Origin of the sequence: Aureimonas frigidaquae (assembly GCF_001463905.1) — a bacterium.
Taxonomy (GTDB): domain Bacteria; phylum Pseudomonadota; class Alphaproteobacteria; order Rhizobiales; family Rhizobiaceae; genus Aureimonas; species Aureimonas frigidaquae.
Genome location: NZ_BBWR01000012.1, coordinates 111,131 through 168,182, shown reverse-complemented (window position 1 = coordinate 168,182; position 57,052 = coordinate 111,131). Strand labels below are relative to the sequence as shown.

General features: G+C 67.5%; 51 protein-coding genes (2 of these 51 cut by a window edge). 30 read left to right on the top strand and 21 right to left on the bottom strand.

The genetic code is table 11. The features are described 5' to 3' along the window. From AUL30_RS13315 to AUL30_RS13275, 9 genes are all read left to right on the top strand, one after another. Positions 1-62, top strand: the final stretch of a protein-coding gene (locus tag AUL30_RS13315) for a tripartite tricarboxylate transporter TctB family protein (protein WP_062228382.1). Its footprint begins 481 nt before the window's first position; 62 of the gene's 543 nt are visible here — the last part of the coding sequence; its start codon lies off the left edge, out of view; its stop codon occupies positions 60-62. A gap of 13 nt (positions 63-75) precedes the next feature. Continuing rightward, on the top strand, positions 76-1,590 hold the full coding sequence (locus AUL30_RS13310) for a tripartite tricarboxylate transporter permease (RefSeq protein WP_062228381.1): 1,515 nt from the start codon (positions 76-78) through the stop codon (positions 1,588-1,590). 245 nt (positions 1,591-1,835) lie between these two features. After that, the gene (locus tag AUL30_RS13305; protein ID WP_062228380.1) at positions 1,836-4,070 is read left to right on the top strand and encodes a TonB-dependent receptor; all 2,235 of its coding nucleotides are present in this window, start codon (positions 1,836-1,838) and stop codon (positions 4,068-4,070) included. 110 nt (positions 4,071-4,180) lie between these two features. Then, positions 4,181-4,792: a hypothetical protein gene (locus tag AUL30_RS13300; RefSeq protein ID WP_062228379.1), complete on the top strand. Its 612-nt coding sequence runs from the start codon at positions 4,181-4,183 to the stop codon at positions 4,790-4,792. A gap of 87 nt (positions 4,793-4,879) precedes the next feature. Beyond that, positions 4,880-5,626 carry a molybdate ABC transporter substrate-binding protein gene (modA, locus tag AUL30_RS13295; protein WP_083507925.1) on the top strand — a complete coding sequence of 249 codons (747 nt, stop codon included), beginning with the start codon at positions 4,880-4,882 and terminating at the stop codon, positions 5,624-5,626. Positions 5,627-5,653: 27 nt separating this feature from the next. After that, positions 5,654-6,331, top strand: a complete 678-nt coding sequence (gene modB, locus AUL30_RS13290) for a molybdate ABC transporter permease subunit (RefSeq protein WP_062228377.1) — start codon at positions 5,654-5,656, stop codon at positions 6,329-6,331. Then, on the top strand, positions 6,328-7,413 hold the full coding sequence (gene modC / locus AUL30_RS13285) for a molybdenum ABC transporter ATP-binding protein (RefSeq protein WP_062228376.1): 1,086 nt from the start codon (positions 6,328-6,330) through the stop codon (positions 7,411-7,413). The genes modB and modC overlap by 4 nt, the downstream gene beginning before the upstream one ends. Positions 7,414-7,472: 59 nt before the next feature. Further along, entirely contained in the window at positions 7,473-7,820 is a 348-nt protein-coding gene (locus AUL30_RS13280) for a winged helix-turn-helix domain-containing protein (protein WP_062228375.1), read from the top strand. Positions 7,821-7,909: 89 nt separating this feature from the next. Continuing rightward, positions 7,910-8,548 carry a LysE family translocator gene (locus AUL30_RS13275; RefSeq protein WP_062228374.1) on the top strand — a complete coding sequence of 213 codons (639 nt, stop codon included), beginning with the start codon at positions 7,910-7,912 and terminating at the stop codon, positions 8,546-8,548. Between the two features lie 527 nt (positions 8,549-9,075). Here the strand turns inward: AUL30_RS13275 and AUL30_RS13265 are convergent. Continuing rightward, the gene (locus AUL30_RS13265) at positions 9,076-10,665 is read right to left on the bottom strand and encodes an ABC-F family ATP-binding cassette domain-containing protein (RefSeq protein ID WP_062228372.1); all 1,590 of its coding nucleotides are present in this window, start codon (positions 10,663-10,665) and stop codon (positions 9,076-9,078) included. A gap of 236 nt (positions 10,666-10,901) precedes the next feature. Further along, positions 10,902-11,867, bottom strand: coding sequence for a dihydrodipicolinate synthase family protein (locus AUL30_RS13260; protein ID WP_062228530.1), 966 nt, complete (start codon positions 11,865-11,867; stop codon positions 10,902-10,904). A 169-nt stretch (positions 11,868-12,036) separates the two neighbouring features. Between AUL30_RS13260 and AUL30_RS13255 the strand changes: the two genes are divergently transcribed. From AUL30_RS13255 to AUL30_RS13245, 3 genes are read left to right on the top strand one after another with little or no spacing between them, the layout of a single operon-like run. Next, positions 12,037-12,921 carry an AraC family transcriptional regulator gene (locus tag AUL30_RS13255; RefSeq protein WP_062228371.1) on the top strand — a complete coding sequence of 295 codons (885 nt, stop codon included), beginning with the start codon at positions 12,037-12,039 and terminating at the stop codon, positions 12,919-12,921. 37 nt (positions 12,922-12,958) lie between these two features. After that, positions 12,959-13,690: an AzlC family ABC transporter permease gene (locus tag AUL30_RS13250; protein WP_062228370.1), complete on the top strand. Its 732-nt coding sequence runs from the start codon at positions 12,959-12,961 to the stop codon at positions 13,688-13,690. Next, the gene (locus AUL30_RS13245; protein WP_062228369.1) at positions 13,690-13,983 is read left to right on the top strand and encodes an AzlD domain-containing protein; all 294 of its coding nucleotides are present in this window, start codon (positions 13,690-13,692) and stop codon (positions 13,981-13,983) included. The genes AUL30_RS13250 and AUL30_RS13245 overlap by 1 nt, the downstream gene beginning before the upstream one ends. Positions 13,984-14,002: 19 nt before the next feature. Here the strand turns inward: AUL30_RS13245 and AUL30_RS13240 are convergent, their stop codons facing one another. Together AUL30_RS13240 and AUL30_RS13235 are read right to left on the bottom strand one after the other, a co-directional pair. Next, on the bottom strand, positions 14,003-14,707 hold the full coding sequence (locus tag AUL30_RS13240; RefSeq protein WP_062228368.1) for a L,D-transpeptidase: 705 nt from the start codon (positions 14,705-14,707) through the stop codon (positions 14,003-14,005). A gap of 49 nt (positions 14,708-14,756) precedes the next feature. Next, positions 14,757-15,134: a hypothetical protein gene (locus AUL30_RS13235; protein ID WP_062228367.1), complete on the bottom strand. Its 378-nt coding sequence runs from the start codon at positions 15,132-15,134 to the stop codon at positions 14,757-14,759. A gap of 123 nt (positions 15,135-15,257) precedes the next feature. Between AUL30_RS13235 and ku (AUL30_RS13230) the strand changes: the two genes are divergently transcribed. Continuing rightward, the gene (gene ku, locus AUL30_RS13230; protein WP_062228366.1) at positions 15,258-16,070 is read left to right on the top strand and encodes a non-homologous end joining protein Ku; all 813 of its coding nucleotides are present in this window, start codon (positions 15,258-15,260) and stop codon (positions 16,068-16,070) included. A gap of 3 nt (positions 16,071-16,073) precedes the next feature. On the opposite strand, the gene ku (AUL30_RS13225) is transcribed toward ku (AUL30_RS13230), so the two are convergent. Next, on the bottom strand, positions 16,074-16,928 hold the full coding sequence (gene ku, locus AUL30_RS13225; protein ID WP_062228365.1) for a non-homologous end joining protein Ku: 855 nt from the start codon (positions 16,926-16,928) through the stop codon (positions 16,074-16,076). A gap of 161 nt (positions 16,929-17,089) precedes the next feature. On the opposite strand from ku (AUL30_RS13225), the gene AUL30_RS13220 reads away from it, so the two are divergent. After that, a complete protein-coding gene (locus AUL30_RS13220) occupies positions 17,090-17,920 on the top strand; it encodes an aldo/keto reductase (RefSeq protein ID WP_062228364.1) in 831 nt (276 codons plus the stop codon). Here AUL30_RS13220 and AUL30_RS13215 read toward each other — a convergent pair. From AUL30_RS13215 to AUL30_RS13190, 6 genes are all read right to left on the bottom strand, one after another. Beyond that, complete coding sequence (locus tag AUL30_RS13215) at positions 17,917-19,008, bottom strand: DUF1513 domain-containing protein (RefSeq protein WP_192843068.1); 1,092 nt, start codon at positions 19,006-19,008, stop codon at positions 17,917-17,919. The genes AUL30_RS13220 and AUL30_RS13215 overlap by 4 nt on opposite strands. A gap of 5 nt (positions 19,009-19,013) precedes the next feature. Beyond that, positions 19,014-20,123 (bottom strand): imelysin family protein, encoded by a 1,110-nt coding sequence (locus AUL30_RS13210; protein WP_062228362.1) that lies wholly within the window; start codon positions 20,121-20,123, stop codon positions 19,014-19,016. After that, positions 20,123-21,622, bottom strand: a complete 1,500-nt coding sequence (locus tag AUL30_RS13205; protein WP_244490840.1) for a di-heme oxidoreductase family protein — start codon at positions 21,620-21,622, stop codon at positions 20,123-20,125. The genes AUL30_RS13210 and AUL30_RS13205 overlap by 1 nt, the downstream gene beginning before the upstream one ends. 72 nt (positions 21,623-21,694) lie before the next feature. After that, on the bottom strand, positions 21,695-22,972 hold the full coding sequence (locus tag AUL30_RS13200; RefSeq protein ID WP_062228360.1) for an imelysin family protein: 1,278 nt from the start codon (positions 22,970-22,972) through the stop codon (positions 21,695-21,697). A 114-nt stretch (positions 22,973-23,086) separates the two neighbouring features. Next, positions 23,087-23,782 (bottom strand): fumarylacetoacetate hydrolase family protein, encoded by a 696-nt coding sequence (locus AUL30_RS13195; RefSeq protein WP_062228359.1) that lies wholly within the window; start codon positions 23,780-23,782, stop codon positions 23,087-23,089. 30 nt (positions 23,783-23,812) lie between these two features. Further along, entirely contained in the window at positions 23,813-25,474 is a 1,662-nt protein-coding gene (locus AUL30_RS13190; protein ID WP_062228358.1) for an alpha/beta hydrolase, read from the bottom strand. A gap of 147 nt (positions 25,475-25,621) precedes the next feature. On the opposite strand from AUL30_RS13190, the gene AUL30_RS13185 reads away from it, so the two are divergent. Together AUL30_RS13185 and AUL30_RS13180 are read left to right on the top strand one after the other, a co-directional pair. Beyond that, positions 25,622-27,154, top strand: a complete 1,533-nt coding sequence (locus AUL30_RS13185) for an acyl-CoA carboxylase subunit beta (protein WP_062228357.1) — start codon at positions 25,622-25,624, stop codon at positions 27,152-27,154. 21 nt (positions 27,155-27,175) lie between these two features. Next, a complete protein-coding gene (locus tag AUL30_RS13180; RefSeq protein ID WP_062228356.1) occupies positions 27,176-28,381 on the top strand; it encodes an FAD-dependent oxidoreductase in 1,206 nt (401 codons plus the stop codon). Positions 28,382-28,391: 10 nt separating this feature from the next. On the opposite strand, the gene AUL30_RS13175 is transcribed toward AUL30_RS13180, so the two are convergent. After that, positions 28,392-29,321, bottom strand: a complete 930-nt coding sequence (locus AUL30_RS13175; RefSeq protein WP_062228355.1) for a ring-cleaving dioxygenase — start codon at positions 29,319-29,321, stop codon at positions 28,392-28,394. A 134-nt stretch (positions 29,322-29,455) separates the two neighbouring features. Here AUL30_RS13175 and AUL30_RS13170 point away from each other — a divergent pair, with 134 nt between their 5' ends. The 3 genes from AUL30_RS13170 to AUL30_RS13160 all read left to right on the top strand — a co-directional run bounded on the left by AUL30_RS13170 (position 29,456) and on the right by AUL30_RS13160 (position 36,494). After that, positions 29,456-32,110, top strand: a complete 2,655-nt coding sequence (locus tag AUL30_RS13170) for a bifunctional acetate--CoA ligase family protein/GNAT family N-acetyltransferase (RefSeq protein ID WP_062228354.1) — start codon at positions 29,456-29,458, stop codon at positions 32,108-32,110. 121 nt (positions 32,111-32,231) lie between these two features. Further along, a complete protein-coding gene (locus AUL30_RS13165) occupies positions 32,232-33,350 on the top strand; it encodes an efflux RND transporter periplasmic adaptor subunit (RefSeq protein WP_062228353.1) in 1,119 nt (372 codons plus the stop codon). A 6-nt stretch (positions 33,351-33,356) separates the two neighbouring features. Further along, positions 33,357-36,494, top strand: coding sequence for an efflux RND transporter permease subunit (locus AUL30_RS13160; protein ID WP_062228352.1), 3,138 nt, complete (start codon positions 33,357-33,359; stop codon positions 36,492-36,494). Here AUL30_RS13160 and ada read toward each other — a convergent pair. Next, complete coding sequence (gene ada, locus AUL30_RS13155) at positions 36,403-37,545, bottom strand: bifunctional DNA-binding transcriptional regulator/O6-methylguanine-DNA methyltransferase Ada (protein WP_083507923.1); 1,143 nt, start codon at positions 37,543-37,545, stop codon at positions 36,403-36,405. The two genes, AUL30_RS13160 and ada, sit on opposite strands and share 92 nt — an antisense overlap. A 295-nt stretch (positions 37,546-37,840) precedes the next feature. Next, positions 37,841-38,488, bottom strand: coding sequence for a TetR/AcrR family transcriptional regulator (locus tag AUL30_RS13150; protein ID WP_244490822.1), 648 nt, complete (start codon positions 38,486-38,488; stop codon positions 37,841-37,843). Positions 38,489-38,597: 109 nt separating this feature from the next. Between AUL30_RS13150 and AUL30_RS13145 the strand changes: the two genes are divergently transcribed. After that, entirely contained in the window at positions 38,598-41,021 is a 2,424-nt protein-coding gene (locus AUL30_RS13145; protein ID WP_062228351.1) for a phosphoketolase family protein, read from the top strand. Between the two features lie 21 nt (positions 41,022-41,042). Here the strand turns inward: AUL30_RS13145 and AUL30_RS13140 are convergent, their stop codons facing one another. The 7 genes from AUL30_RS13140 to AUL30_RS13110 all read right to left on the bottom strand — a co-directional run bounded on the left by AUL30_RS13140 (position 41,043) and on the right by AUL30_RS13110 (position 46,450). Then, on the bottom strand, positions 41,043-41,357 hold the full coding sequence (locus AUL30_RS13140; RefSeq protein ID WP_062228350.1) for a hypothetical protein: 315 nt from the start codon (positions 41,355-41,357) through the stop codon (positions 41,043-41,045). Further along, the gene (locus AUL30_RS13135) at positions 41,354-42,295 is read right to left on the bottom strand and encodes a 2-hydroxyacid dehydrogenase (RefSeq protein ID WP_244490839.1); all 942 of its coding nucleotides are present in this window, start codon (positions 42,293-42,295) and stop codon (positions 41,354-41,356) included. The genes AUL30_RS13140 and AUL30_RS13135 overlap by 4 nt, the downstream gene beginning before the upstream one ends. A gap of 40 nt (positions 42,296-42,335) precedes the next feature. After that, on the bottom strand, positions 42,336-43,097 hold the full coding sequence (locus AUL30_RS13130; protein ID WP_062228348.1) for an amino acid ABC transporter ATP-binding protein: 762 nt from the start codon (positions 43,095-43,097) through the stop codon (positions 42,336-42,338). Positions 43,098-43,126: 29 nt separating this feature from the next. Beyond that, on the bottom strand, positions 43,127-43,930 hold the full coding sequence (locus AUL30_RS13125; protein WP_062228347.1) for a transporter substrate-binding domain-containing protein: 804 nt from the start codon (positions 43,928-43,930) through the stop codon (positions 43,127-43,129). Positions 43,931-43,956: 26 nt separating this feature from the next. After that, complete coding sequence (locus AUL30_RS13120; RefSeq protein ID WP_062228346.1) at positions 43,957-44,613, bottom strand: amino acid ABC transporter permease; 657 nt, start codon at positions 44,611-44,613, stop codon at positions 43,957-43,959. 13 nt (positions 44,614-44,626) lie between these two features. Continuing rightward, entirely contained in the window at positions 44,627-45,295 is a 669-nt protein-coding gene (locus AUL30_RS13115; protein ID WP_062228345.1) for an amino acid ABC transporter permease, read from the bottom strand. 123 nt (positions 45,296-45,418) lie between these two features. Next, positions 45,419-46,450, bottom strand: coding sequence for a LacI family DNA-binding transcriptional regulator (locus AUL30_RS13110; RefSeq protein ID WP_062228344.1), 1,032 nt, complete (start codon positions 46,448-46,450; stop codon positions 45,419-45,421). 260 nt (positions 46,451-46,710) lie between these two features. Between AUL30_RS13110 and AUL30_RS13105 the strand changes: the two genes are divergently transcribed. From AUL30_RS13105 to gndA, 10 genes are all read left to right on the top strand, one after another. Then, complete coding sequence (locus AUL30_RS13105; RefSeq protein WP_244490821.1) at positions 46,711-47,679, top strand: cytochrome c oxidase subunit II; 969 nt, start codon at positions 46,711-46,713, stop codon at positions 47,677-47,679. Next, entirely contained in the window at positions 47,676-50,231 is a 2,556-nt protein-coding gene (gene ctaD, locus AUL30_RS13100) for a cytochrome c oxidase subunit I (RefSeq protein ID WP_062228342.1), read from the top strand. Before AUL30_RS13105 ends, ctaD begins: the two co-directional genes overlap by 4 nt. Further along, complete coding sequence (locus tag AUL30_RS13095; protein WP_062228341.1) at positions 50,231-50,605, top strand: hypothetical protein; 375 nt, start codon at positions 50,231-50,233, stop codon at positions 50,603-50,605. Before ctaD ends, AUL30_RS13095 begins: the two co-directional genes overlap by 1 nt. Then, the gene (locus AUL30_RS13090; protein WP_062228340.1) at positions 50,602-51,849 is read left to right on the top strand and encodes a c-type cytochrome; all 1,248 of its coding nucleotides are present in this window, start codon (positions 50,602-50,604) and stop codon (positions 51,847-51,849) included. The genes AUL30_RS13095 and AUL30_RS13090 overlap by 4 nt, the downstream gene beginning before the upstream one ends. Positions 51,850-52,049: 200 nt before the next feature. After that, entirely contained in the window at positions 52,050-53,162 is a 1,113-nt protein-coding gene (locus AUL30_RS13085) for an S-(hydroxymethyl)glutathione dehydrogenase/class III alcohol dehydrogenase (protein WP_062228339.1), read from the top strand. 120 nt (positions 53,163-53,282) lie between these two features. Beyond that, positions 53,283-54,119, top strand: a complete 837-nt coding sequence (gene fghA, locus AUL30_RS13080) for an S-formylglutathione hydrolase (RefSeq protein WP_062228338.1) — start codon at positions 53,283-53,285, stop codon at positions 54,117-54,119. 97 nt (positions 54,120-54,216) lie between these two features. After that, positions 54,217-54,825, top strand: coding sequence for a LemA family protein (locus tag AUL30_RS13075; protein ID WP_062228337.1), 609 nt, complete (start codon positions 54,217-54,219; stop codon positions 54,823-54,825). Beyond that, entirely contained in the window at positions 54,825-55,676 is an 852-nt protein-coding gene (locus AUL30_RS13070; protein WP_062228336.1) for a TPM domain-containing protein, read from the top strand. Before AUL30_RS13075 ends, AUL30_RS13070 begins: the two co-directional genes overlap by 1 nt. A gap of 9 nt (positions 55,677-55,685) precedes the next feature. Further along, positions 55,686-56,321 (top strand): TPM domain-containing protein, encoded by a 636-nt coding sequence (locus AUL30_RS13065; RefSeq protein WP_062228335.1) that lies wholly within the window; start codon positions 55,686-55,688, stop codon positions 56,319-56,321. Between the two features lie 69 nt (positions 56,322-56,390). After that, positions 56,391-57,052 carry the start of an NADP-dependent phosphogluconate dehydrogenase gene (gene gndA, locus AUL30_RS13060; RefSeq protein WP_062228334.1) on the top strand. The gene runs 766 nt beyond the window's last position, so only the first 662 of its 1,428 coding nucleotides appear in the window; the start codon lies at positions 56,391-56,393; its stop codon lies beyond the right edge, outside the window.

Below are 57,052 nucleotides of genomic sequence, written 5' to 3'. Positions count from 1 at the left end.
AATGGTGGTTCCAGGTTCCGCTTGCCAAGGGCGTGATCATGCCCGCCATCGGCATTTACTGAGGGGAGACGCGCTATGGCCGATTTCGCCAATCTGATGCACGGCTTCTCCGTTGCATTTTCCTTCTACCATGTCTGGCTGATCGTCTTCGGCGTTCTCCTGGGCATCCTGGTCGGCGTCCTGCCGGGGCTCGGCGCGCCGAACGGCGTGACCCTGCTCCTGCCGCTGACCTTCACCATGGATCCGGTCTCGGCGATCATCCTGCTCTCCTCCATGTATTGGGGCGCGCTCTTCGGCGGATCGACCACATCCATCCTGTTCAACATTCCGGGCGAGCCGTCATCGGTGGCGACCACCTTCGACGGCTACCCCATGGCCAAGAACGGGCGCGCTACCGAGGCGCTGGCGACAGCCTTCTTCTCGGCGGGCCTCGGCGCGCTGACGGGCGTGCTCGTCATCACGCTGCTGGCCGGCTGGATTGCGGATTTCGCGCTGCGCTTCTCATCGCCCGAATTCTTCGCCATCTACCTTCTGGCCTTCTGTTCCTTCATCGGGCTGGGCGGCGGCGATCCCATGAAGGCGGCGGTGTCGCTGCTGGCGGGCCTTGCCTTCGCGACAGTGGGCATGGACACGGTGTCCGGCGAATTGCGGCTGACCTTCGGCTTCACCGACCTTCTGCGCGGCATTTCCTTCTTGGTGGCGGTGATCGGCCTGTTCGGCATCGGCGAACTGCTCCTGACCGTGCAGGAGGAAATGAAGTTCAAGGGCGTCTCATCGAAGATCGAGATCCGGGAAATCTTCAAGGCGCTGGCGCGCCTGCCGCACTACTGGGTCACCTTCCTGCGGTCCGCTGCGGTCGGTGTCTGGATGGGCATCACCCCGGGCGGCCCGACGGCTGCGTCCTTCATGAGCTATGGGCTCGGCCGGCGTTTCGGCAAATACGGCAAGAATTTCGGCAAGGGCGAGCCCGAGGGCGTCATCGCGCCCGAGACGGCCGATCACTCGGCCGGCACCTCCGCGCTCCTGCCCATGCTGGCGCTCGGCGTGCCCGGATCGGCCACGGCGGCCGTCATGATGGGTGGCCTGATGATCTGGGGTCTGCAGCCCGGGCCGCTCCTCTTCGTGGAGCAGCCGGATTTCGTCTGGGGCCTGATCGCCTCCATGTACATGTCCAACATTATCGCCGTTATCCTGGTGCTGGCCACGGTCCCGCTCTTCGCGTCGATCCTGCGCATCCCCTTCGGGATCATCGGGCCCATCATCATCGTGGTCTGCCTGATCGGCGCCTATACGGTGGCCAATGCCGAGTTCGACGTGCTTATGGCCGTGGCCTTCGGCATCGTCGGCTACATCTTCAAGCGCCTCGACTATCCAATTGCGCCGCTGGTCCTGGCCATGGTGCTGGGGGACAAGGCCGAGGACGCCTTCCGGCAGTCCATGCTCTACTCGGGTGGTTCGCTCTCCATCTTCTGGTCCAACCCGCTGGTCGGCACCATCATGGGCATTGCGATCCTGCTCCTGCTCTGGCCGATCCTGTCCAAGGCAATCGCCCTCCTGTTCCGCCGCAAGGCGGCAGGCACGGCCCGCTGACACGGGCATCCCGTCAACCAATGGCCGAGATGGCCCCGCCCGGCGTAGCCCGCCTGGCGGGGCCTTTCCTTTGCTGGCCCGACGGCAACGCCATTCCAGACTGTTGCACAATTGCAAATATGACAAAGTTTATCCACATTTAGAACAGTTCGTGTTTGTCTCCGGATCGCGTCCCCGCGTAAGCCCGGGATCAATTGTGGCGCTCCCGTGGCAGGAGCGTCGTCCTGATCCGGAGACCGACCCAGATGCCCTCGCGCAAGTCCGCCTCGATATCCCTTCTCGTTCTTAGCGCTTCCCTGGCCACCCTCGCGTCGGCCAGCGCCCAGGTGGCGCAGAACGCGCCGGCCGGTGGGAATGGGACAGGCGGGACGGTCGTCCTGGACACCGTCGTCGTGGAGGGTGCGGGCACAGGCACCGGCACCCCCGCGACGGGGACGATCGGGCAGCCGCCTGCGCCCTTTGCCGGCGGGCAGGTCGCCACGGGTGCGCAGCTCGGCATGCTGGGCAACCGCTCCGTCCTGACAACACCGTTCAGCGTCACCAGCTATACGGACAAGCTGATCCGGGACCAGCAGGCGCGGTCCGTATCGGACGTCGTTCTGAATGATCCGTCGGTGCGCAACGATGCTCCGGCCTTCAGCGAACGGGACGCCTTCTTCATCCGCGGCTTTTCGGTCACCAACCTCGACACGGCCTATGACGGGCTCTTCTACATCGCCAATCCCCGTCGCAGCTTCCTGGAGGGCGTCGAGCGCGTCGAGATCCTGAAAGGGCCGACGGCGCTTCTGAATGGCGGCGTCGGCCGTGTAGGCGGCACGATCAACCTCATCCCCAAGCGCGCCGCGGACGAACCGCTGAACCGCGTCACCACGACCTATATCGGCGATTCGCAGCTCTGGCCGCATCTCGACTTCGGCCGACGTTACGGCCCGACCGGTGAGTGGGGCGTGCGCATCAACGGATCCTATCGCGCCGGCGATACGACGCTCGACGGCAATTCGGTGGAGGTGGGCGTCGGCGCCGTCGGGCTCGACTATCGCGGCGAGCGCTTCCGCGCCTCGCTCGACCTGAACCTGTCGAAGCAAAAGATCGACGCGCCGACATCGCTCTTCAATTCGGCCGCGCCGGGGATCGAGATCCCGAAGGCGCCGAGCGGGCGGACCAACACGTCCAATCCCTTCGAATATATCGATTCCAGCTACGGCATGGCGGCCGCGCGCGTCGAATACGATCTTCTGGACACAACGACCCTTTACGCGGCCGGCGGCATCAGCCGCTACCGCGAGGATTTCCTGACCTCGTCCTATCGCATCACCGATGTGGAGGGTGACGCCACGGCGACGCTGGCGATTCAGCCGCAGCAGATCGACGGCAAGACCGGAGAGATCGGGCTGCGCTCGCAGTTCGACACCGGGGCGGTCGGCCACCAGTTGAACGTCTCGCTCAGCCGCGCCCTGAACGAGAATCATCGCGGCGGCTTCCCGCGCATCACACTGCCGAGCTATGCCACCAACATCTATGATCCGACCTATCTGCCGTCGAGCCGCGTGAATACGAGCGGCTTCCCGCGCGCAAGCGGCCGCCCCCTCTTCGCCGATCTTCTGCTGACGAGCTTAGCCGTCGCGGACACGCTGTCCTTTGCGCAGGACCGCTTTCTCGTGACCCTGGGCGGCCGGTACCAGGATATCCGCTCGCGTGGCTTCTCGACCGTCCCCGGCCCGACGCTGGGCGACCAGACCTATCTCTACGAGGATTCGCGCTTCAGCCCAGCCATCGCCGCAACGGCGCGCATCACCGACCAGCTTTCCGTCTACGGCAATTATGTCGAGGCGCTGACGGAAGGGCCGATCGCCCCCGCCACGGTGGCCAATGCGAACGAGATCTTCGCGCCCATCGTGAGCGAGCAGAAGGAGGTCGGCATCAAGTATGATTTCGGGCTCCTGGCGGTCACCGGCGCCCTGTTCGAGATCCGCCAGCCGAGCGCCTACACCGATCCGACGACCAACATCTTTTCCGTCAGCGGGCTGCAGGTCAATCGCGGCCTGGAACTCTCCGTCTTCGGCGAGGTGGCGGACGGGTTCCGCCTTCTGGGCGGTGTCAGCTTCATCGAAGCCGAGCTCGCCCGCACGCTGGGCGGCCGCTTCGACGGCAATGCCGTGCCGGGCGTGCCGAAGACGACCGTGAACCTCTACGCGGAGTACGACATGCCGTGGCTCCTGTCCGGGCTGACGCTGACGGGACGGGCACTCTACACGGGCAGCACCTTCTACGATCAGGCCAACACCCAGAAGGTGCCGGACTGGACCCGCTTCGACCTTGGCCTGCGCTATGCCTTCGACGGTCCCAACGATACGCCAGTGGAGCTGAAGGCGAGCGTCGAGAACCTGTTCGACGAAAACTACTGGGCCTCCTCGGCCCGCGGCTTCCTGGCCGCCGGCTCGGGCCGCACCTTCCTGGTATCGGCCTCCTTCGAGTTCTGACGGGTCCGATCACGGGCGGGTCACGTCTGCTGGCGTGCCCCGCCATGGCCATGCTTTCACGATCGAAGGCGGCAACGCCTTGTCGCGACCGTCGAAAGGATGCGCCCCGAATGACCCTCTACCGGATCTGCGCGCTGGCCTGTGCCATCTGCCTTGCCATGCCAATTGCCGCGCAAGGAGCCGAGCCCGCGCCCGGCCGACCGCTGGACCAGGCCGTATTCGGCTTTGGCGGCCTCATGGTGGATGACGACATGGGCACGTCGGCGCTCCTCTTTACGCCCGATTACGAGGACAACGTCATCTTCGGCATCGGCTACCAGCGCTTCCTGGAGCGTGTGCTGCCGGCATGGACGCTCGGTTTGGAAGCCGGCCTTGCGGGCCGCTTCGGCCAGCGCCCGACGGTCGAGGCCTGGGGCGGATACGTGCTGCGCCATGACAGTTTTAAAATCACGCGAGGATTGTCGGTCACGCCCGCCATGACGGTGGGGCTTTCGGCCGTCAGCCACACGATCGGACGCGAGGCCGAGCAGCAGCGGCTGGATGGGGGAGACGCGACGGTGCTCTTCTATCTGGGGCCGGAATTGAACCTGTCCGATCCGCGCTCCGACAGCGGCCACGAGGTCTTCTGGCGGCTGCATCACCGCTCCGGCGCCGGGGGAACGCTGGGCGGTATGCGCGGCGCCGGCAACGCCAATGTCTTCGGACTGCGCCGCCACTTCTGACAGGCCCAGGCCGGATTTCCCCTTGCTGAACGGGCATGGCAGGCTTAGACATTCGATATATCCAGACGGCTATATCGAGGTTCTTCCTTGCGCGCGATCATCCTGTCCCTCTGCCTGTGTTCCGCCGTCGCGCCGCAGATCGCACGGGCTGGAACAGTCAGCGTCGCGGTGGCGTCCAACTTCACCGAGGCGGCCAACGAACTGTCCGCCGCCTTTTCGGCGGCCACGGGCGATCGGGCGGTCCTGTCCTTCGGGGCCACCGGCCAGTTCTATGCGCAGATCACACAAGGCGCTCCGTTCGAGGTCTTCCTGGCGGCCGATGACGAACGGCCACAACGCGCGGTCGCCGAAGGCTTCGGAGTCGAAGGCAGTGTCTTCACCTTTGCGGTGGGGCAACTCGTTCTATACTCGGCCAGCCCGGGTGTCGTGACCGGGCCACAGACGCTGACGGCAGGGGATTTCGAGCGGATCGCCATCGCCAACCCGCAAACTGCGCCCTATGGCGCCGCGGCCGTGGAGGTGATGCAGGGCCTCGGGGTCCTCGATGCGCTGGAGGGCAAGATCGTCCAGGGGCAGAATATCGGCCAGGCGTTCCAGTTCGTGGCCACGGGCAATGCCCGGCTCGGCTTCGTCGCGCTCGGCCAGGTCGCGCTTCTGGATGGTGGCTCGCGGTGGATCGTGCCGCAGGAGCTCTACACACCGATCCGCCAGGACGCCGTCCTGTTGACGAAAGGGCGCGACAACCCGGCGGCGGCCGCCTTCCTGGTCTTCCTGAAAGGGGATGCGGCGCAGCGTATCATCGCCCGGCACGGCTACGGGCTCGATGAACGCTAGGACTGCGCCGTGGTCGAGGGTGGAGCGATGAGCGCAGATCTGTGGCCCCCCATCCGGCTGACCCTGCAACTGGCGGCGCTGTCGACGCTCCTCCTTCTCGTCCTCGGCACACCCGTGGCCTGGTGGCTTGCCAACACCCGGTCACGGCTGAAGGAGGTGGTCGCCAGCCTGGTCGCCCTGCCGCTCGTGCTGCCGCCCACGGTTCTCGGCTTCTATCTCTTGATCGCGCTGGGGCCGGACGGGCTCGGCGGGTGGCTGGGCGGACCCTTCGGCCTGTCGACCTTCGCCTTCACCTTCGAGGGGCTCGTCTTCGGCTCGGTCGTCTACTCCATGCCCTTCGTCGTCCAGCCCATCCGCAACGCCTTCGAGGCCATCGGGCGGCGGCCGCTGGACGTGGCCGCCACGCTCGGCGCCGGGCCGCTCGACCGGTTCGCGACCGTCGCCGTGCCGCTGGCCATGCCCGGCTTCCTGACGGCCGCGGTGCTCGGCTTTGCCCATACGGTCGGCGAGTTCGGCGTCGTCCTGATGATCGGCGGCAATATACCGGGCGAAACGAAGGTCTTGTCCGTCGCCATCTACGATTTCGTCGAAACATTGCGCTGGCGCGAGGCCCATATCCTGTCGGCCGGCATGATCGTCTTCGCCTTCCTCGTCATCCTGGCCGTTTCGCTGCTCGCGCGGCGTGCGGCGGTGCGCCTGCCATGACGGGCGGGGAGATCGCCGTTCGCCTGACCGGCCGGCTTGGGCCGCGCTTTGTGCTGGATGTCGATTTTCGTGCGCCGATGCGCGGCATCACCGCGCTGTTCGGCCCGTCCGGCTGCGGCAAGACATCCATCCTGCGCGCCGTGGCGGGGCTGCACGTCTTTTCGGGCAGCGTGCGCGTGGGCGAGGATGTCTGGCAGGACGGGCGCACCTTCCGGCCGGTCCATCGGCGTCCGATCGGCTACGTCTTCCAGGAGGCGAGCCTCTTTGCGCATTTGAACGTGTTTCGCAACCTCACCTATGGCTTGCGCCGCGCCCCGAAGGACCGATCGGTGATCGGTCTTGGCGAGGTGGTCGATCTGTTAAGGCTCGGCCCCCTGATCGAGCGCATGCCCACGCACCTGTCCGGCGGGGAGCGCCAGCGCGTGGCCATCGGCCGGGCGCTGCTCGCCCAGCCCCGGCTGCTCCTGATGGACGAGCCGCTGGCCGCGCTCGACCGCATGGCCAGGGACGAAATCCTCCCCTATCTCGAGGCGCTGCATGCCGGGCTGAAAATCCCGATCCTCCTGGTGACGCACGATATGGCGGAGGTCGAACGGCTGGCCGATCATATCGTCCTGTTGCATGAGGGGCGGGTGGTCACCGCCGGGCCGCTCGACACGGTCCTGTCCGAGCCGGGTTCCGTCCTGGCCGTCCGGCGGGATTTCGCAGCCATCCTGAGCGGGCGGGTCCGGATGGTGGAGGGCGACGGCATCGCCACGATCGACATCGACGGAGCCGCGCTCCTGACACTCGGGCAGGGGCTCGCTGCGGGCAGTGCGGTGCGGGTGCGGATCGCCGCCGGCGATGTGTCGCTGAGTCGAAGCCCGTCCACGCAGAGCAGCATCCTCAATGCGCTCCCTGTCGAGATCCTTGCCGTGGACGAGAGCGGGCCACATGAGCGCAGCATCCTGTTGCGCACGCATGGGGGCGCGGCAGGGTTCCGCGCACGCATCAGTGCGCGCAGCGCCGACGCGCTCGGCCTGGCCGTCGGGGATCGCGTGCATGCGCAGATCAAGAGCGTCTCCATCGTCGCGAACCGGTAAGGCCTGCTATAGAAAGGCGGCGAACCTCAACGACGCGCTCGACCGCGGGAACACGTGCCATGGCCAGGATCAGCCTGAAGATCTATTTCGACGATCAGCGCCTCGGGCCGGGCAAGGTCGACCTTCTCGAGCGGATCGCGACCCATGGCTCCATTGCCGCAGCCGGACGCTCGCTCGGCATGTCCTACAAGCGGGCCTGGACGCTCGTGGCAGAGACCGACGCCATCTTCGGCAAGCCCACCGTCGAGCGGCAGCACGGCGGCAGCCAGGGCGGGGGTGCTCGCTTGTCGCCTTTGGGCGAGACAATCGTGCGGGAGTACCGACTGGCGCAGCGCCGGGCGGAGGAGGCCATCGCCGGCTCGATCACTGCGATCGAGGCCGAGCGGGAGGCTCGCCGGCCCGGCTGACGCATCGCGCCAGCCGCAACCGGCAGGCCCTTGCACGCGCCGTCGCGCCGTGGATGGATGGAGGGATCAACCCAACGGGACGCCCGGCCATGAGCTTTGAACACTGGATCGCATTTGCAGCCGCTTGCGCCATCATGCTCGCCATTCCGGGGCCAACCGTGCTTCTGGTCGTGTCCTACGCGATGAGCCATGGGCGCAAGGCCGCTCGAGCAACGGTCTGTGGTGTCGCGCTCGGGGATTTCACGGCCATGACCGCGTCCATGCTGGGGCTCGGCGCGCTGCTGGCGGCATCGGCCACCCTCTTCACGCTGCTCAAATGGATCGGCGCGGCCTACCTCGTCTATCTCGGCATCCGCATGTGGCGGGCGCCGGTCGCCGCGCCCGGCACACAGGCGCCATCGGCGCAGGTGCAGGCTGCCAGGTCCATTCGCATCTTCCTGCACGCTTTCGCGGTCACGGCGCTGAACCCCAAAAGCCTGATCTTCTTCGTTGCCTTCCTTCCGCAGTTCCTCGACATGACGCAGCCGATCCTGCCGCAGATGATCCTCTTCGAGGTGACGTTCCTGGTCCTCGCCGCGCTGAACGCCACGCTCTACGGCATTCTCGCGGCCGCGGCAGCCAAGACCATTCGCACGCCGCGTATCCAGCGGGCCGTCAACCGCATCGGCGGCTCCCTCCTGATCGCAGCAGGTGCCTTGGCGGCCGGCTGGCGCCGGGCGGCAGCCTGACGCGGCCTAGCGCGGCACCGGCAGGTCCAGCCGCCGATCCGGCGCCATGCGTTCAAGGAACGTGGCGTCGTGGCTGACGAGGACCAAGGCGCCATCATAGGCAGCCAGCGCCGTTTCCAGGGCGTCCAGCGTCTGGGGCGTGCGAAGGGCGTTTGCATCGGCCTACCTTGGTTCGTCTTTGCAACTTATGATTTCTAGTGCGGAGACGATAATTGGTTGAATGCAGGAGATAGGTGCAACCGAGGTTCATCCCATGGACAGTGCAGTGCCAATCGCTGTCGCATTGACCTATATTCTCAGCTTTCAATTACGTTACTGGGCTGTCTCCAGTGGGCTGATCTGCGCAGTGGCCGCCTGGGCGATTTACAGGACGCGCCAGCACAAGCTGAAGCAGCGAGATTAGAACTGCGTCTTCGACGTTTCGCGCGCGGCGAGTGTAAACCACCGCGGAAATACTGATTTTGCTTCTGCAGGCGGTATTTCCGCAGCATTGAGAATGAAGCGGATGGATGCGCTAACGAGCGTGCCTAGCGCGGCACCGGCAGGTCCAGCCGCCGATCCGGCGTTATGCGTTCAAGGAACGTGGCGTCGTGGCTGACGAGGACCAAGGCGCCATCATAGGCAGCCAGCGCCGTTTCCAGGGCGTCCAACGTCTCTAGGTCCAGATGGTTGGTCGGCTCGTCCAGTAACAGGAGCTGGGGCGGCGTCTCGGCTCCCATCACGCAGGCGAGGGCGGCCCGCAGCATCTGGCCGCCGCTCAATGTCGTTGGATATCGCAGGGCATCGGCTGCACGGAAGCCGAACCGCGCCAGGGCTGCGTGGATCGCGTTGTCGCCGGCGCCTGGAACGTGCCGCCGGAGGTTGTCGCGCAGCGTGAGCCTTCGATCGATGAGCGACAGGTCCTGATCCAGTAAGGCGTGCGGCACGTCGATCCGGACGTCCCCGGCCAATGGCTTCAGCCGGCCGGCCATCACGGCCAGTAGCGTGGATTTGCCGCTGCCGTTGCAGCCCGTGATCGCGATGCGTTCCGGGCCGGACAGGTGCACGGACAGGGCCTGCACCACCGGGGTCCGCACATCGTGGCCGGCGGTGACCCTCTCCAGCCGCAGGACGGACCGTCCTTGCGGCAGGTGCGTCGGGACCATGTCGAAGGACAGCACCCGCGCCGGCGCGATGGCAGTGCGGGCAGCCGCCAGCCCGTCCATGGCCGCCTGTCGTCGGCTTGAGCGCAGACGGGCATTGGCGCCGTGCGTGGCTTCGGCACGGCCCTTCGCGGCATCGAAAAGGATCTTCGGCTGGTCGCCCTTCGCCCGGGCGCGCCGTCCGGATGCATCGCGCCGCGCCTGGCGCTCCACGGCGTCCTGCGCGCGCCTCGCGGCAAGGGCTGCGTCCCGCGTGCGGGCGGCGAGTGCCTGCTGCGCCGCCGCGTCCTCCACGCCGCGGCGTTCGACATAGTGGGCGAAATTTCCTCCATAGCGCCGCAAGCCCTGCGGCGTCAGCGCCACGATCGCATCGACCCGTTCCAGGAGTTCGCGGTCGTGGCTGGCCAGGATCAGCCCGCCGCGCCAGGCGTCGACGAGTTGAAGCACGGCCGCGCGCCCGTCCCGGTCGAGATGGTTGGTCGGCTCGTCCAGGAGGAGGACATCCGGCGCATCGAGAAGCAGGCAGGCCAGCGAGGCGCGTGTGCGCTCGCCACCCGACAGCGCCGCAATCGGCGTATCGAGCGGACGATCGAGCCGGACACGGGCCAGTGCGGCCGCGATCCGCGCCGGGAGCGTCCAGTCGGCGCAGGCAAGGGCGGCTGCGTCGGCCTGTCCCGCTTCAGCCCGCGCCAGAAGAGCCAACGCCGCGCCCGCGCCGAACAGATCGACCAGGCGCTCCCCGTCACGGGCCATGGCATCCTGGCGCAGCATGGCGATGCGGCCCGTCGTTGAGACGCGCCCCGTCATGGGTGCGAGCTCACCGGCGATCAGCTTTAGAAGGGTGCTCTTGCCAGCCCCGTTGGGACCGACGAGGCCGGTCCGCTCTGGACCGAAGGCGATGTTCAATCCGCTGAAAAGCGGCGCGCCGTCAAGGGTGCAATAGGACAGACCCGACAGGGTGATGCTGGACGACATGATGAGGCGACTTTCGCAGTGTGACCGGGAAAAGGTGGGCGGCGAGGTCGAAATCCATGTCGTTCAGAATACTTTTTGTGGTTGGCAGTCCGGGGCAGAATGTCAGGCCCCGGAGGCGTTTTCAAGGCGCGGCTACGGTTTCAGCCGCGCCGATGGCAGGATCGTTCCGCGTCCTGCGCGCCAACATCGCCTGCATGGGAAAGGGACGGCGGCCGGGGCCTCCGCCTGTCCTGGTGCTATTCGGCGGCCTGCCGCAGCGCGCCGTTCAGCCCGGCGCTCCAGCTTGCGTACCAGCGGTCGAAGACGGCGAGCTGGCGTTCCGCATAGGCGCGCTGGCTGTCGGACAGGGCGTCCGTCTCGTTGAAATGCAGGGCGTATTCAGCATTCCCCTTCAGGACCATCAGGTGCTTGTAGAAGAGGACGAGGTCCGGCCCTTCGTCGAAGGAGGACAGGACATAAAGGGCCTCCTCCAGCTCCAGCGCCGAGCGCCGGGCCTCGGGGTCGCCGGCGGCGGCGGCCTGCGCCAGCGCGCACAGATGCAGGACTTCGTGCGGCAGGACGTTTCCGATGCCGGTGATCGCGCCCTTGGCCCCGCAATTGACGAAGCCGTGGAAGACCGCCGTGTCCACGCCGACCATCAGCGTGACGTCGGGATCGTGGCTGGTGATGTTGGCGGCGGCGTAGGTCAGGGAATCCCGGCCGCCGAACTCCTTGAAACCGACGAGGTTCGGGTGCTCCGCGCGCAGCGCGAAGAACAGATCGGCGCGCGTGGCGAAGCCGTAATAGGGGCTGTTGTAGATGACGGCCGGCAGATCGGGCGCGGCCGACAGGATCGCCTTGAAATGGTGGCGCTGGGCATCGAGTGATGGCCCGCGCGACAGGACGCGCGGAATGACCATCAGGCCGGCCGCGCCGACGCTTTGCGCATGCGCCGCATGGGCAGCGGCCGATGCCGTATTGACGGCGCCCGTTCCGACGATCACGGGCACGCCGGCCTCCACAAGGCGGCGCACGCCCTCCATCCGCTGCGCATCCGTCAGAAGCGGCCAGTCGCCCATGGAGCCGCAATAAACGACGGCGGACATGCCAGTATCGACCAACTGCCGGCCCTTGCGCACGAGGGCGTCGAAATCGGGCGTGCGGTCGGCGCGGCAGGGGGTCATCAAGGCCGGGATGCAGCCGCTGAAAATCGTGCTTGCCATGGATCCACTCCGGGAATTGAGGTTCGGCCGCATCATGCCGCCGATACGCATGAAGGCCATAATAATCCTTGTATTTTATTTGTCGACAGAAATTCGCATAGCGTCGCGCAGCGTTTCGTGGGACGCCCGGACCATATGCGCGGCAGTGCCGGTGAGGGTGGGCGTGCGGATGGGAATACGGCCGGATCTCGGCATGGGTGAACTGGCACAGCGCGAGGAAGCGCGGTTCTTCTGCGTCCCGCGCGCCAGCGGCATGGAGGGTCTGGCGGCCCGGTTCCACCGGCATGCCTATGCGCCCCATACGCACGACACTTTCGTCATCGGAACGGTTCTGTCGGGCTACGAAACCTTTCTGGCGGGCGGCCAGCGGCATTATCTCGGCCCCGGTCAGCTCTGCCTCCTGAACCCCGGCGTGGTGCATGACGGGGAGCCTGTGGAGGGCGGCTTCGTCTATCGCATCCTCTACCCGGGAGAGGACCAGATCCGGTCCCTCATGGCCGAGGTGACGCAGGGCGAGAAAGACATTTCAGTGTCCTTCGATCGGATCGTCGTCGATGCGCCCGATCTCAGCGCACGGTTTGCCGAACTGCACGGCCTTGCCGAGCGGGGCGGCGACGCGCTGCTTCTGGATACGGGCATGCACGGGCTGCTCCTGGCCCTCCTGTCCCGTTTCGGCCGGAACGTTCCGTGCCTCAGGGCGGGCGGCGCCGAGCCCGGCCCGGTCCGCCGTGCCTTGGACTACCTCGATGCCAGCTTTGCCGAGCCGGTCAGCCTGTCCGACCTGGCCAACGCGGCCGGCATCGCACGCACGCGCCTGATCCGCGCCATGCGGCGCGAGACGGGGATGACGCCGCATGCCTGGCTGACCGACCGGCGCGTGCGGGCCGCGCGCAGCCTTCTGGCGCAAGGCAGCAGCCCGGCAAGTGTCGCGCAGGAATGCGGCTTCTACGATCAAAGCCACCTGACACGCGCCTTCCGGGCGCGGGTCGGCATGGCCCCCGGAGCGTTCCGGGCGTCACTTTCGTCCAAGCCCGGGAAAGCGGCTGTGCGCTAGAGCCGTCGTCCGGTCCACCGAGCGGATAGATGCGACGATGCAAGACAGCGCAAGCGATACAGAGGCCCCCGGCTCCTCCACGGGCTTGAGGCAGTTCAGGGACGGGAGCCTCGCCATCCTGCCGGCCACGGTGGCAGCCATTCCCTTTGCCATTCTTCTGGGCGGCCTTGCCGCCGACAAGGGTCTGAGCGCGTTCCAGGCCGGGGCCATGTCGGCCCTGGTCTTTGCCGGCAGCTCGCAATTCGTGGCGCTCGCCTCCTGGACCATGCCGCCGCTCATCGGCGCCATCGCCTTGGCCACGCTCGTCGTCAACATGCGGCACATGTTCATGAGCGCGTCGCTCCTGCGCCACATCCGGCATTTTCCGAAGGCCGCCCGGCTTGCCGCCCTGGCGTTGATGGCGGACGAGATCTGGGCCTATGCGGAGGCGCGCGTCGCCAGCGGACAGAGGCTGACCATCGCCTATTATGCCGGCCTGTCGGTCTTGTTCTATCTGAGCTGGATCATCTGGACGGCGGTCGGGGCCGTCATCGGGCACGCCATCGCCGATCCGGTGGCCTTCGGCTTCGACTTCGCCTTCATCGCCATCTTCATCGGCCTCATCATGGGATTTCGGGCACGCTCGGGCTTTGTCGTCACCATCGCGGCCAGCGCAGCGGCGGCGCTCGCCACCCATCTCGTGGTCGCAGGGCCCTGGTCCATCGTGGCCGGAGCCTTGGCCGGTGTCGGGGCCGCCTATGCGACCGGCGGCCGGGAGGCCCGGCCGTGATGGACGATACCGCTCTTGCCATCGCCGCCATGGCGGCCGTCACTCTGGCGACACGCTTTGCCGGGCTGGCGATACCCGCCGCGCTGACGCAGAGGCCGCGCCTGGCGCGGGCCTTCGCCGCCTTGCCGGTGGCGGTGCTGACGGCGATCGTCACTCCGGTCGCGCTGGCAACGGGACCGGCCGAGACGGCCGGCGTCGTGCTGACCGTCCTGGCCGCCACCCGCCTGCCGCTCATCGCCACGGTGGCGCTCGGCGTCGCCTGCGTGGCGTTCCTGCGCGGCGCCGGCCTGTAAGGGCCGGCGCCAGTCGGCATCACACCGCGGGTGCACCCGCGAACCCATCCTGATGGACGACGATGGGACTTCCGTCGCGCACTGCGTCGTGGAGGTGGATGACATCCTGGTTCAACAGGCGGATGCAGCCAGAGGAAACGGCCTTGCCGATCGACCAGGGCTGGAAGGTCCCGTGCAGGCGATACAGCGTGTCGCGGCCATCCTGATGGATGTAGAGCGCTCGCGCGCCGAGCGGATTGCTGGGCCCTGGCGCCATGCCGCCATTGGCGATGCTGTAGGGCTCAAGCTCCGGCTGGCGGGCGACCATCGCATCGGGCGGCGTCCAGCGCGGCCATTGGCGTTTGTAGGCCACGACGGCCCGACCATCCCAGGCGAAGCCGTCGCGCCCAACGCCGATCCCGTATCGGGTGGCCATGCCGCCGGTCCCCACATGGTAGAGATACTTGCCTTGCGTATCGACGATGATCGTTCCCGGGCGCTCGTCACTCGCCAGCGACACCTCGCGCCGCCAGTAGCGTTCGGGCACGCGGGAAACATCCACCGCCTCGACCGGAAAAGGCTCACCGGGAACGGCCAGGTACATGAGCGGCGGGACGACCGGTTCGGGCGCAGGCGGGACGGGAGGCGCGAGCGGCGGTGTCGGCGGCGTAGAGACGCAGCCGGTCAGAAGCAGGCTGCCGGCGCCGATGAGGACAGCGCGGCGTGACGCGTCAGAGTTTAGCATGATCTGATTTCCGTTTTGTCCCGCGGTGCCGGTGGCATCCGCAGGGGGCCTAGAAGGAAAATTCGGTCCGGCGGTGCATTAGACGATGCGGGGCGGCCGCTCCCAAGGCGAAACGGAGTGTGGATCGACGCGCGCCTGCGGCGCGGTGAACTGCGCCGCGCGGCCGCGGCGTAGGCGACCAGCCCTCGGGCAGGATGCTGGCCGCGACCTGGCAGTAGAGAAGGCGGGCCTCGTTGGCCCAATCCTGTCCGATCGTGTCTTCCTGCGTTGCATGCAGCGCCAGGGGCTCGCAGCCGGCGCGCGCGGCCACACGCTCGGCGGCGGCTGCCGGGCCCAAGAGGGTCATGAGGGTGACCACGGCAATGAGACAGGCGCGCAGCATGACCATGATCGGCGCTGTTGAGTAGCCTTCGGTTGCAGACATCATGTGCCTCGACCCGTGCAGGCGCAACTTGGCGATCCTGCGGCGGCGCGGTGCCGGAACCGGCGGCCGGGGCATTCTGTTTCACGGTGAGGCGATTGTGCCACAGCGGGATGGCGGGGTTTGTCGATGGCGCCGAGGAATTACTGGAAGGGCTATCTGAAACTGTCGCTCGTGACCTGCCCGGTCCGCATGACGCCCGCTTTGTCGGACCAGGACAAGATCCGCTTTCATACGCTCAACGCCCGGACCGGCAACCGCGTGGTCAGCCGCTATGTGGACGCGCAGACCGGCAAGCCCGTGCATGAGGAAGACGAGGCTCGCGGCTGGCAGCGCGGCGAGGATGATTTCATCATCCTGGAAGATGACGAGATTGACGCCGTCGCCCTGGACAGTACCCGCACCATCGACATCGAGCGGTTCGTGGAGCGCGACACGGTGGACTGGATCTGGTTCGACCGCCCGCATTACCTGACACCCTCGGACAAGGTCGGCGAGGAGGCCTTCGTCGTGATCCGCGATGCGATGGAAGCCACCGGAACGGCGGGGATTTCACGGCTTGTCATGTACCGGCGCGAGCGGGCCGTGCTCCTGGAGCCGCGCGACAAGGGCATCGTCCTGTGGACGCTGCGCTACGGGGACGAGGTGCGCAAGGCGGAAGGCCTGTTCCCCCCTGGGGACAAGTCCCGGGGCGATGCTGCCTTGTCGCGGATGATGCTGAAGCTCGTGGATGCGCGGACGACGAAGTGGGATCCATCCATGGTCGAGGACCCCGTCCAGGACAGGCTCAAGGACATGATCGCGGCGCGCAAGCGCAAGCGCAAGCCGGCGAACACAAAGCCCAAGGCGAAGGGCGCCGGCGGTGGCGCCGGTGGCAACAATGTCGTCAGCATCATGGACGCACTGAAGAAGAGCCTGGAAAAGGGCGGCGGCAAGGACTGAGCGTCAGCTCGCCTTCTTCAGGTCCGTCCCCTTGGCCTTGGAGGAAGCCGCAGACTTGCGGCGCGTTGGCTTGGCAGCCTTAGCCGCGGCGCCGGCACTGTCGCGCAGCGCCTGCATCAGATCCACGACCTTGTCGCGCGCCGGCGCCTTCGGCTTGCGGATCTTGCGCCCTTCCATCTTGGCACGGACCAGTTCCGCCAGGGCGGCGTCGTAGCGGTCCTCGAAGGCCTCGGGCTCGAAGGCACCGCGCTTGGTGTCGATGATATGTCGGGCAAGGTCGAGCATCTCCCGCTCGATCTTGCCCTTGGGAATGTCGGCGAAGACCTCCGCAGAGGACCGGACCTCGTAATCGTAATTGAGTGTAGCAGCCAGGAGGCCGTCGCCCATGGGCCGGATCAGGAGTGTGCGCACGCGCCGGAACAGGACGGCCTGCGCCAGGGCCGCGACCTTGCGCTTGCGCAGCGAGTCCCGGATGAGCCGGTAGGATTCCCGCGCGACGTCGTCGGAGGGCGCCAGAAAATACGGTTTGTCGATATAGACGTCGTCGATCGTGCCGCAGGATACGAAAGAGGACACGGTCAGCGTCTTGTCGCTTTCCGGCGTGGCGGAGGCGATTTCCTCCGGCGTCAGGATGACGTAGTCGCCCTTGCCGGTTTCGTACCCTTTCACCTGATCGTCGCGCTCGACCGGCTTCTCGGTTTCGCTGTCGACGAAGACCCGGCGGACGCGGTGACCGGTCGATCGGTTGATCGTATGGAAGGCGATCCGGTCCGAGGTGGATGCCGCCGTATAGAGGGCGACCGGGCAGGTCACGTCGTCGATCTTCAGGAAACCCTTCCAGTTGGCCCGTGCCGTCATGTCTGGCCTTCGTCGTCCGATCCGCCGCTTTCCCCTGCAACGGCCTGCGCTTGCCCTTCGTTCCGGCCCCCGCGGCGGGCCGCGGTTTAAATCCCGCGCGCCAATCCCACCTTACGGGCAACGGGCGGCGTTTGGCCGCCGCAGCGCAAGGAGCCCATACGATGACGAGCCAGCCCTATCTGACCATGAATGATGGTCGAACGATTCCGCAGCTCGGCCTCGGTGTCTTCAAGGCCGAAGATTCCGACGCACAGGCCGCGGTCCGCACGGCGATCGAGACCGGCTACCGCCATGTGGACACCGCCGCCATCTATGGCAACGAAGCGGGTGTCGGCCGTGGCGTGGCCGATTCAGGCATCGCCCGGGACGATCTCTTCATCACCACCAAGCTTTGGAACGAGGCGCAGGGCTTCGACTCTACGCTGCGCGCGGCGGAGGAGAGCCTCGGCAAGCTCGGCATGGATTATGTCGATCTCTACCTCATCCATTGGCCATCGCCGCGCCGCGATCTCTATGTGGAAACCTGGCGCGCGCTAATCCGCCTGCGGGAGGAAGGGCGGGTCCGATCCATCGGCGTGTCCAACTTCACGGCCGAGCATCTCGACCGCATCATCTCCGAGACTGGGGTGACGCCGGTTCTCAACCAGATCGAGCTGCATCCGCGCTTCCAGCAGGCTGCGCTTTCCGAGGCGAACCGCGAGCGCGACGTGCTGACGCAGGCCTGGAGCCCGTTAGGCCAAGGGCGCCTCCTGGAGGATGCGGTGCTGACGGAGATTGCCGCGCGGCACGGTCGCAGCCCTGCGCAGGTGATCCTGCGCTGGCACCTGCAGAAGGGCTTCGTCGTCATCCCCAAATCGGTGACGCCGCAGCGCATCCGGGACAATTTCGATGTGTTCGACTTCGAGCTCAGCCAGGAGGACATGGCGGCTGTGGGCGGCCTCGACAAGGCCGACGGGCGCATCGGCCCGGACCCGATGAAGGCCGACTTCTAACGCCCGGCAGCATCGATCCGCAAAAGGTGCTGGTCGAAGGCGAGGGCGTTCTGCGTCTGCGCCAGACGCCCCGAATAGGTGGAAACCGCGATCCCAGAGGCACCGGCGCACACGCCGGCCGCTTCCGGGATGGCGCGTTCCGCCAGCACCCTTCCGTCCGCTGCATCCAGGATGACGAGGCCGCCCTTGGGCGAGGACAGGCCGACGAGCCCCTCGCGCGGGTTGACGGCGATGGCGCCGACATAATGGCCAAGACGCTCGATGGTCCGATCCGGCAAGGCGGCAAAGCGCAGCGCCTCGCCCTCCGCGAACCAGCCCGCCAGAGGCGGCATGTCCCGGCGGTCGCCCTCGTACTGGCAGGCGAACCAGATGCGGTTGCCTGGCGCCAGCGCCAGATGCCGCGTGGACAGGTGGGACAGTTCGGCCGGCAGGACGTGCTTCTGGACGAGGCCGCCGGAGGCGGTGTCCAGTATCACCAGGGATGGCTCCATCCGGTCGAGATTGAGTTTGGTGCGGCCGAAATCGGGATGGGTCTCGATGCCGCCATTGGCGATGACGAGCCGCCGCCCGTCCGCGCTGACGCAGATATCATGCGTGCCGATGCCATGGGCGTCGAACTCGCCGATGCGGTGCCAGCCCCCCGTCGCATCGTAGATGCCGATGGTGCCGCGATTGCCCGCAAAATCGTTCTCGCTCGCATAGAGCAGCCGTCCGTCCGGCGAAAAGGCGCCATGGCCGAAGAAGTGCCGATCGGGCGGGGTTGCGATCACCGTGCCGCCGTCCGGCAGGGCCGGGTCGAAAATATAGGCGAAAGTGCCGGGCCGCCGCGCAAAGGCCACGCAGCGCCCGATCTCTGCGCCGCCGGCCAATCCGTGCGCGCGGGCCGGCAGCAGGGCGCGATGGACGATCTGTCCCGCTTCGCTGAAGGTTGCGACGCCGAAGCTGCCATCCGGCGCCCGGAAGGCCGAGGCATAGACCGCATCGGTCCGCTCCAGTGCCGCCAGGCGTTCCGGGGCGAGCGTTGCCAGGAAGGCCGCGCCCGCAGCCTGCATGAAGCCCCGCCGGTCCATCGCCGAACGCGCCGGCACGGTGCTCAATCCCCGTCCTGGAAGGAGAAGCCGGCAGACAGGCCGATGGCGCCGCCAAGCTCGCCATCGAGGCGCTGGATGAGGTCCTTGCCGGACAGGAGGAGGTAGTCGAGGCGCTGCCGCTGGGCGGGATCGGCCAGGACTGCCTCTGCCTGGGGCTCCATGCCGCGCGCCGTCCGCGCCATGTTGGACAGGAGGAAGTCGATGCTGTCGGCGGTGCCCAGCGGATCGGACGGCAGGAGGGTCGCGATCTGCGATCCGTCGAACAGAGCGCGCAGCCCCTCGAGATTGCCGGCGATCATCGGGAAGGTCCGCTCGCTGCGCCAGAACAGGGCCTGGCGCGGGAAGGACTGGCGGTCGGGGCCCCTGTAGAAGCTTTCGATCCGCTGGTCGCGCACGGCTTCGGCCCCGTGCACGAGGATACCGAGCAGCGCCGTCGCGGCCTCGTCCGGGGTGCGGAACAGCGGGCTCTCCGGGCCGAAGCCGATCATCGCCGACCCGATCCCGTCCGGCGCGTTCCAGCCATCGGAGAGGGCTGTGGAAACACGCGCCACATTGGCGGCCACGGCCTGCGCAAACCGGCAGCGATAGGCGCCGGCCTCTGTCGCCGTGCTGTCCGACCCATCGCCATAGAGAAGATAGTCCAAGGCGCCGAGCCCCTGCACCGCAACGCTCTTGTCCGCCAGGCTGGACAGTTGCGTCGCGGCCGGATCCTCGTCCCGCAGAAGGGCCTGGATCTGGCGCAGGCCGAGACCCTTGCGGTCGGGGTAGAAGAGGATGCGCTCGAAGCGGCTGTCCTCCAGCGCCGGGCCGATCCGCACGATCTCGATCCGCGCCCAGGCATCGGTCAGCGTGACGAAGCCATCGCGTGCGGCGGCAAGACCTTCCGGCGACGGCGCCGCGCAGAGGCGCTCCATCCGGTCTTTCATGGCTTCGGCGTCGCGCGCCAGATCGGCATAGCCGGGCCGGATCACGTCCTCCACGGCGTGGCGCATCACGGATCGCACCGCCGCCGGATCGAGCGGCGGCGGGGGCGGCAGCGCCGTTTCCTGCGCCCGTGCCAAGGGCGCCGCCAGCAGAAGCAGGGCGAGAAGCCCTTGGAGGAGCTTGATCATCAAAGGGACTCCAGAAAACGGATCAGCGCGGCACGGTCCTCTGCCGGCAGGGCGGCGAAGGCGTCCCGCGCGCGTTCCGCCTCGCCGCCATGCCACAGGATCGCTTCGGTCAGGCTGCGGGCCCGTCCATCATGCAGGAAGAACTGGTGATTGCTGACGGCCTGCGTCAGCCCGATCCCCCATAAGGGGGGCGTGCGCCATTCCCGGCCATCCGCCTCTCCGACCGCCTGGCCATCGGCCAGGCCCTCGCCCATGTCGTGCAGGAGAAAGTCGGAATAGGGCCAGATAAGCTGGAAAGCCTGCGCCTTGTTGGCCGCCTGACGGCTCGTCACATATTTGGGCACGTGGCAGGCCGGGCAGCCGGCGCCGTAGAAGAGCGCCTTGCCGCGCAGGACCGTCGGGTCGTCGACATCGCGCCGCTGGGGAACGGCGAGGTTCTCCGAATAGAAGGTGACGAGGTCCATGACGGGATCGGGCGCTTCCGTATCGCCGAGGCGGGGCTGGACGCCGTTCGGCATGGCCAGGCAGTCGGCCTGCCGGTCGGTGCAGTCACCTTCCGGGCGGGGAAGGTCGGGCGTGGAGATGCCGATATCGCCCGCAAAGGCACTCGATACCTGGTCGCGGATCGAGCCGTTCTGCGCCTTCCAGCCGAAGCGACCCAGGATCGGCTCCTTGGTGCGGTGGTCCCGCACGATGGCGGGCCGGCCGGAAATGCCGTCGCCATCCGCATCCTCGGGATCGGCACGGGACAGGATGTCGCCCGGTTCGATGGCCTGGATCAGGCCCATGCCGATCATCGGATTGGCGACGCGGGGCGATAGCGTCGTGGCCGGATCGAGCGGGCCGTAGCCAAGATCCAGGACCGCGTAGTGCGGGCTGCGCAGGGACACCGCCTCCCCGTCGGGGAAGGTGAAGGGCACGTCGTCATAGTCGATCCGCATGCGCCCCTCGGCCGTCAGGCCGGGCACCGCGAATTCCTGCAACTGCTCGCCATAGACGGGGTCCGGCAGGTTCAGGCGCCGATGCGCAGCGACATCCTCACGCTCCTCGGCCGTTTGCGGTGCGCGGGCGAGCCGCAGGAACATGGATACGGCCTCGCCACCCGCCGGCGGCCGGCCGCGTCCGTCCTTCAGGTGGCAGCTCTGGCAGGAGCGGGCGCTGAAGAGCGGCCCAAGGCCGTCCGAGGCCTGCGTGGAGGAGGGGGACGATACCCAGAATTTGCGGAACAGCGCATTGCCGAGCTTGAAGGTCTCTTCTTCCTCGAAGGTGATGTTCGCGGAAAAATGCGAGAAGGCATCGGCATTGACCGGGGCCTTGCTCGTTCCGGCTCCGCCGGACATGGCCTCGAAGCGTTCGGGCGCGGAAAAGTCCTGCGTGGGCGCGGTGACGCTGCCGACGCGGGCCTTGTCTTTCTCCGTCAGGTCGGCGCGTGGATGCGCGAGCGAAAAATCGGCGACGGGCAGAGGGGCCGGCCCCGCCGCCTGCGCCACGACGAGCATCGCCGTGGCCGCCAGAGGTGCCAGGAAAAGGGCGATGCGCCGCGCCATGAGGCCATTCCGCCGGACGGCGGCCTATTCGAAGACCGCGTCCGGATTGTCCAGGCTGTCCGATCCCTCGATCTCGACCGATCCGAGATCGAGCGCGGCCGTCACGCGCTCGATGCTGCGTGTCTGGTCGATCAGCCCGTCGATGGCTGCCTGGACCACGGCGTTGCCCTCAGCATTGCCTTCGCCGATCATCTGGTCATAGGCCTCGCCGCCGGCGGCCCGGTCGGCCATGGCCTGCATGGCCGCCTCGGTCGTGGCGAGCTTCTGGGTCATCTCCGCGTCGAGCGCGGGATCCTTCGCCTTGACGAGATCGGACAGGGATGCCCCCGTCATGACCGTGCCGTCCGTGCGGACATAGCGGCCGGTATAGGCGGACTGGATGCCGATCGCGTCGTTCTGGTGCGAGGCATAGGTGTTGTCGGAGAAGCAGTCGTGCTCCTCCTCCGGGTCGTGCAGGATCAGGCCAAGCTTCATGCGCTCACCCGCAAGCTCGCCATAGGACAGGGATCCCATACCCGTCAGCGCGGCGCGCAGGCCGGCCGTCGGATCGGCGGTGACGACCTGTTCGGCGGCGCCACCGGGCTTCCAGTCGTCGACCATCTCCTGCAGATCGGCGACCAGCCGTTCCGACGCCGCCTTCAGGTAGGCGCCGCGCCGGTCGCAATGATCATGCGTGCAATTGGCCGTGTCATAGTCCGTGTAGGGGCGGTTGCCGGCGCCCGGGCCGGTTCCGTTCAGATCCTGCCCCCAGAGCAGGAACTCGATCGCATGGTAGCCGATGGCGACATTGGCCTCGACTTCGCCGGCTTCCTGGAGGGACTGGATCGTCTCGGGCGTCAGCTCAGTGAAGTCGAGCGCCTCGCCATTGATCACCGGCTTCGGGTTGGCGATCACATTGGCGACGAAATAGGGGTTGCTGTCGCTTTCCGTCCCATAGGCGGGGTCGACATAGTCGATCAGGCCTTCATCCAGCGGCCAGGCGTTGACGCGGCCTTCCCAGGCATCGACGACCGGGTTGCCGAAGCGGTACACTTCGGACTGCTGGTAGGGGATGCGCGCGGCGATCCACGCCGTCCGCGCGGCGGCGAGGGTGGCTTCCGAGGGCTGCGCCAGAAGGGCGTCGATCGCCGCGTCGAGCGCCTTGGCTGTCGTCAGCGAATCCTCGTATTTGGCCAGCGCCACATCGGCATAATGCTGGACGACATCCGCCGCGCCGACGCCACTGCTGGCAAGGGCCGTTCCGCAGATTGCCGGCAGGAGGCCGAGGAACGAGACGGCGGCCAAGAGACGATTGCGAACCATGAGTTGAACCCTCCACGGGCGTCCACCGGGACCACCCCGCTGGCTTGCTCATGACGCAATCACAAACTTGTGTCAATTCCTCATAAATATAGAACTTTTCCAAACTGCAGAAGGTCAGGCGACCCGCGTTTCCACGCTCCCGATCCCCTCGACCTGTCCGACCAGGACATCGCCTTTCTCCACCGGCCCGACGCCGGCCGGCGTGCCGGCGAAGATGAGGTCGCCGGCCTTGAGCGTGAACAGCCCGGACAGGATCGAGATCATTTCCGAAACGGTCCAGATCATCTGGTCCAGCGTCCCGTCCTGGCGGGTTGCGCCATTGACGCTGAGATGGATCCGCCGCCCGTCCAGCGGGCCGGCGGCATCGACCGGCAGGATGGCCGAGCAGGGGGCGGAGGCTTCGAACGCCTTTCCGACCTCCCACGGGCGGCCGGCCGCCTTGGCCGCGCCCTGCAGGTCACGCCGCGTCATGTCCAGCCCGACGGCATAGCCGAACACATGCGACATCGCCTCTGCCGGCGCGATGTCCACGCCGCCCCGTCCAAGCGCCACGACGAGCTCGATCTCGTGATGCACGTCCCTGGACGCGGGCGGGTAGGGAAACGCTGTCCCCGACTCCAGGAGGTTGTCCGGGTTCTTCTGGAAGAAGAAGGGCGGTTCGCGGTCGGGATCGTGGCCCATTTCCCGCGCATGGTCGGCGAAGTTGCGGCCGACGCAATAGATGCGATGCACCGGGAAGCGCTCGGCGCGCCCGGTGACGGGAAGGCTCGGCACGGGCGCGGGGGCGAAGACGAAGCGTTGATCGGTCATGGCGGTGTCTCTTGGCGGCAAGGGTTGCGACTAGCGGAAGCGCTGGGCGAAGACGGATTTGAGCCGCTCCAGCTCCCCATCGGCGAGCGCCGGCGGGTCGGTCACGGCGATCCAGGCGTCGATATAGTGCTCGGGCGCATAGAGATGGCCGTGGCCCAGCGGCGCTGTCGTGGCGATCATCATGTCGGCGGCCAGTTGCAGGCCGGTGATGATCGGGAACCAGCGCAGCGCGGTGCTGACATCGGGTCCGCGCTGCCCCTTCATCCAGTCCGGCTCCCGGTAGAAGCTGGAGGGCGAGAAGAAGGTCACCGGATCGCTCGCATATTGCAGATAGACGATCCGGATCGGCCCCCAAGGGGCGCTGGCGGCCGCAAGATTGTTGCCCTGCGCGGTGAAACGGATGATGGCGCCGTCGCGGAAGCGCGGCAGCCATTCCGGCGTGCCGGGCACGCGCTCGTCAGTCGCCATGCGCCAGGTCGCGCTGGTGAAGGGCGGGCCGGACCAGAGCGCGCCTTGGAAGGGATCGGCCACCACCTCGTAGAGATCGGTGGAGAGTTCGGAGTTCATGGCGCCGAGGCTGAGGCCGTAGAGATAGAGCCGGGGCCGGGAATCGCGCGGCAGGCCCGTCCAGTGCGCATAGACGCGCTTGAACAGGGCGCGTCCGGCTTCGGCCCCATAGCCGGGCTCGACCATGAGGGACAGCCAGCTCGTCAGGTAGGAATATTGCAGGGCGACGGAGGCCACGTCGCCGCGCATCAGATATTCCAGTGTGTCCATGCCGGCCGGATCGATCCAGCCGGTCCCCGTCGGCACGATCACCACCAGGGCGGAGCGTTCGAAGGCGCCGACGCGCAGCATTTCCTGCAAGGCGAGGTCGGCCCGCTCGTCGACCGTCTCGCGCGAGTTCAGCCCCACATAGACGCGCAGCGGCTCCAGCGCCGGGGTGTCGAAGAAGGCGCCGATCTGTGGCCCGCGTGGACCGCCGGCGATGAATTCACGCCCCCGCGCGCCGAGGCTTTCCCAGGAAATGAGGGACTGGGCGCTGCCCGTCTGCAACGGGTCCTGCGGCGGCGGCATGTCGGAATCGATATGGGCGTCGAGTTCGCGGAAGGAGCTGTCGGCGATGCGCAGGGCCTGGTGGAAGACCACCCCGTCGATCAGCGACCAGAACAGGAAGAGCGTCACCCCCGTCGCGAGCACCTGGGCGATCCGGGGCGGAACAATCCGCTTCATGCGCGTCGACAGGGCGCGCGCCACCACGCGGAACAGCCGGGCCACCGCCAGAAGCGCCAGAAAGACGCCGAGGGCGATCAGGCCGACGCTCAACGGATGGGCGGTGTCCAGCGGATCGAGGCCCATGGCGCGGCGGATCGCATCCTGCCATTCGGCGGCCTTCCACAGGCACAGGGCAAGGATCGGCAGCGCCATGGTCAGGCTTGCCAGGCGCAGGTGCCGGGCCCGCTTTTCGCCCGGCATGGGAAGCTGCATGTACATCCAGAGCCAGCGCAGGAAGACGCCGAGCGCATAGCCCGCCGCAAAGGATGCGCCGGAAAGGCTGCCCTGCACCACGATGCCGCGCGGCAGAAGGCTCGGCGTCAGGGATGCCGCAAAGAAGAGAAGGCCCAGAAGAATGCCCGGCGTCGCCAGTGCGGGGAGGTAAGCGCGCCATGTCCGGCCATTCTGTTGCGTCATCGCGCCTCTCTCTGGCCCTCAAGGCTCCCGGCGCAGCATAGGCAAGCCGGCACGGCCTGCAAGAGCCGGCTGTCACCCGCGCGTTTGAAAAGCCGCCGCGCTGCCATTACACCCAGGGATCGACAAGCTTGCAGGGGAGGAGGCCGGATGCGCGCGGTGCTGGAGCAATTGGAGGAGCGGCGGGCCCAGGCCCGCTCGGGCGGCGGCGCGCGGCGCGTCGCGGCCCAGCATGCCAAGGGAAAGCTGACCGCGCGCGAAAGGCTGGACGTCCTCCTGGACCCGGACTCCTTCGAAGAGTTCGACATGTATGTCACCCACCGCGCGACCGATTTCGGCATGGCGCAGTCCAAGGTGCCGGGCGATGGCGTGGTGACCGGCTGGGGCACCATCAACGGCCGCCTCGTCTATGTCTTCTCGCAGGACTTTACCGTGCTCGGCGGCTCCCTGTCCGAGACGCACGCCCAGAAGATCTGCAAGATCATGGACATGGCCGTGCGCAACGGAGCGCCGGTTATCGGGCTGAACGATTCCGGCGGTGCGCGGATCCAGGAGGGGGTGGCCTCGCTCGCCGGCTATGCCGAGGTGTTCCGCCGCAACGCGGAGGCCTCCGGCATCGTGCCGCAGCTGTCCTTGGTCATGGGGCCTTGCGCAGGCGGCGCCGTCTACTCGCCGGCCATGACGGACTTCATCTTCATGGTGCGCGATTCCTCCTACATGTTCGTGACCGGGCCGGACGTCGTAAAGACGGTGACGAACGAAAGCGTGACCGCCGAGGCTCTGGGCGGCGCCGGCACGCACACCCGTATTTCCTCGGTTGCCGATGCCGCCTTCGAGAACGATGTGGAGGCGCTGGAGGCGGCACGCCGCTTCTTCGACTTCCTGCCGCTCAACAACCGCCAGCCAGTGCCGCAGCGCCCGAGCTTTGACGATCCGGCGCGGCTGGACATGCGGCTGGACACGCTCGTTCCCGACAGCGCCGCCCGCCCCTACGATATGCGCGAACTCGTGCTGGCGCTGGCCGATGACGGCGATTTCTTCGAGCTGCAGGCCGATTTTGCCGGCAACATCCTGATCGGCCTGATCCGGCTGGACGGGCAGACGGTGGGGGTCGTGGCCAACCAGCCGCTCGTGCTGGCCGGCTGCCTCGACATCGATTCCTCGCGCAAGGCCGCGCGCTTCGTGCGGTTCTGCGACGCGTTCTCCATTCCCATCCTGACCCTGGTCGATGTGCCCGGCTTCCTGCCCGGGACGGCGCAGGAGCATGGCGGGGTGATCAAGCACGGGGCCAAGCTGCTCTTCGCCTATAGCGAGGCGACGGTGCCCATGGTCACGGTGATCACGCGCAAGGCCTATGGCGGCGCCTACGACGTCATGGCATCCAAGCATATCGGCGCGGATGTGAACTATGCCTGGCCGACGGCGGAGATCGCGGTGATGGGCGCCAAGGGCGCAGCGGAAATCCTGTACCGCTCCGAACTGGCGGACCCCGACGCCATCGCCGCCCGCACAAGGGAATATGAGGCGCGGTTCGCCAACCCCTTCGTGGCGGCCGAACGCGGCTTCATCGACGAGGTGATCATGCCGCATTCGACCCGCCGCCGCGTGGTGCGCGCCTTCGCCATGCTGCGCGGCAAGCAGACCGAAACACGGTGGCGCAAGCACGACAACATACCGCTCTGAGCGCCTTCGGAAGGACATGGCATGGACCAGCAATGCATCGTCGCGGGGGGAGGGCCGGCCGGGCTGATGCTCGGCTACCTCCTGGCGCGGGCCGGGGTGCGGGTGACCGTGCTCGAAAAACATGCCGATTTCCTGCGCGACTTCCGGGGTGACACCATCCACCCCTCCACCCTGCAGCTCATGCGCGAACTGGGGCTGATCGACGGGCTCCTGGCATTGCCGCATACGCGGGCGGAGCGCCTGACGGCCGAGATCGGCGGCAAGTCCTTTACCGTGGCCGATTTCTCGAAGCTGCCGGTCGAGGACCGGTTCATCGCCTTCATGCCGCAATGGGACTTCCTCGATTTCCTCAGCCGCGAGGCGAGGGCCCTGCCAGGTTTCCGGCTGATCATGCAGGCGGAGGCCGGGGAGCTTGTCCTGGATGGTGATCGCGTGGTCGGGGTCCGCGCGCTCTGTGCGGGCGAGGCGGCGGAGTTCCGGGCGCCGCTGACCGTCGTGGCGCAGGGGCGCAACGGCGCCCTGCGCGCCCAGGCCGGCCTGAGCGCACAGTCCTTCGGCGCGCCGAGCGATGTCCTGTGGTTCCGCCTGTCCCACCAGCCGGGAGATCCCGCGCAGGCCATGGGCCATGCCGGGCCGCAGCAGGGGCTCGTCCTGATCGATCGCGGCGATTACTGGCAGTGCGGCTTCATCGTGCGCAAGGGCAGTTTCGAGGATCACCGCGCCGCCGGGCTGGAAGCCTTCCGCGCCGCTGTGGCGCGTCTGTCGCCCCTGCCGCCCGAGCGGCTGGCGGAGGTCACGAGCTGGGACGATGTCCACCTGCTCAGCGTGCGCATCGACAGGCTGGATCGCTGGTGGCGGCCGGGCCTCCTGTGCATCGGCGATGCCGCGCATGCCATGTCGCCGATCGGCGGCGTCGGGGTCAATCTTGCCATCCAGGACGCCGTGGCGGCCGCCAACATCCTGTCCGGCCCGCTGCGGGACGGGCGCCTGAAGGATAAGCACCTGGCGGCCGTGCAGGCGCGCCGCAGCTTCCCGACGCGGGCCACACAGCGCGTGCAGCTCATGATGCAGAAAGGCGCGAGCCGCCGGCGGGCGAAGGGCCCCGGCGCCGGGCCGCCGGGGTTTTTACGCCGGATCGCGCGCTGGCCTGTCCTGGCGCATCTGTCCGGCCGGCTGATCGGCATGGGCTTTCGCCCCGAACATCCGCGTGTCGGCCGCAAGCGCTGAAGCGCGGAGGTCAGAGTTCGGGGAGGGCCGCCTCGATCTCGGCGCGCATCGGCTCGAAATTGTCCGGCAGCATGAGGCGGGTTCCGAGCATGTCGACGGTTTCGTCCACGGTGAAACCGGGCCCGTCCGTCGCGATCTCGAAGAGGACATGCCCCGGTTCGCGCACGTAAATGGACTGGAAGTAGTTGCGCTCCCGCAGCTCGGTCGGCTCCAGGCCGAAATCGCGCTTCAGAGCCTCCGCCATGGCGGCCTGTTCCGCACCGTCCCGCGCCCGGAAGGCGATGTGATGGACCGTCCCGCCGCCCGATCGCGGCTTGAGGAACCCGCCGACGGCCCGCAGGTCGACGATGCCGCCGGCCGGGCTTCCGGGCAGGGCGTAGCGCGTGGTCGAAGCTTCGCTCGGCCCCCGCTCATAGCCGAAAACCTCCGTCAGGATGCGGGCCGTGGGTTCCGCCTCTTCCAGAAGCAGGCTGACGCTGTGGAGGCCGCGGATCGCGTGTTCGGCGCCGATCGGGGAGCCTTCCCAGGCCGGCACGGCGCCGTTTCCGGGAACGCTCGCCAGCGCCAGGCGGGTTCCGTGGACATCGCGGAAGGGCAGGACGGATTGCCCGAAGCGCTTTTCGATACTGTCGTGGACGACGCCCTTTTCCAGAAAGCGGTGCAGCCAGAAGCCGAGCGATTCCTCGGGCACGGATAGGACCGTTTCCTGCGTTTCGCCGACGCCCAGCCTGCCGGGTGCGACATGCTCCCAGGGAAAGAAGGTGATCAGGCTTCCGGGACTGCCGACCGCATCGCCATAATAGAGGTGGTAGCTCGTCGGATCGTCGTAATTGACCGTCCGCTTGACCAGGCGCATGCCGAGAATCTCGGTGTAGAAGGCAAGGTTCTGCCGGGCCTGGCCGGCGATGATCGAAACGTGGTGCAACGGGCTGTGCGTCATGGGGTCATCCGATGTCTTCAACGATACAACCCTAGCTTCAAACCCGCCAAAGGTCAGCACGGGTTTTCCTGCCGGCATGCGGTGGCTAGTCTGGCCGGGTCCGAATGCGACCGGTCCCGAAAGGCAGCCCGACCATGTCGACCCGCAATCTCGATGCGCTCTTCGCGCCGCGCGCCATCGCCCTGGTGGGCGCCAGCAACCGCTACCGCTCGGTGGGGGAGGTCCTGTCGCGCAACCTGTTCGCGGCCGGCTTCGAGGGGCCGGTCATGCCGGTGAACCCGCATGAAAAGGCGATCCGCTCGAGCGTCGCCTATCCCACGATCGAGGATCTGCCCACCGCCCCGGACCTTGCCGTCATCGCCACGCCGGCGGCGAGCGTGCCGGATATCGTCGCCCGGCTGGGTGCCAAGGGCTGCCGCGCGGCGGTCGTCATCTCCTCCGGCTTCGAGGATGCCGCGTTGCGCCGGGACCTCCTGGAGGCCGCGCGCCCGCACACTTTGCGCATCGTCGGCCCCAACTGCATCGGCTTCGTGTCGCCCCATGCGGGCATCAATGCCAGCTTCGCCCATCTGATGCCCAAGGCCGGCGATCTCGCCTTCGTCAGCCAGTCGGGCGCCATCGCCACGGCGGTGCTCGACTGGGCGGATGTGCGGGGCATCGGCTTCTCGCATGTCGTGTCGGTCGGCGACATGTGCGACGTGGATACCGGCGATCTCCTGGACTATCTGGCGCTCGACCCTCGGACGCGGGCGATCCTCCTTTATGTGGAAACCGTCACCGAGGCGCAGAAATTCATGTCTGCCGCGCGGCTGGCCGCCCGGACCAAGCCCGTCGTCGTCATCAAGGCGGGTCCGGACCGTGGCGGTGCGCCATCGCCGGCGCAGACGCCCATGGCGGCGCTGGCCAGCGGCGCGGACGTCTTTGCCGCGGCCTGCCGCCGCGCGGGCATGCTGCAGGTGGCCACGCTGCGCGAACTGTTCGAGGCGGTGGGGACGTTGGCCTCCGGCATCCGGCCGCGGGGCGACAGGCTCGCCATCCTGACCAATGGCGGCGGGGCGGCGATGCTGGCAGCCGATGCGGTGGGCCGCCATGGCGGGCGGCTCGCCCAACTGTCCGATGAGACGCGCGCGCGCCTTGCCGGCATCCTGCCGCAGGGCTGGATGCCGGGCGATCCGGTCGACATGCTTCGTGAGGCCGATGGCGCGCGCTATGCCGCGGCCCTGTCCGCCCTTCTGGAGGATCCGGGGCAGGACGCCGTCCTCGTCATGAATTGCCCCACCGCGATTGCCGACGGGGTGGAGGCCGCCCGCGCCACGCTCGACACGATGGCAGGCGAGCGTCGGCGCCCCGTCATCACCTGCTGGCTGGGGGAGCGGGCGGCACGCCAGTCACGGCGCCTCTTCGCCGACAAGGGCGTGCCCACTTACGATACGCCGGACGAGGCCGTGCGCGGCTTCATGCAGCTCGTCGCCTACCGGCACAACCAGGACATGCTGATGCAGACGCCGCCGGCCCTGGCCGACACGCCGGTGGACCGCGCCGCGGCCGATGCCGCACTGGCGGCGGCGCTCGCGGCCAAGCGGCGCATGCTCAGCGCGCCGGAAACCAACGCCTTCCTGGCGGCCTATGGCATTCCGGTCGCGGCCGGTGGCACCGCACCCGACCCGGACATGGCGGGCCGCATCGCCGAGCGGATCGGCGGCCCGGTCGCCCTGAAAATCCTGTCGCCCGACATCCTGCACAAATCGGATGTCGGCGGCGTCGTCCTGGAACTGGAGGGCGCTTCGGCGGTCGAGGACGCGGCCGGCCATATGCTGCGGCGCGTGGCCGAACTGCGACCGGATGCAAGGATCGACGGGTTTTCGATCCAGCGGATGATCCGGCGGGCCGGCGCGCACGAAATGCTGATCGGCCTTGCGCAGGATCCGACCTTCGGCCCCGTCCTGATGGTGGGCCAGGGCGGCACCGCGGCCGAAATCATCCGCGACCGGGCGGTGGGGCTGCCGCCGCTCAACATGCTCCTGGCGCGCGAGATGATCGGCCGCACGCGCGTCTCCCAGGCGCTCGGCCGCCATGGCGGGCGCGAGCCGGCCAATATCGACGCGCTGGCGGGCACGCTGGTCACCCTGTCGCAGATGCTGGTCAACCACCCCGAACTGGTGGAGCTGGACATCAACCCGCTGCTGGTCGATGCCGATGGCGTGGTGGCGCTCGACGCGCGGGTCATGATCGAACCGGCCGTCGGCGCCGGCCTGTCGCGCTTTGCGATCCTTCCCTATCCGCAGGCGCTGGAAGAGCGCGTGACGCTCAAGGGCGGGCGAGCCTTCGACCTTGCCCCGATCCGGCCCGAGGACGAGGGGGCGCTGATCGATATGCTGTCGCGCAGCGCTCCGGACGATATCCGCCTGCGCTTCTTCGCCCCCATCCAGAAGATCGGCCACGCCTTCGCGGCGCGGCTGACGCAGATCGACTACAGCCGGGAAATGGCTTTCGTCGCGCGCGAGGCCGGAACGGGCGACATTCTCGGCGCGGCGCGGATCATCACCGATGCCGAGGGGCTGGAGGGCGAATTCGGCATCATGGTCCGCTCGGACCAGAAGGGGCGTGGCCTCGGCCATGCCTTGATGCGCAAGATCCTGGACTATGCGCGGGCACGCGGCATGAAGCGCGTCTTCGCCGAAGTCCTGGCCGAAAACACGTCCATGCTGGCGCTGGCCCGCGAGCTCGGCTTCGTGCGGCGCCCGGCGGGGGATGACATGACCGTGCGGCGGGTGGAAATCGAGCTCTGACGGCACCATCTGCGGCAAGGTCCATCAGCGATCGCTTGCCCCGCAGGGCAGTGGCCCTTAATCGACCATCATCGCGTGGCATGAGCTGCGCGATCCCGTTCCCGCAAGCGTGAAGCCCGCAATGCCCCGTCTACGCACCCTGTTCGTCCTCGTCCTGTGCCTCGGTCTGGCAGGCGGCGGCGCCTATCTGGCACTGGGTGGCGGGGCGCCGGGCACCGCGGCGCAGCCGGCCACGCAAGTTGCGCGCCCGCTGGAACTGTCACCCGTCGAGGTGCAGCGCATCGAGCGGCAGGATGTCGCCCGGGAGCTGCGGATCACCGGCACACTGCGGCCGGCCCGCCGCACGGTCATGACCGCCCAGGTGTCCGGCATGATCGAGACGATCGACGTGAAGGTCGGCCAGGCGGTGGCCGCCGGCGACGTGCTCCTGCGCTTCGACCAGGCGCCCCTGGAAAGCGCGCTCGCGGCCCGCCGCGCCACGCGCGATGCGCTCCAGGCGCAGCTCCAGCTTGCCCAGACGGTATTGTCGCGCAGCAACCGGCTCGGCCAGAGCGGCATTTCGTCCGAGGCCGCCCGTCTGGAGGCAGAGGCCAATGTCGCCAATCTGACCGCCCAGCTTCGCGGCCTCGACGCCGAAGTGGCCGATGCCGAGCGCAATTTGGCCGATGGTACGGTCCGTGCGCCCTTCGACGGGATCGTGTCGGAGCGGCGCGTCGAGCCCGGCCAGTCGGTGGCGCAGAACACCGAGCTTCTGTCCCTGGTCGATCTGTCGCTGATGGAGGTCGAAGCCGGAGTGCCGGCCAGTTCCGTTGCCGCCATCGATATCGGCCAGAGTGCGGATTTCGTGGTCAACGGCGTGGAAAACCGGCGCTTCGACGCGCGGGTGGCGCGGATCGCGCCGACGGCGGTGGAAGGCTCGCGCACCGTGCGCGTCTACCTGGAAACCGACAATCCCGATTTCGTCCTGCGTGGCGGCATGTTCGCGACAGGGACCCTGCGGGCCGGCGAGCGCCAGGCGGTGATCCTGTTGCCGCAAAGCGCTATCCGCCGCGACGTGACGGGAGCCTATGTCCTGAAAGTGGTGGAGGGGACGGTGGCGCGCCAGGCGGTGGAGATCGCGCCGGACGTTCCGAAAAGCGGCATGGTCGAGGTGGCCGGCGGAATCGAGGAAGGCGACGTCGTCGTCACCGCGCCGCTCCCGGAGCTGATGCCCGACACGCCGATCCAGATCGGGGCCTGACGCTTCATGTTCCTCACCCGGATCAGCGTGGCCCAGCCGGTCTTCGCCACGATGATGATGCTGGCGATCCTTGTGATCGGGCTGTTTTCCTTCAACCGCCTCGGCGTCGACCTGTTCCCCGATGTTGACCTGCCGGTCGTCGTGGTGGTGACCAGCTATGAGGGCGCCGCGCCCGAGACGGTCGAGAACGAGGTGACGCGGCGCATCGAGACCGAAGTCAACACGATCGGCGGCATCGATACGATCACCTCCGACAGCTACGAAGGCCGGTCGGTCGTCATCATCCAGTTCGACCTCGATATCGATTCCCGCGCCGCCGCACAGGAGGTGCGGGACCGCGTGGCCCGGCTGGAGGCGGCCTTCCCCGATGCGGTGGACACGCCGCAGGTGACGCGCTTCAACCCGGACGACCAGCCGATCCTGTCGGTCGCCGTCTTTTCGGACAGCCGCGACCTGTCCGACATGACGACGCTGGCCGACCGCGTCATCGTCAACCGCCTGAGCGTCCTTCCGGGGGTCGGCCAGGTCACCATCGTCGGCGGCAGCGCCCGCCAGGTGCTGGTGATGATGGACCCCGAGCGGCTCGAGGCACGGGGCGTTTCGGTCAGCGCCGTGATGGACGCGATCCGCCGGGAGAACCGGGACCGGGCCGCCGGAACGCTCATCTCCGGCATCGGCCAGCGGATCGTCACCGTCGAGGGGCGGCTTGCCCAGGTGCTCGATTTCAACGACATCATCGTCGGCCAGGACAATGGCTACCCGATCTACCTGGCGGATGTTGCCCGCGTGGTCGATGGCGGGGCGGAGCTGACGAGCCGCGCCAGCTACAACGGCGTGCAGGCGCTCGGCGTGGACGTGGTCAAGGTGCAAGGGGCCAATACGGTGGCCGTCGCCCGGGACCTGCGGGCCGAGATCGACCGCCTGTCGACCGAGCTCGCGCCGGAGGGGTTGACCCTGTCGGTCAGCCGCGACAATTCCCGCCCGATCGCGCTGCAGGCGGCGGAGGTCCAGCGCACGCTGATCGAGGGCGGCGTCCTGACCGTGCTGATCGTATACCTGTTCCTCAATTCCTGGCGGTCCACTGTCATCACCGGGCTGACGCTGCCCATCTCGGTGATCGGAACCTTCGCCGTGATGTATTTCCTGGGCTTCACGCTCAACACCATGACGCTCATGGCCCTGTCCCTGTCGATCGGCATCCTGATCGACGATGCGATCGTGGTGCGCGAAAACATCACGCGGCACCTGCATATGGGCAAGAGCCACAAACAGGCGGCGCTCGACGGCACGAACGAGATCGGCCTGGCGGTCCTTGCCACCACGCTCTGCATCATCGCCGTGTTTCTGCCCGTCGCCTTCATGGGCGGCATCATCGGCCGCTTCTTCCTGCAATTCGGCGTCACCGTTTCGGTCGCGGTGCTCATCTCGCTCTTCGTTGCCTTCACGCTGGATCCCATGCTGTCCAGCGTCTGGTACGATCCGGCCTCGCGGCCCGAGCCTAAGCGCGGCCCGCTCGGGCGCGCCGTCGCCCGGTTCGACCGGGCCTTCGAGCGCCTGGCCGGCCGTTACCGCAGCGTCATCCACTGGAGCTTCCGGCACCGGTACCTGACCGTCTTCGTTGCCTTCGCGATCTTCATCGGCAGCCTGATGCTCGTGCCGCGCATCGGCGGCGAATTCCTGCCACCCAACGACAGCGGCGAATTCTCCATCTATGTCGAGGCGCCGCAGGGCTCGTCCCTCGACTACATGGCCGTGAAGGTGCAGCAGGTGGAAAAGGCGCTGCGGGAGTTCCCGGAGGTCGCCAGCTTCTACTCCACCGTCAATGCCGGCGGGGCCCGCGGCGTCAACGCCGCCAATGTGGCGGTGCAGCTCGTGCCCGCGCGCGAACGCAGCCTGACGACCATGGGCATGGCCGAGCCGATCCGCGCGCGCCTGGCCTCCATCGCCGGGCTGGAGATTTCCGTGAACCAGGATTCCATGGGCGGGGGCGGCGGCGCAGCGGCCAAGCCGTTGCAGGTCTCGGTCCTCGGCGATGGCGACGAAGCGCTGCGCGCCATCTCGGACCAGGTGAAGGCGCGGCTCGAAGCCATACCCGGCGCCGTGGAGGTCGAATCCTCGATCGACAATCAGCGCCCGACCTACGCCATCCGCGTGCGGCGGGAGGCGGCGAGCGATCTTGGCGTGTCCATCGAGGGCATCGGCGAGACGCTGCGGCCGCTGATCGCGGGCGATGCCATCTCCGTCTGGAACGCGCCCGATGGCGAAAGCTACGATGTGGTCGTGCGCCTGCCGCGCGAAGGGCGCGAAGTGGCCGACCAGCTCCGCAACCTCGCTTTGTCGACCGGACGCACGGCCGATGACGGCCGGCCGGTCACCGTGCTCCTGTCGCAGGTGGCCGATGTGGTGGAAAGCGTCGCCCCGGAATCCATCACCCGCAAGGACCTCTCGCGGGAGATCCGCATCTCGGCCAATGTGGCGGGCCGCCCCTTGGGGGAGGTGAGTTCGGCCCTCTCCACGGCTATCGCCGATATCGAACTGCCGGCCGGCTACCGCATCACCTTCGGCGGCGAGGCGGAGGACATGGCCGAAAGCGCCGGCTATGCGCTGGAGGCGCTCGTCCTGGCAGTGGTGTTCATCTACCTGGTCCTGGCCTCGCAGTTCGGATCCTTCATCCAGCCGCTGGCCATCATGATGACGCTGCCGCTGTCGCTGATCGGCGTTCTTTTGGCGCTGCTCGTCACCGGTTCGACGCTGAACATCTTCTCCATCATCGGCTTCATCATGCTGATGGGGCTCGTCACCAAGAACGCGATCCTCCTGGTGGACTATTCCAACCAGGCGCGGGCGCGCGGCCTGTCCCTGAAGGACAGCCTTGCCGAAGCCGGCGCGGTGCGGCTGCGGCCCATCGTCATGACCACGCTGGCCATGATCTTCGGCATGCTGCCGCTGGCGCTCGGCCTGGGTGAAGGGGGCGCGCAGCGTGCGCCCATGGCGCATGCGGTGATCGGCGGCCTGATTTCGTCGACGCTTCTGACGCTGATCTTCGTGCCGGTTATCCTGACCTTCCTGGACGGGATGGCGCGTCGCCTGTCGCGCCGCCTGCCGAAGGCGCCGGACGATATGCATCAGCCGGGCCACGCCTGACGGCGGCTGCCGCCTCCGCCCGCTCCCGCTCGATCAAGGCGCGCTTGCGCTCCACGCCCCAGCGATAGCCCGACAAGGCGCCATCACCGCGCACGACGCGGTGACAGGGTATGGCGACGGCCAGGCAGTTGCCGGCGCAGGCGCGTGCGACGGCGCGGGCCGAGCCCGGCGCGCCGATCCGTTCGGCAAGCTCTGCGTAACTCAAGGTCTCGCCCGCCGGTATGCTTGCCATGGCGCTCCAGACGCGTTCCTGGAAGACCGTGCCGCGAATGTCGAGCGACAGGCCCTGCGCATCGCCGCCCGGCCGCTCGACGAGGGCCGCCACGCGGTCGATCAGCGCCGCAAGATCCGGGCCGGCGGGCTCCAGCACCGCCTTGGGAAAACGGGCGGCCATGCGCGGCAGGATTTCGTCCAGCGTGCCGAACTCGATCAGGCAGACCCCCCGCTCGCTGGCCGCGACGGTCACCGGGCCAAGGCTCGCCTGTGTCTGCGCATAACGGATCACTTCCCCGGCGGCGCCCTTGCGCAGCGTGGCGGGCGCCATGCCGAGCGCGCCCGTGTCGGCATAGGCCCGCGAGCTCGCGCCGAAGCCTGCCGCATAAATGGCTTGTGTCACGCTGTCGGCCTTCGGGAGCGTGGCGCGCAGCCGTTCCTTCCGCCGCGCCATGGCATATTGCTTGGGCGTCAGTCCCACATGGCTGCGGAACAGGCGCAGGAAATGCCAGCGGCTGTAGCCCGCCTGCGCCGCAAGGGCGGCAAGGTCGGGTTCCGCCTCGGCCGTGTCCAGGCGCGCGCAGGCTGCCGCCACCACGGCGTGCGCCGCATCGTGCGGCGGTGCCTCCGGGCGGCAGCGCAGGCATGGCCGGAAGCCATGGGCCGCAGCTTCCTGCGCGGTCGGAAAGAAGGCCACGTTCTCCCGCCGCTTCGGGCGCGACGGGCAGCTCGGCCGGCAGAAGATGCCGGTCGTGCGCACGGCATAGACGAAATCGCCGTCACGGCCCGCATCGCGCGTTTGGACGGCCTGCCAGAGTCGATCCGTATCCTGCATCATCTTGGCCCCCGGTTTCGATCATGGCAGACAGTGCCGTCAAACGGAACGATCGATCATCCCGGATCTTGCGGTCGAATTTTGAGGCGGGCGGGAGAGGGCGGGCTTCACACGCGGTTTGAGCCCATGCAGGCCAGGCCCGCTCCGCGCCCGTGCGGCTTGTAATGGCCTCGCCGCTCAGGACGATCGTACAGGCGCCGTCCGCAACGGCGCCGTGAAGGAGCATGTCCAAGCCAGCAGCGCGATCCGATCCTGCGCAAAGCGGCGGACGGTCTCCCGCAGCGCCACGATGTCGGGATCAGGCCCGAATGTCAGCCCGACCTCCTACATGCGCGGCTTCGGCCGCTAATGGCGCCATGGCCGCATCGTGCAGCCCGGCCAGGCCGACGCTCCGGCGCACCATGTCGACGTAGATCGTCTCGATGTCGTCGATCCCCAGCCGGCCCCCCGCCCGATACCAGGTGGTCACCCCGGTCAGCATGGCGATAATCGCGCGGCTGGCCACCGCGGCATCCTGCACCACGAAACAGGGCGCACCGGCGGCCAGGATGGCGCGCAGATGGCCTTCATATGTGCGCCGCAGGGCCTCGACCTCCGCATAATTCTGCGGCTCCAGGCTGCGCAGCTCCATATAGGCGATGAAGACCGCATCGGGCTTTTCGAAGTGGAAGCGGATATGGAAGCGCGCAAAACCGGTCAGCCGATCGGCCGGCGTGCCGAGCGGATCGTCGAAGGCGGCCCAGCCGGCCAGAAGGTCGTCCATATGGCCGACGAGGAGATCGCGCAGAATATCCTGCTTGGTCGGGAAGTGATTGTACAGGCCGCCGACGCGCAGCCCGACGGCCTCTGCGATATCGCGCATGGACACCGCCGCATAGCCCCGTGCTGCAAAGAGCCGCTCGGCATGGCGCCGGATGCTGTCTGCGGTCTTGGAGCCCTTCGACACGCTTTGCCTGCTAACAAATGATCGTTCGTTCATTTTATTCCACGTCTTCGACCTGTCAATCGGCGGCACGATGATTACCCTAGCGTGCATGGAACAGGGAGCTTTGACCATGGATGGAAAGCGACAGACCGACAGCCAGCGCCCGCTCGGACCGCAAGAGGCCGATCTGATCGACCGCTACTGGAAGGCCGCCAACTACCTGTCCGTTGGCCAGATTTATCTGATGGCCAACCCGCTTCTGAAGGCGCCGCTGAAGGCCGACCACGTGAAGGCGCGGCTGCTCGGACATTGGGGCACCACGCCCGGCCTGAACTTCATCTACGCCCATCTGAACCGGGTCATCCGGGCGCGCGACGCGCAGGTGCTCTATGTCTGTGGCCCTGGGCATGGCGGGCCGGGCATGGTCGCCAACACCTACCTCGAAGGCACCTACAGCGAGATCTACCCGGACGTCCCGCAAACCGAGGCGGGGATGGGCAAGCTGTTCCGGCAGTTCTCCTTCCCCGGCGGCATTCCGAGCCATGCCGCGCCGGAAACGCCGGGCTCCATCCATGAAGGCGGAGAGCTCGGCTATGCCCTGCTGCATGCCTTCGGCGCGGCCTTCGACAATCCCGACCTGACGGTCGCCTGCGTGGTCGGCGACGGAGAGGCGGAGACGGGGCCGCTTTCGGGCTCGTGGCAATCCATCAAGTTCGTCAATCCGGCGCGCGACGGCGCCGTCCTGCCCATTCTGCATCTGAACGGCTACAAAATCGCCAACCCGACCGTGTTCGGCCGCATGGACGATGCCGATATCGCCAAGATCTTCGAAGGCTTCGGCTATGATCCGATCTTCGTCTGCGGCAGCGAGCCGGAACCCATGCACCAGGCCATGGCCGCGGCGCTGGACGCGGCTTTCGACGCCATCGAGGCGATCCGCCGCGCGCATCGAGGCGAAGGTGCTGGCGCCAGCGGGGCGGGATCCGTGCCCCGATGGCCGATGATCGTCCTGCGCAGCCCGAAGGGCTGGACCGGCCCCAAAGAGGTCGACGGCCTGAAGGTCGAGGGCTTCTGGCGCTCCCACCAGGTGCCCCTGTCGGCCGTGAAGACCAACCCGGAGCATCTGCGGCTCCTGGAGGCGTGGATGCGCAGCTACGCGCCGCAGACACTCTTCGACGGTGACGGCCGCCTGATGCCGGAGCTGCGCGCCCTGGCGCCGGACGGCGAACGGCGCATGGGCGCCATTCCGGTGGCCAATGGGGGCCGCCTGCGGCGCGAGCTCGTCATGCCCGATTATCGCAGCCTCGCCGTCGAGATCGAGCGCCCGGGCAGCGTGCAGGCCGAATCGACGCGGATCATGGGCAAGCTGGTGGCAAAGATCGCCGAGCTGAACGCAGGGACAGCCAATTTCCGGCTGTTCGGACCGGACGAGACGGCCTCCAACCGACTGGATGCGATCTTCGAGGTGACCGACCGCGTCTGGATGGAGCAGCTCAAGCCCTATGATGTCCATCTGGCGCCCGAGGGGCGGGTGATGGAGGTCCTGTCCGAACATTGCTGCCAAGGCTGGCTCGAAGGCTACCTCCTCACCGGGCGGCACGGGCTCTTCTCCTGCTACGAGGCTTTCATCCACATCGTGGATTCCATGTTCAACCAGCATGCCAAGTGGTTGAAGGTCAGTCGCGAGCTGCCCTGGCGGGCGCCCATTTCCTCCTTGAACTACCTTCTGACGAGCCATGTCTGGCGGCAGGATCACAACGGCTTTTCCCACCAGGATCCGGGCTTCGTGGATCTGGTCGCCAACAAGAAGGCCGAGATCGTGCGGATCTACCTGCCGCCGGACGCCAATACGCTCCTGTGGGTCACCGACCATTGCCTGCGCACCTACGATAGGATCAACGTAATCGTGGCCGGCAAGCAGCCGGCCCCGCAATGGTTGTCCATGGATGCGGCCATCGCCCATTGCGAGGCGGGGATCGGTACCTGGGACTGGGCCGGGACGGAGGATGGCGCGGAGCCGGATGTCGTCATGGCCTCGGCGGGCGACGTGCCGACGCTGGAGTCCCTGGCGGCGGTGGACCTTCTGCGCCAGCATGTGCCGGACCTGAAGATCCGCGTCGTCAATGTCGTGGATCTCATGGCGCTTCAGCCGGAATCCGAGCATCCGCACGGCCTGCCGGACGACAAGTTCGACGCGCTCTTCACGCGGGACAAGCCGGTGATCTTCGCCTATCACGGCTATCCTTACCTGATCCACCGGCTGACCTACGCCAGGGCCAACCACGCCAATATGCATGTGCGCGGCTTCAAGGAGGAGGGGACGACCACGACGCCTTTCGACATGGTGGTGATGAACGAGCTCGACCGGTTCCACCTGGCGCTGGAGGTCATCCGCCGTGTGCCCGGCCTTTCGGAACGGGCGGCCGGCGCAGCCGAGGCTTTCCGCGACAAGCTGGCCGAACATGAGCGCTACACGCGCGAATATGGCGAGGACATGCCCGAGATCGCTGAGTGGGGCTGGTCCTACGACACGGCGGCCCGGACGGGCGACTGACCACGCCCGGTCGGTGGCGCATCACGCCTCGAAGACGTGATGCTCCACCTTGCCGTCGAAAAGGGTCAGCAGCTCGGCCGTCACGGCGCGGCTTTCCATCCGGATCGGATCGGCCAGGGCGTGCTGCAGTGCGCCCCAGTCGTCGAAGCGCATGGACAGGACCAGCGGGATCGGCGGCGCGCCGTCGTCGCGGGCGCGCTCGAACTGGATGGAGAGGTCCCGCAGCCCGGGAAAGCGCAGCCACATGGGCTTGAGCCGTTCCAGGACGAAGGCTTCAAACGCCTGCTCGTGCCCGGGATGGATGGTGCCGCGGAAAAAGGCCATGCGCACGATCATGCGCTCACCCCTCCAGTCATGAGCTGTGCCGTGACCGATTGGGGCGGCAACCGCCCCGCATAGAAGGCCGCCAGATTGTCGATGACGATCCGGCCCATATCCTGCCGCGTCTCCAGCGTTGCACTGCCCTGGTGCGGCGCCAGCAGCACCGTGTCGAGGCCGGCGAAGCGTCGGTCGATGGCAGGCTCGTTGCGGAAAACGTCGAGCCCGGCGCCGCCGATCCGCCCCGACGACAGGGCCTCGATCAGCGCGTCCTCGTCTACGACGCTGCCGCGCGCCACGTTGATGAGAATACCCTCCGGCCCGAGCGCGTTCAGGATGGCGGCATCGACCATGCCGTCCGTCGCCGCGCCGGCAGCCAGTGTCACGATCAGGGCATCGCAGGCGCTCGCCAGCGCGTGCGGGCTTTGCTCACGCTCCCAATGGGCCGGAACCTCGAGCGGGGAGCGGTTCCAGTAGGCGATCCTGGCGTCGAAGGCATCGAGCCGCCGCGCCACGGCGCGGCCGATCTGCCCAAGGCCCAGTATGCCGACCCTTCGCCCCGCAAGGCGGCGCCCCAGCGCTGGCGGGGCGCCCCGGCCCCATTGGCCTGCCCGCACGAGCCGGTCGCCCTGGCCGATGCGCCGCAGCACGCCGATCAGCAGTCCCAGCGCCATATCGGCGACATCGCCGGTCAGGACGCCGGGCGTCGTCGTCACATGGATGCCGGCCCTGGCAGCGGCGGCCAGATCGACCTTGTCGGTGCCCACGCCGTTGATGGCGACGAGGCCGAGCGATGGGAGCCTGGCCATGAGGTCCGGCGCCAGGCCGGTTCCGCCGCCGGTGACGACAGACCGGATCTGCGGCAGGCTCGCGGCGAGGCGCTCGGCATCCGCGGCCGCAAACAGGCGCAGCACGTCGTAGGCCGCATCGAGCGCGGCTTCCACGGTGTCGAGCATGGGCTCGACGAGGAGGATGGGCTCCTGTGCCATGGCCGGGTCAGTGGGTGATCTGGCCGAGGAAGGCACGCGTGCGCGCTTCCTGCGGATTGTCGAAGAAGGTGGCCGGGGTCCCGATCTCGACGATCTCGCCCCGATCCATGAAGATGATCCGGTCGGCGACCTGCCGCGCGAAGCCCATTTCATGGGTCACGCAGAGCATCGTCATGCCTTCATTGGCAAGGTCGATCATCGTGTCGAGCACCTCCTTCACCATTTCGGGGTCGAGGGCGGAGGTTGGCTCGTCGAACAGCATGATGCGCGGGTTCATGCACAGGGCGCGAGCGATGGCGACGCGCTGCTGCTGCCCGCCCGAGAGCTGTGCCGGATATTTGTCCGCCTGTTCGGGAATGCGGACGCGTTCCAGGTAACGGCGTGCCGTCGCTTCGGCCTCTGCCTTCGCCACGCCCCGCACCTTCATGGGGGCGAGCATGCAGTTTTCCAGAACCGTCATATGCGGGAACAGGTTGAACTGCTGGAAGACCATGCCGACATCGCGCCGCACGGCTTCCACGTTGCGCGGCCCGGCCGTCAGCTCGATCCCGTCCACGACGATGCGCCCGCTGCGGACGGGTTCGAGCTGGTTGATGCAGCGGATGAGCGTCGATTTTCCCGATCCCGACGGGCCGCACAGGACGATCTTTTCGCCCCGCGCGACAGTCAGGTTCACGTTCTTCAGTGCATGGAAGTCGCCGTAATACTTCTCCACATGCTCCATCGTGACCGCCGGAGAGGTCGGGTCCGTATCGTGTGTGACGCTCATCTTCCTGTCCTCCCAGCGGCGCGTTCGACTTACTGGCCGCTCTGCGCGATGAAGTCCGGCAGCGGGGCCTGCAGCCACTTTTCGTGGATGGTGTTCAGCGAGCCATCCGCCTTGTGACGGGCCACGAAATCGTCGACATAGGCCAGGAGCGCCTCGGAGCCCTTACGCACGGCGATGCCCTGGACCTGCTGGCGCAGGCTGAACTTTTCATCGAAACGGTCCGGCGCCGTCGCCTGGATCTGCGCGATCACCACGTTGGAGACGCCGATCAGCGGCACCTGGCCGGAGAGAAGCGCCTGCACCGCCGAGGCGTCATCGTCGAAACGCTGGATGTTGGTGCCTTCGGGCGCGATGGCCGTGACGGCGACGTCCTGCGTGGACGCCCGCGCAACGCCGATATTCTTGCCCGCCAGATCCGCCGCGTCCGCAACCTCGACGCTCGTGTCGCCGAACACGAAGATCTCGATGCCCGCATAGGGCTGGGAAAAGTCGACCTGTTCGGCACGTTCGGGTGAAATGCCGAGCGAGGCCACCAGGAGGTCGACCTGGCCCGACTGCAGATAGGGAATGCGGTTCGGCCCGGTCACGGGAACGATGTTCAGCTCCACGCCCATATCCTGCGCCAGGAGCTTGGCGACATCGGCGTCGTAGCCGTCCGGCTGGCCGTTCAGGTCCACGATGCCGAAGGGCGGAAAATCGACCAGCATGCCGATATTGACCGTGCCGCGGGATTTGATCTCGTCCACCGTCTGCGCCTTGGCCGCGCCCATGCCGGCACCGCAGGCCATGGCTGCGGCCAGCCCGATGGCTGCGACGTGCTTGAATAGGGTCATGAATATGCCTCCCGGTTGCGTTTTGCTCAGCGCTTGGCCATCGCGGCGTAGCGCCCCTCCATGCGGCGTGCCAGGATCGACAGCGGCCAGCACAGCAAGAAGTAGAGAAGGGCGACCAGCCCGTAGACCTTGAAGGGCGAGAAGGTCGCGTTGTTGACGATTTGGCCCGCGCGCATCAGCTCCACGAAACCGATGATCGAGGCGAGCGAGGTTCCCTTGATCAGCTGGACCAGGAAGCCGACCGTCGGCGCCACGGCGATGCGCGCCGCCTGCGGCAGGACGATCGCATTCATCTTGTCGAAATAGGACAGGCCGAGCGCCCAGCTCGCCTCGCTTTGGCCCTGCGGCACCGCCTCGATGCAGCCGCGCCAGATTTCCCCCAGGAAGGCGGAAGCGTGCAGCGTCAGCGCGATGGCGGCAGCCGCAAAGGGGCTGATGCCGAGCCCCAGGAACCGAAGGCCGAAATAGGTCAGGAAGAGCTGCATGAGCAGCGGCGTGCCCTGGAACAGCCGGATGAAGGCCAGTGCGGGCAAGGACAGGTAACGGCTCTTGCCGACACGGGCCAGGGCGACGGCCAGGCCGCCGATGGCGCCTCCGGCAAAGGCGACGGCCGAAAGCGCAAGCGTCCACTGGATGGCCGTCAGCAGGAAATAGACTTCGTTGATCGAAAAGGGGCGGATCATGGCTTTGTCTCCCCTATCGGCTCATCGGGTAGTTGAAGACGGCCCGCTGGACCAGGCTGAACAAGCCGGAGAACAGGAGCGACAGGACGAGATAGATGCCGGTGATCACCAGATAGACCTCGAAGGCCGTGAAGGTCTGGGACTGGATGTCGTTGGCGGCGGCGGCCAGGTCCGTCGCCGAGATCACCGAGACGACGCTCGTATTCAGCATTAGATAGATGAACTGGCTGGTGAGCGCTGGATAGACCGTGCGCAGCGCCGGCTTAATGATGATGTAGCGGAAGATCTGCCACCGCTTCATGCCGAGCGCCACGCCGGCTTCGACCTGGCCCTTGTTGATGGATTCGATGCCGGCGCGGATGATTTCCGTAGCATAGGCGCCGACATTGACCACCAGTGCCACGAGGGCGGCCGTGTTGGGCGACATGCGCAGCCCGATCGAGGGAAGCGCGAAGTAGATGAAGAAGATCTGCACGAGGAACGGCGTGTTGCGGATCAACTCGATATAGAGATCCACCAGCCAGCGCAGCGGCCGGGGTCCCGACAGCTTGGCGGCCGCGCAGGCCACCGCCACGACAAGGCCGATCACCATGGCCGAGAAGGAAAGCTGCACGGTCACCCAGGCGCCCGCAAGCAGCCTGTCCGCATTCGCCAATACGGGCGCGAAGTTGAGCTGATACACGCAGGTCCTCCCAGACTCGCCGGCCGGCACCGAAATGCAGCCGCACACAGGGGGAGCGCGTTCCGGCATACCGTTGGATCGATCTAACGGGATCGTTCGGCTTTGGTCAAGCCCGGGGCGCGGTCACGAGATTGTGGGTTGCGCAGTACCGCAGGATGGGCGGGGAACGAACGTCGTTTCCTCGATCCGGTTCTGCGGCGGCGCAGACGGGTCGCCGAGCCGGCGCAGGAACAGGTCCCCGGCAGAGGCGCCGATCCGGAAGGGCGCCGTGGCAACGGAGGCGAGGCCCGGCACGACGAGGTCGCATTCGGCGACATTGTCGATACCGACCAGCGAAACGTCGCGCCCGACGGCAAGGCCCAGATCGATCAGGCCCCGGTGCAGCCCGAGCGCGACGACGTCGTTGAAGCAGAGGATCGCGCTGGGCGGCGAGTGCCGCTGCATCAGGAAGGCGGCGCTGGCGCGCCCGTCGGCGTGGGTCAGCGGAATGGAGATGACGAGCGAGGCATCGAGCCCCGCTGCTGCCATGCCCCGATAGAAGCCGTCCAGCCGTTCCGCCTGGACCGAATGGTGCATGTTGCCGGATACGAAGGCGATCCGCCGATGCCCGAGCGCAATGAGGCGGCGGACCATGTCGTCCACCAGCTCCGTAAAATCGACGCCGGCAAAATCGCTCTGCGCCCCCGGCACCCGCCGCAGGATCTGGACGAGCGGAGTCGCGCTGGAGGTCAGCCCGTCCACCACCTCGCGCCGCGTGCGATCGGCCGGACATAGGATGAACCCGTCCACGCCATGCTCTCGCATACGGGCGATGAATGTATCCTGGCGCAACGGGTCCTCGTTGCAATTGCCGAGGAGGACGGAGTAGCCGGCCGGCTCCAGCCGCGATTCGACGCCCGCGAGAAGGGTCGCGAAGAAAGGGTTGGTCAGATTGGGCAGGAGGACGCCGACCATCTGGCTGCTGTGTGCCCGCAGCCGCGCGGCGTTCCGGTTGTAGACATAGCCGATCGCACGCATCGACGCTTCGACCCGGGCGCGCGTCGCTGCGCTGATGGCCGGGCTGCCCCGCAGCACGAGAGACGCCGTCGCGCGTGAAACGCCGGCATGTGCCGCCACGTCCAGAAGTGTCGGAGCGCGCGTCTGATTGCCTGCCACGATGGCCTCTCCCCCGTCTCTCTCTCCCCGGCGCTGCCGCCTTGTGAATTTGGATCGATCCAAGGCGTGGCGCGGACGGGAAGTCAAGTCTCGGCGTGCCTACCGTCTCGTCTTTTGCGGGCGGGACGCCCTCGCCGTCGCGTCGCGCGCCGCTATCTAGTTAGCCAACGGGGATATCGGGGTAGCAACGGGGACGGATGAGGGCAGTCGCGCGGCCGCTTTGGGCGGGTGTTCGGAATTCTGCGCGGGGGCTCGCCCTGGTGGCGTGTGCGGCCTGTCTGTCGGCCTGTCGGTCCCCGCAATCCACCTTCGAGGCGGCCGGGACGGAGTCCGACGCGGTCAATACGCTGTTCCTGGCCATGGCGGCCGGCGCAGCGCTGATCTGGCTGGTGGTCATGGGCATCAGCCTCTATGCCACGCGCGCCCATCGGGACGCTTATTCCGAACGCGCGGGGATCCGGTTGATCGTCTGGGGCGGCGTCGCCTTTCCGGTCGTGACCCTGACCCTCCTTCTCGGCTTCGGCCTTGCCCTCATGCCCGAACTGCGCCGCCCCGGCGATGGGCCGCGGATCGCCATATCGGGTGAGCGGTTCTGGTGGCGCATCTTCTACGACACGAGCGCCGAGGCGGGCGTGCAACGCAGCCTGCCGCGCAGCGGCGTGGAAAGCGCGAACGAATTGTGGCTGCCGGTCGGCCAGCGCAGCGAACTCATGCTCGGCAGTCCGGACGTGGTCCATTCCTTCTGGGTGCCGGCGCTCGGCGGCAAGGTCGACATGATCCCGGGCCGCGTGACGCGCCTCGTGCTCGAGCCGACGCGCGAGGGGCTCTACAACGGCGTCTGCGCCGAATTCTGCGGCACGGCCCATGCGCAGATGGCATTTCGCGTCCGCGTCGTGCAGCCGGATGTCTTCGCGGCCTATGTGGCTGCCCAGGCCGCGCCGGCGGCGGACCGTCCCGATCCCGGGCGTGACGCCTTCCTGGCACATGGGTGCGGCGCCTGCCATGCGGTGCGCGGCACGCAGGCGTTGGGCGGCGTCGGGCCGGACCTGACCCATCTGGGAAGCCGCACGACCATCGGCGCCGCCGCGCTGCCCATGAGCGCGGATGCCATCGCCCGGTTCATCGCCGCGCCGGGGCACGTCAAGCAGGGTGTCGAGATGCCGGCCTTCGCCATGGTGCCACAGGGCGAGATCGCATCGATGGCCGCCTGGCTGGAGGGGCTCAAATGAGCGCGACCACCGTCCCACCCGCCTCCACGAGGGACCAGGAGGATCCGGCCGTCCGCAAGGAGCAGGAAGAGCGCCTGATCCGCACCTGGGAAAGCCCGAGCGGCTGGCGCTACTGGTCCGATGTCAACAATACCGAAGTCGGCATCTGGTATACGGCCACGGCCTTCGTCTTCCTACTGTTCGCGGGCGTGCTGGGACTTCTGATCCGCGTCCAGCTCGCCGTGCCGGAAAACGACTTCCTGACGGCGACCTTCTACAACCAGGTCTACACGTTGCACGGCACGGCGATGATGTTCCTGTTCGCCGTCCCCATCTTCGAGGCGGTGGCGATCATCCTCCTGCCGCAGATGCTCGGCGCGCGCGACCTGCCGTTCCCGCGGCTGTCGGCCTTCGGCTACTGGTGCTTCCTGATCGGCGGCGTCTTCGTCTGCGGCTCGATCTTCTTCAATTCGGCGCCGGATTCCGGCTGGTTCATGTATCCGCCGCTGACCACGCAGGAGCGGTTCACGCCGGGCTATGGCGCCGATATCTGGCTGCTCGGCCTGTCCTTCATCGAGGTCGCCTCCATCGCCGCGGCGGTCGAGCTCATCGTCGGAACGCTGAAATGCCGCCCGCCCGGCATGCGGCTCAACCTCATGCCGCTCTATGCCTGGTATGTCCTCGTCGTCGCGACGATGATCCTCTTCGCCTTCCCGCCGCTGATCGCAGGCGACATCCTGTTCGAGATGGAGCGTCTGTTCGACTGGCCCTTCTTCGATCCGGAACGCGGCGGCGACCCGCTCCTGTGGCAGCATCTCTTCTGGATCTTCGGCCATCCGGAAGTCTACATCATCTTCCTGCCGTCCATCGCGCTGCTCGCCATGATCATCCCGACCTTCGCGCGGCGGCCTTTGCTCGGCTATTCGTGGATCGTGCTTGCGGCGGTGGGGACGGGTTTCCTGAGCTTCGGCCTTTGGGCCCACCACATGTTCACCACGGGCCTGCCCTCGATCTCGCTCGGTTTCTTTTCCGCCGCCTCCGAGGCCGTCGCCATTCCGACGGGGGTGCAGATCTTCGTCTTCCTGGCCACCTGCCTGACGGGCCGCATGATCATGAGCCTGCCCATGCTGTGGGTATCGGGCTCGCTCGCCGTCTTCGTCCTGGGTGGCCTGACGGGCGTCATGGTGGCGCTCGCACCCTTCGATTGGCAGGCGCACGACACCTACTTCATCGTGGCCCATCTCCACTATGTCATCATCGGCGGCGTGTTCTTTCCCATCATAGCCGGGCTCTATTACTACTGGCCCATCATCAGCGGGCGGCGCCTGTCGGACCGGGCCGGCAAAATCGCCTTCTGGATGATGTTTTCGGGCTTCAACATCGCCTTCTTCCCCATGCACTTCTCCGGCCTGATCGGCATGCCACGCCGCATCTGGACCTACCCGTCCGGCCTTGGCATGGAACTGCCCAATCTCGTCTCCAGCGTCGGCGCCTTCATCCTGGCTGCCGGCGTTCTGGTCATCGTCTGGGATGTGCTGCGGCCCCGCCGGGACCCGCTGGTCGGCCGCAACACGTGGAATGCGGGGACGCTGGAATGGATGGGCGAGGTGCCCGACAAGCCCTGGGGCGCGCGCTCGGTGCCGATCGTCACCACGCGCTATCCGCTCTGGGACCAGCCGGGCTTCGTGGACGATGTCGACAAAGGCCGCTTCTACCTGCCCGATGCCGAGGAAGGCCGGCGCGAGACCATCGTGACCAGCGTGCTCGACGCCGAGCCGATCCAGTGCCTGCGCGTGCCGGGGCCGTCTTTCGTCCCGATGATCGCGGCGCTCTTCCTGGGCGCTTCGTTCATCACGGCCACCTTCCACTGGTGGTGGGCCATGTTCGGCACGCTGTTCCTGGCGCTCGCGGCCGTCATCCACTGGCTCTGGCGCGCCACCAGCGTCATTCCGGAAAAGACGCACAAGGATGTCGGCCGCGGCCTGTCGCTCCCGCTCTATGTGTCCGGCCCGCATTCGGTGTCCTGGTGGGCCATGTTCATCACCATGCTGGGGGACATGACGGCCTTCCTGTCACTGGTCTTCGGCTACCTCTTCTACTTCACCATTCACGAGGCCTTTCCGCCGGCCGAAATGTCGGGCCCCGGCGTCGCCTGGCCCGCAACGGCGCTGGCGCTCTTCGCGCTGGCCTTCGGCGCGACCCTCCTGTCGCATCTGCGGATGCGGGCCGGAGCGGTCGGCCAGGCCCGCGGCCTCATCGCGCTCGGCACCCTCGCCGTGCTGGCGGGCGGGGCCGCGCTCCTGATGGGCCCGCACGCGACCGGTTTGGCGCCGCGCGCCCATGTCTATCCGGCCATCGTCTGGCTGCTCGCCATCTGGACGGCGCTGCATGCGGTCGTTGGCGCCATCATGCTGCTCTACTGCCTGGCGCGGTCGCTGGCCGGCCAGCTGACGCCGCGCCACGATATCGACCTGGCCAATGTGCGCCTGTACTTCCACTTCCTCGGCGCGACGGCGCTCATCACGGTGGCAGTGCTGGTCCTCGTGCCGCTGGCCAGTGGAGGCAATGGGTGATGGTGGCCAATCGCACACGCGACAATCTGTGGACGCTCATCCTCACCCCGACGGTCTGGGCGGTGCATTTTCTCCTCTGCTATGTCGCGGCGGCCTGGCACTGCGCGCCCAACCAGGCGCTGTTCGAGCCCATCGGCGGCGTGCGCATCGCCATTCTGGTCGCAACGGTGGTCGCGCTCGCCATCTGCGGCTGGGTCGGCCTTCGCGCCATTACCGAATGGCGCGGCCATGGCGGCCATTTCCCGCATGACGGGGACAGTGCCTCCGTGCGCGAGCGCTTCCTGGAATTCTCCTCCTTCCTTCTGGCCGCAATGTCTTTCCTGGCCATCATCTTCACGGCCATGCCGGCCCTTCTCATCGTGGACTGCCGATGAAGCTGCGCGTCGTCATCACCGGCCGCCGCCTTCTCTACGCCGCGCTGGCCGTGCCGCTGCTGGCCCTTGGCGTCGGCTGGTCCGGGCTCGTCTCCATTGCCGCGAGCTCGGGCCATTACGCCCCGGTCGGCTGGTTCCTCCACTGGACCATGCAGAATGCGGTTGCCACGCAGTCCATCGGCATCGCCGTGCCGGATGGCGTCAGCCTGTCCGATCCCCTCCTGGTGCGGCGCGGGGCCGGGCATTTCCAGTCGAACTGCGCGGCCTGCCACGGCGCACCGGGGCAGCCGCAATCGGCCGCCATGCGGGCCATGACCCCGCCGCCACCGCCGCTCGACGGCGCGGCCGAGAAATGGCGCGACCGGGAGCTGTTCTGGATCGTGCAGCACGGAATCAAATATTCCGGCATGCCGGCCTGGGCCAGCCAGGACAGGCCGGACGAGGTCTGGGCCATGGTCGCCTTCCTGAAGACGCTGCCCCAGCTCGACACGGCGGCCTGGCGGGATCTGGCCTATGGCGCGGCCTGGCCGGGTGGCGGCACGCCGGGAGATTTTCCGTCCGCCCTTGCCGATTGCAGCCGGTGCCACGGGCGCGATGGCGCGGGCGCCGGCGCGGCAGGCACGGTGCCTGTCATTGCCGGCCAGCCGGAAGCTTATCTTCTGTCCGCCCTGCGGGCCTTTGCAACGGGGGAGCGGGAAAGCGGCATCATGCAGCCGGCGGCCAGCATCCATACGGATGCGCGCCTGACAGAACTCGCCCGCTGGTACGCCGGGCAGCCGCTTCCCGCCGGCACCGCCGATGCGCTCGTGCCGCCGCCGGCCGGCGTTGCGGCCGGGTCGGAGGGGCACGCCCGCCTGCCGCGCGGCAGCGTGGCGCAGGAGCGCGAACTGGAGGTGCGGTTGAGCGATCAGACGGTGCATGTCGCCTCCGCCTACGGGCCGCCCTACGAGGCGGAGGGCCTGGCCGCGCTCGGGCGCGACCTTGCGGAGCGCGGCCTGCCGGAGCGCAAGATCCCCGCCTGCGAAAGCTGCCATGGTGCGGCGGCACGGGCGAAAGGGGTCCCCTATCCGTATCTGTCGGGCCAGCCGGAATGGTACATCGCCACCCAGCTCCAGCTCTGGAAGGACGGCAAGCGCGCCGGCACCGCGCATGCGCATGTCATGTCGCCCATCGCCATCACCATGACGCAGGAGCAGATCGACGCCGTCGCGCTCTGGTACGCGCAGCAGCCGGCGGGGCGATGACGTCGAATTCAGCCCGCCATGGTGGGCGTCAGCCGGCGAATCGGCTATGGCATGGGGCAGGAACGGCTGGCCGCAACGGGCGGCATCGTTCCCCGGCCTGAGACTTTGGAACCACAGTCCAATACCCGGATCGGCGCATGGGGCGCGAACGGGACCGTCCTGCCCGGACCGAAATCGCGAAAATCGGGAGTATCCCGCCTATGAAGTCACGTGCTGCCGTCGCCTGGGAGGCGAACAAGCCCCTCACCATCGAAACCGTGGAGATCGGCGGCCCGCGGCCTGGCGAAGTCCTGGTGGAGATCATGGCGACGGGCGTGTGCCACACCGACGCCTACACGCTGTCGGGGCTGGATTCGGAAGGCAAGTTCCCGGCCATTCTGGGCCATGAGGGCGCCGGCATCGTGCGCGAGGTGGGCGCCGGCGTGACCAGCGTCAAGCCGGGCGACCACGTCATTCCGCTCTATACGCCCGAGTGCCGGCAGTGCAAGACGTGCCTGTCGCAGCGCTCCAACCTGTGCACCGCCATCCGCTCCACCCAGGGGCAGGGCCTCATGCCGGACGGCAGTTCCCGCTTCTCCTGCGATGGCGGGGAGGTTTTCCACTATATGGGCTGCTCGACCTTCTCCAACTTCACGGTCCTGCCTGAGATTGCGGTTGCCAAGGTGCGCCCGGACGCGCCCTTCGACAAGATCTGCTATATCGGCTGCGGCGTGACGACGGGGATCGGCGCCGTCATCTACACGGCCAAGGTCTGGCCCGGCGCCAATGTCGTTATCTTCGGCCTGGGCGGCATCGGGCTAAACGTCCTGCAGGCGGCGCGCATGGTCGGCGCCGATCGCATCATCGGCGTCGACATCAACCCCGGCAAGGAGGCGATGGCCCGCAAGTTCGGCATGACCGACTTCATCAACCCGGCCGAGATCGGCAACGAGAATGTCGTCCAGGCCATCCAGGACCTGACGGGCGGCGGCGCCGACTTCTCCTTCGATGCCACGGGCAATGTGAACGTCATGCGCCAGGCGCTCGAATGCTGCCATCGCGGCTGGGGTGAATCCATCATCATCGGCGTGGCCGAAGCGGGGCGCGAAATCTCCACCCGGCCGTTCCAGCTCGTCACCGGGCGGGTCTGGAAGGGAACGGCCTTCGGCGGCGCACGCGGCCGCACCGACGTTCCGAAGATCGTGGACTGGTACATGGAGGGCAAGATCAACATCGACGATCTCATCACCCACACCATGCCGCTGGACGAGATCAACACCGCCTTCGACCTGATGCACGAGGGCAAGTCGATCCGCTCGGTCGTCCTGTATTGATGCCGGGCCGGGCGGCGGGTCCTTGACGCCGCCGCCCGGCCACCATCTCCTCATCGCGAGACATCTGATTGGAGCGTGCTGCCGCAGTTGGGCCGCGCGCGGACGAAGGAGGCGAGCCCTATGGAAGTGATTTCGACGTCGAAGGCCCATGGCGGCGTGCAAGGCGTCTACCGCCACCAGTCCCGAACGACCGACTGCCAGATGACCTTCGCCGTCTTCGTGCCGGACCATGCACCGGGCACCAGGCTGCCGGTCCTGACCTATCTGTCGGGGCTCACCTGCAGCCACCAGAACGCCATGGACAAGGGCGAGTTCCGGCGCGCGGCGGCCGAGCACGGGGTGATCGTGGTCCTGCCCGATACCAGCCCGCGCGGCGCCGACGTGGCCGACGAGCCCGACAACTGGCAGATGGGCTCGGGCGCCGGCTTCTACGTGGATGCTACGCAGGATCCGTGGCGGGCGCATTACCGCATGTATTCCTATGTCACGGACGAGCTGCCGGCGCTGATCGCGGTGAACTTCCCGGCCGATACGGCCCGGCAGGGCATTTTCGGCCATTCCATGGGCGGCCACGGCGCCATGACCATCGCGCTGAAGAACCCGTCGACCTACAGGAGCTGCTCGGCCTTCGCGCCGATCGTGCACCCGACCACGGCGGACTGGTCGCGGCCTGCGCTGGAAAAATATCTCGGCCATGATGCCATGGCCTGGCGCGCCTACGATACCTGCCTCCTGATCGAGGACGGGCACCGCTTTCCGGAGTTCCTGGTGGACCAGGGAACGGCCGACGCCTTCCTGGAAACTGGGCTGCGCCCCGAGCTCCTGCGGGAGGCCTGCGCCAGGGCCGATATTCCGCTGACCCTGAACCTGCGGGAAGGCTACGACCATTCCTACAATTTCATCTCGACCTTCATGGACGATCACATCGCCTGGCATGCGGCGCGGCTGAAAGCCTGACCGCCGGCGCAGGCGGTGCGGGACAAGTCGGCATATGGGCGCTATATGGGGGCAGGCTCCGCTGGATAAGGTCCCTGCCATGTCAGTCCCGCCCGTCATGCCGCGCCGTCTTGCGGCGCTCAACCCGCTGCTTCTGCTGGCGCTCATCCTGCCGTTCCTCGCCGCCTGCGGCGTGAACAACGTTCCGACCTACGAGGAACAGGCCAAGGCGGCCTGGAGCGAGGTTCAGAACCAGTATCAGCGCCGCGCGGACCTGATCCCCAATCTGGTGGAAACGGTGCGCGGCTTTGCCGAGCAGGAGCGAGACGTCCTGACCTCGGTCGTGGAAGCGCGGGCCCGCGCCACGCAGACCACGATCAATGCCGACCAGCTCAGCGATCCGCAGGCGGTGCAGCGCTTCCAGGCGGCACAGGACCAGCTTTCGGGCGCGCTCTCGCGCCTTCTCGTGACCGTGGAACGCTATCCCGACCTGAAGTCCAACCAGAACTTCCTGGCGCTTCAGAGCCAGCTCGAAGGGACCGAAAACCGCATCGCGGTGGCGCGGCGTGACTATATCGAGGCCGTGCGCACCTATAATACCGAATTACGGACCATCCCCGGACGATGGATCGCCGCCGTCCTTTACCCCGATGCCGAGCCCATGCAGAGCTTTGCCGCCAGCGACGGCGCATCGACGCCGCCCTCCGTCAACTTCGGCACGGATTGATGCAGACCGGCCGCGCCAGCCGCGCGCTGATCGGCGCCGCGCTCTGCCTTTTGGTCCTGGCCCTTCTTCTGCCCGGCGGCGGGGCCCGCGCCCAGACCTTTCCGGAGCTGACGGGCCGGGTCGTCGATGGGGCCGCAATGCTGTCGCCGCAGGAGCGCGCGGCCCTGACGCAGCGGCTCGATGCCTTCGAAGAACAGTCCTCCGACCAGGTCGTCGTCGCCACCGTGCCGGACCTCCAGGGCTACGAGATCGCCGACTATGCCAACCGCCTGGCCCGCCACTGGGCGCTCGGCCGGGAGGGAGAGGATAATGGCGTCCTCCTTCTCGTCGCCCGCCAGGAGCGCGCCGTGCGGATCGAGGTCGGCTACGGGCTGGAAGCCACGCTGACCGACGCTCTGTCGCGCATCGTCATCGAAAACGACATTCTTCCGCGCTTCCGCAATGGCGACTTCGCCGGCGGCATCGCGGCGGGCGCGGAGGGCATTCTGGCCATTCTGTCGGGCGATGCGGCGGAGGTTCAGGCCCGCGCCGAGCGCAATGCCGGCTGGCAGGGGCAGACGATCGAGGACTGGTTCTCGCTCGCCATCATCCTGTTCATCATCGCGACGGCGGTGGGGCCGATCCTCCTGATGATGCTGGCGCGCCTGTTCGGCCGCAAGCTGCCGGGCGGGCGGCGCCGCTTTCTCGGCATGGAGTTCGGCCCGGCGCAACGCGGGCGCTCGGGGCGCTGGCGAGGCGGCGGCTGGGGCGGCGGAGGCTTTGGCGGGGGCTCGGGCGGCTTTTCCGGCGGTGGCGGCTTCTCGGGTGGCGGCGGCTCCTTCGGGGGCGGCGGCGCCTCCGGGCGCTGGTAGGGGCGGGCCATGGCGCTGACCTTCACGCAAGCCGATCATCAACGCATTTCCGCCGCGATCACCCGCGCCGAGCGCGGCACGCGCGGGGAAATCTACGCCGTCTTCGCACGGCGCAGCGCCGACGTGACGCCGGTTTCCTACGCGGCGGCACTGGCCTTGTGCCTCCTGTGCGGCCTTGTCGCCTCGGCGCTCGGAGCTCTTGCCGGCCATGCCCTCCCGGCCGTCGCGCTGGCCCTCGGCCAGTGCATCGGCGCCATTGTCCTCCTCAGCGCCCTGCGCTTTCACCCCGGCTTGCGGGACCTGTTCGTGCCGGGGATCCTGGCGCGCGCGGCGGCGGCGCGGGTGGCGCGCGAGCAGTTCGCCGCGCACAATCTGCATGTCACGCAGGGGCGCACTGGCATTCTGATCTTCGTGTCGGAGGCCGAGCACTATGCGCAGATCATCGCCGATACGGGGATCGCCGAGCGCGTTGCGCCGGAGGCCTGGTCCGGCATGGTCGATACGCTGATCCGCGCCGCGCGCGACGACCGGCTTGCCGATGGGCTCGTGGAAGTCATCGCCGAAGCCGGCGCCGTCCTGGAACAGGCCTTCCCGGCCGATGGGCAGAGCGTCAACGAACTGCCCGACCGGCTGGTGGAGATATGACGCCGGACCGTTGACGGCGGCATCTCCAGGTAAGATACAACCCGCAGAATCGATATATCGGAGTAGATCATGAGCGAGCGGCAGGCCGACATCGGCGTATTAGGACTGGGCGTCATGGGGGCCAACCTCGCGCTCAACATGGCCGAAAAGGGCTTCACCGTGGCGGTGAACAACCGCACCGCGGAAAAAGGCTACCAGCTGCGGGACGAGAACGGCGCCGTCGGACAGAACATCCTGCCCACCGATTCGATCGAAGAGTTCCTGTCGTCGCTGAAGTCGCCCCGGCTCGTGCTCTTCATGGTCCCGGCCGGCCCCATCGTCGATGACGAGATGAAGCGCATCATGCCGCTCCTGTCGCCGGGCGACATCATGATCGATGCCGGCAATGCCGATTTCAACGATACGGTCCGCCGCTCCCAGTCCGTTGCAGGAACGCCCTTCCACTTCGTGGGCATGGGCGTGTCGGGCGGCGAGCTCGGCGCCCGGCACGGGCCGTCGATGATGGTCGGCGGTGCCCAGGAAACCTATGCCGCGCTGAAGCCGATCCTCGAGCCCATTTCGGCCAAGTACCAGGGCGAGCCCTGCGTCGCCTGGCTCGGGCCGGACGGGGCTGGCCACTTCGTCAAGACGATCCACAACGGCATCGAATATGCCGACATGCAGATGATCGCCGAGATCTACGGCATCCTGCGCGACGGGATCGGCATGTCGGCCGGCCAGATGGCCGACAT

Bases quoted from the DNA above. Each gene is read 5' to 3' on its own strand.
- AUL30_RS13310 (WP_062228381.1), top strand. From the start codon at position 76: ATGGCCGATTTCGCCAATCTGATGCACGGCTTCTCCGTTGCATTTTCC.
- AUL30_RS13305 (WP_062228380.1), top strand. From the start codon at position 1,836: ATGCCCTCGCGCAAGTCCGCCTCGATATCCCTTCTCGTTCTTAGCGCT.
- AUL30_RS13300 (WP_062228379.1), top strand. From the start codon at position 4,181: ATGACCCTCTACCGGATCTGCGCGCTGGCCTGTGCCATCTGCCTTGCC.
- modB (WP_062228377.1), top strand. From the start codon at position 5,654: ATGAGCGCAGATCTGTGGCCCCCCATCCGGCTGACCCTGCAACTGGCG.
- modC (WP_062228376.1), top strand. From the start codon at position 6,328: ATGACGGGCGGGGAGATCGCCGTTCGCCTGACCGGCCGGCTTGGGCCG.
- AUL30_RS13280 (WP_062228375.1), top strand. From the start codon at position 7,473: ATGGCCAGGATCAGCCTGAAGATCTATTTCGACGATCAGCGCCTCGGG.
- AUL30_RS13275 (WP_062228374.1), top strand. From the start codon at position 7,910: ATGAGCTTTGAACACTGGATCGCATTTGCAGCCGCTTGCGCCATCATG.
- AUL30_RS13265 (WP_062228372.1), bottom strand. From the start codon at position 10,665: ATGTCGTCCAGCATCACCCTGTCGGGTCTGTCCTATTGCACCCTTGAC.
- AUL30_RS13260 (WP_062228530.1), bottom strand. From the start codon at position 11,867: ATGGCAAGCACGATTTTCAGCGGCTGCATCCCGGCCTTGATGACCCCC.
- AUL30_RS13255 (WP_062228371.1), top strand. From the start codon at position 12,037: ATGGGAATACGGCCGGATCTCGGCATGGGTGAACTGGCACAGCGCGAG.
- AUL30_RS13250 (WP_062228370.1), top strand. From the start codon at position 12,959: ATGCAAGACAGCGCAAGCGATACAGAGGCCCCCGGCTCCTCCACGGGC.
- AUL30_RS13245 (WP_062228369.1), top strand. From the start codon at position 13,690: ATGGACGATACCGCTCTTGCCATCGCCGCCATGGCGGCCGTCACTCTG.
- AUL30_RS13240 (WP_062228368.1), bottom strand. From the start codon at position 14,707: ATGCTAAACTCTGACGCGTCACGCCGCGCTGTCCTCATCGGCGCCGGC.
- AUL30_RS13235 (WP_062228367.1), bottom strand. From the start codon at position 15,134: ATGATGTCTGCAACCGAAGGCTACTCAACAGCGCCGATCATGGTCATG.
- ku (WP_062228366.1), top strand. From the start codon at position 15,258: ATGGCGCCGAGGAATTACTGGAAGGGCTATCTGAAACTGTCGCTCGTG.
- ku (WP_062228365.1), bottom strand. From the start codon at position 16,928: ATGACGGCACGGGCCAACTGGAAGGGTTTCCTGAAGATCGACGACGTG.
- AUL30_RS13220 (WP_062228364.1), top strand. From the start codon at position 17,090: ATGACGAGCCAGCCCTATCTGACCATGAATGATGGTCGAACGATTCCG.
- AUL30_RS13210 (WP_062228362.1), bottom strand. From the start codon at position 20,123: ATGATCAAGCTCCTCCAAGGGCTTCTCGCCCTGCTTCTGCTGGCGGCG.
- AUL30_RS13205 (WP_244490840.1), bottom strand. From the start codon at position 21,622: ATGCTCGTCGTGGCGCAGGCGGCGGGGCCGGCCCCTCTGCCCGTCGCC.
- AUL30_RS13200 (WP_062228360.1), bottom strand. From the start codon at position 22,972: ATGGTTCGCAATCGTCTCTTGGCCGCCGTCTCGTTCCTCGGCCTCCTG.
- AUL30_RS13195 (WP_062228359.1), bottom strand. From the start codon at position 23,782: ATGACCGATCAACGCTTCGTCTTCGCCCCCGCGCCCGTGCCGAGCCTT.
- AUL30_RS13190 (WP_062228358.1), bottom strand. From the start codon at position 25,474: ATGACGCAACAGAATGGCCGGACATGGCGCGCTTACCTCCCCGCACTG.
- AUL30_RS13185 (WP_062228357.1), top strand. From the start codon at position 25,622: ATGCGCGCGGTGCTGGAGCAATTGGAGGAGCGGCGGGCCCAGGCCCGC.
- AUL30_RS13180 (WP_062228356.1), top strand. From the start codon at position 27,176: ATGGACCAGCAATGCATCGTCGCGGGGGGAGGGCCGGCCGGGCTGATG.
- AUL30_RS13175 (WP_062228355.1), bottom strand. From the start codon at position 29,321: ATGACGCACAGCCCGTTGCACCACGTTTCGATCATCGCCGGCCAGGCC.
- AUL30_RS13170 (WP_062228354.1), top strand. From the start codon at position 29,456: ATGTCGACCCGCAATCTCGATGCGCTCTTCGCGCCGCGCGCCATCGCC.
- AUL30_RS13165 (WP_062228353.1), top strand. From the start codon at position 32,232: ATGCCCCGTCTACGCACCCTGTTCGTCCTCGTCCTGTGCCTCGGTCTG.
- AUL30_RS13160 (WP_062228352.1), top strand. From the start codon at position 33,357: ATGTTCCTCACCCGGATCAGCGTGGCCCAGCCGGTCTTCGCCACGATG.
- ada (WP_083507923.1), bottom strand. From the start codon at position 37,545: ATGATGCAGGATACGGATCGACTCTGGCAGGCCGTCCAAACGCGCGAT.
- AUL30_RS13145 (WP_062228351.1), top strand. From the start codon at position 38,598: ATGGATGGAAAGCGACAGACCGACAGCCAGCGCCCGCTCGGACCGCAA.
- AUL30_RS13140 (WP_062228350.1), bottom strand. From the start codon at position 41,357: ATGATCGTGCGCATGGCCTTTTTCCGCGGCACCATCCATCCCGGGCAC.
- AUL30_RS13135 (WP_244490839.1), bottom strand. From the start codon at position 42,295: ATGCTCGACACCGTGGAAGCCGCGCTCGATGCGGCCTACGACGTGCTG.
- AUL30_RS13130 (WP_062228348.1), bottom strand. From the start codon at position 43,097: ATGAGCGTCACACACGATACGGACCCGACCTCTCCGGCGGTCACGATG.
- AUL30_RS13125 (WP_062228347.1), bottom strand. From the start codon at position 43,930: ATGACCCTATTCAAGCACGTCGCAGCCATCGGGCTGGCCGCAGCCATG.
- AUL30_RS13120 (WP_062228346.1), bottom strand. From the start codon at position 44,613: ATGATCCGCCCCTTTTCGATCAACGAAGTCTATTTCCTGCTGACGGCC.
- ctaD (WP_062228342.1), top strand. From the start codon at position 47,676: ATGAGCGCGACCACCGTCCCACCCGCCTCCACGAGGGACCAGGAGGAT.
- AUL30_RS13095 (WP_062228341.1), top strand. From the start codon at position 50,231: ATGGTGGCCAATCGCACACGCGACAATCTGTGGACGCTCATCCTCACC.
- AUL30_RS13090 (WP_062228340.1), top strand. From the start codon at position 50,602: ATGAAGCTGCGCGTCGTCATCACCGGCCGCCGCCTTCTCTACGCCGCG.
- AUL30_RS13085 (WP_062228339.1), top strand. From the start codon at position 52,050: ATGAAGTCACGTGCTGCCGTCGCCTGGGAGGCGAACAAGCCCCTCACC.
- fghA (WP_062228338.1), top strand. From the start codon at position 53,283: ATGGAAGTGATTTCGACGTCGAAGGCCCATGGCGGCGTGCAAGGCGTC.
- AUL30_RS13075 (WP_062228337.1), top strand. From the start codon at position 54,217: ATGCCGCGCCGTCTTGCGGCGCTCAACCCGCTGCTTCTGCTGGCGCTC.
- AUL30_RS13070 (WP_062228336.1), top strand. From the start codon at position 54,825: ATGCAGACCGGCCGCGCCAGCCGCGCGCTGATCGGCGCCGCGCTCTGC.
- AUL30_RS13065 (WP_062228335.1), top strand. From the start codon at position 55,686: ATGGCGCTGACCTTCACGCAAGCCGATCATCAACGCATTTCCGCCGCG.